We start from the raw sequence: 44648 nt of genomic DNA, 5'->3' as shown, positions 1-44648 counted from the left end.
TGTCCATCGACATGACACGACTCGAGCAGGATGCGCTGCAGGTCTGACCGCAGAACGCCTCCCAGGCCTGCGGGGCCGCTGAGCAGCTGGGCGCCCGAGAGGTTCGAACCGGCGATCAGGGGTCGTCCCCGCCAGCCAGGACAATCCCGCAAGCAAATTGCGCAATCTGGTTGTATGATCGGCGGAGTGACCAACCCCGTTCCCACGTCCACGCACGCAGCTGCACCCGAGCCCACAGCACTGGCCGCCGACCTGCGCGAAGCCCTGCGGCCACTGTGGCGCCGCTTCAACGAGCACCGGACGCTCTCCCTCGGGAAGGTGGGAATCCTCGCTCACCTCGAGCAGGACGGGGCTCTGGCCGTCACGGATCTGGCAACCCTCGAGCGAATTAGCCACCAGGCCGTGGCCAACGCGGTCCGCGAACTGGAAGAACTCAGCCTGGTCTCGCGCAGCCCCGACTCCGCCGACCGCCGCCGGACACTGGTCACCATCACCGACCCGGGCCGTGAACGACTGCACACCGAACGCGCCGCCGGCCAGGACTGGCTGGTAAATGCCGTGACCGAGCACCTCGACGCGGGCGAACGCGCTGCACTCGCCGAGGCAATCCCGCTCCTGCGCAGACTGCACACCGAGGAGACGCGCGGGCCACACAGCGAGGGGACGACGTGACCTCCACCGACCGTCGGCCCGCACCCCGCTGGTTCATCCAGGCGCTCATTTATGCCGCGCTGACCAGCTCGCTCGTCAGCTCACTCGGCATGCTGCTGGTCCCATCGGTGGCTACGGAATTCGGGGTCACGGTGAGCACCGCGCAGTGGATGCTCACCATCAACCTGCTGGTCGGCGCCGTGGCCACGCCCATCATGGGTCGGCTGGCCGACGGCCCCCACACTCGAAAACTGCTCCTGACCAGCCTTAGCGTGATCTTTGTCGGCTCCGTTGTCGCCACCATCGCGCCCAACTTCACCGTGTTCCTCATCGGCCGCGGACTCCAGGGATTGCTTTACGGGACGGTGCCCGTGACCATCGCACTCGCGCGACGGCACCTGACCTACGTCGAATCCCAGCCCGCCATATCCACTCTCTCGGTGACCGTGTCCGTGGGGATGGGCATCGGATACCCGCTCACCGGAATCCTGGCCGCGACATTCGACCTCCGCGCGGCATTCGCGTTCGCGGCCATCTTCGTAGCCTCCGCGGCCGCCGGAATCTGGCAATTCGTGCCCGGCGGGCCCGACCCGCTGGCCCCACGAACGCCGTTCGACCTGCCAGGGGCGGCCCTTCTCGGTGGTGGCCTGGCCGCCCTGCTCCTGTGGATTTCGGAAGCGCAGAATTGGGGCTGGGGGTCTCGGCCGGCGATCGTGACCGTGGTCGTTGCCGTCGTCGCTCTCACCACCTGGGGAATGCACAGCGTCCGGACACGGCACCCGCTGGTCAACCTGCGGGTGGTCCGCCGACCCGAGGTTCTGCTGGCCAACGCCACCGCGATCGGCCTGGGCGTCGCCATGTATATCGGCCTGTCCATCGCGAGCCTCGTGGCGCAGGCCCCCGCCGACACCGGGTTCGGGCTGGCCGTACCGCTGATGTGGGCGGGCTTCATGATGGCGCCGCTCTCGGTGGGCAGCCTGCTCGCCAATCGTGTGGTGCGCACACTGTCACGCCGGTACGACATCGCCGTGTTCCTGCCCGTCGGCGCCACGGTCATGACCCTCGCCTCGGTGCTGCTGTGGCTGCGCCACAGCGACTTCTCGACGCTGGCCATCGGCATGTTCCTCTTCGGCCTCGGAATCGGCTCCGGGTACGCCGCCATGCCCGCGCTCATCGCCCGAAGTGTGGCGGTGGATCAACTCGGCAGCGCCGTCAGCTTCAACCAGGTCCTGCGCACGGTCGGCGGCGCGGTGGGCGCAGCATTGTCGGGAGCCGTCCTCGCCGCACACCCGTCGGGCTCGACCTACTCCACCGACGCGGGCATCACCATGGCGTTCGGCGTCGGTGTGGTGTGCTGTTCGGCCGTCATGCTTGCGTTGGTGGTGCATTCCGTCCTCGGTCAACGACGAACTGCGCCAATTAACCCAACGGACTGAGCGTCGGTCGACATCGCGGTGCAGCTGCGCCAGGAAGCTCGGCCATCTGTCCGGTAGCAACTTGGCCAGATGGCCAACTTCATGCCAGGATTGGCTCCGCCGCGGTGCGGGCCACCCCGGTGAGACTGCGTACGCACCTCGCAGCCCGACAGTGCCCAGAGAGAAATCCGTGTCCGCAAGACGTCGCTGGTCGGCACTGCTCGTCCTCGTTCTCACCGTGCTGCTCATCTCGATCGACATGTCCGTGCTCGGCATCGCCGTGCCGGCGCTGTCCGCCGATCTGCAGCCGTCATCCAACCAGCTGCTCTGGATCATCGATCTTTACTCATTCCTGCTCGCCGGCCTACTGATCTTCACGGGTTCACTCGGTGACCGGATCGGTCGCAAGCGGATCCTCATGATCGGCGCCCCCCTGTTCGGTGCCGCCTCTCTCGTGGCCGCCTTCGCCTCCAGCCCGGAGATGTTGATCGTCGGCCGGGCCCTGCTCGGGATCGGCGGCGCCACCCTCATGCCCTCCACCCTCGGCTTGATCCGCGCGATATTCCCGGACCGCACTGAGCGCCGCAGTGCAATCGCGGTGTGGGCCACCGCGTTCTCGGGGGGCGCAGCCCTCGGCCCCGTTGTCGGCGGCTTACTGCTGGAGCATTTCTGGTGGGGCTCGGCGTTTCTCCTGAACGTGCCGGTGATCGTACTGTTCCTCCTCACGGCCCCGTTCCTCCTACCCGAGGCGAAGGACCCGAACCCGGGCCCGTTCGACCCGACCTCCGTGATCCTCTCGATCGTGGGCATGATCTCCCTGGTCTACGCCGTGAAGACCGGCGTCAAGGGAGTCGACGCGACGATGCTCGTCGCCCTGGCCCTCGGTATCGCCGCATCGACCTGGTTCGTCACCCGTCAGCGCCGCCGCGAGAACCCCATGATCGACCTCTCGCTTTTCGGCAACTTCGCCTTCGCATCAGCTGTCTCGATCAACGTCATCTCCGTGTTCGCGTTCATGGGGCTGATGTTCTTCCTCCCGCAGTACCTCATGCTCGTGCGCGGCATGGGCCCGGCCGAGGCTGGCCTGTGGATGCTCCCGCTCGCGGCGGCCGCCGTCGTCGGCACCCTGCTGGCCCCGGCCCTGGCGCGGCTGGTCTCAGTGCAGGCCGTGATCATGACAGGCCTGTCCCTCGTGATCATCGGGTTCGCCATCGGCACCCGGCTCGACACCGCCGAGACGATGGTCCTGTTCACGCTGCTGTCGGCCCTGTTCGGAATCGGCGTGGGCCTGGCCGAGACCCTCACAAACGACGTGATCCTCACGGCCGCCCCGAGCGAGCGCGCCAGCGCCGCCGCCGCGATCTCCGAGACCGGGTACGAGTTCGGCGGCGCGATGGGCACCGCCGTGCTCGGTACCGCCGGGATGGCCGTGTACTCAAGGCAGGTGATCGCGACCGACTCCCTGCCCGGCATGAACCCCGGCTCCGCGGACGCCGCGTCCCAGACCCTGGCCGGCGCCCACGAAGTCGCTAAGACACTGCCCGACGGCGGCGCCCGGCTACTCGAGATCGCCGACTCCGCCTTCCTGGCCGGTATGGACCTCGTGGCCGCGATCGGCATCGGCGCAGCGGCGATCACGTTGGCACTGGCCTGGCGTGGCCTGCGCTCAGAGGCGGGGCCGGCCCGCTCCGCAGCCACGCGAGACCTGACCACGGCAGTCCCCGGGGCCAGACCCGGGGAGGTCACGGACGCGCGGTCCGCCGGGATTCCGGGCACCGCCGACGGAGCGATGACCCGTGGCTGAGACGCGCCGCGTCCATGTACCGGTCGATCAGCGCCGCAGGGAGCTCACCGAGTCCGCAGTGACGATCATGGCGCGTGACGGAGCATGGGCACTCACCACGCGGGCCCTGGCGAGGGAGGCGGGGGTGCCTCACGGGTCCGTGCATTACGCCTTCTCCTCGAAGGACGAGCTGATGCGCTCGGTACTGCGCGTGGACCTGACCCACCTGTCCGACCTGGCACAGACCCAGTTCGAACGGTCGATACACGGGCCCGACGACGTGACCGCCGCCGTGGCCGAACTCTTTGCGACCTACGCGGATTCCGTCCTGGCAGATCCCGACAGGGAGCTCGCCTACTTCGAGCTCTCGCTCATGGCGGCCCGCGACGCGGAGCTGCGCGAGCTCTCGGTGCAGTCTCACCAGGAGTACCGCCGGATCATGATGACGATGCTCAGCGGATTAGCCGAGCGAGCGGGCCTGCAATGGGAGACCGACGTCGTACTGGTGGCCGAACAGGCGATGACCCTGATGTTCGGGGCTGCACTGAGCTGGCTCGAGGAGCGCGACGACGCCCTGTTCCGAGCAGTGCTCGACGACGCCGCCGGCATGGTGGGCCGCCGACTCGCCTGAACCGCAGCGTGCCGGACGCGACGGGGCCCGCGACGGCACCCCCCTCACCAGGTGATTCGTTCCGGGCGTGCGTCGGCGAGAATCTCGGCGCGGTCGTCGGCCAGCAGAAAGCCCTCGGCGATGAGCCGGTCGGTGGCTTCTTTGTAGGCCCGTAGGTAGTCCTCGCGACCCGACCAGCGCTCGCGCAGCTGCTCCTCAGAGACCTCCTCGGTGCGACCGAGGAGCATGCAGAATGGCGCGGAGTGCGGGTACGGGGCACCAGCCAATGTCTCGACGGGCGCCTCCACAGCCGGCGTCCGCACGCCTCCGCGGCCGATGACCAGGTCGCCGGTGATCACCTCGCCGTCGTCGTCGATTTCTATCGGTCGCGCGGCCGGCGGTCGTGCCCCGCCGGCCACCCACCTGAGTAGGTGCCGTAGCCCGGCCCGGACGACGAAGACCTGCTGGCCACTGTTGATGGCGCCGCCGCAGTCGACCAGACCTGCGAGTTCGCCCAGCTGATAAGTGTCGGCGTGCGCCTGGCCGGCGACCTCCCAGGTGACGAGGGCAGCCGAGTCAGGCTGACGCGAGCGGGCCGAATCGAGAAGTCCACCCAGATCGCCTTCGGCCTGGACCACGAGCACGGGCGTGGTGAGGTCGTCGCGCAGGAGCAGGGTCGAGGACGAGACCGCGGAGGTGATGCTCGCCGCCCGTCCGCGGTCGTCGAACGGCAGGGCACCGCCACCGCGGCTGTGCAGCAGAAAGCCGTCGAACACCCCGGCCAACGGGTGCACGCCGTCGATGTATGAGGTCAGAGCGATCGCGGACTGCGACTCCCCGATCGCGATCACAGTGTCCGGCGCAAGCCCCGCCAGTGGGCCGTCCTCGTGGGCGCCCCGGCAGGAGCGGCCGAGCTGCGTGACGATGTCGTAGGCGTAGGCGTCACCGGGGTGATGGAGGTCGCCGTAGCGCTCCCGGCGTTGTTCGCGCAGGCCGATGGTCTGGCCGCCCATCCCGATGGCCGCGTCGCCGCCCTCCACGGCGATGAACTGCGCCGATACACCGATCCACGCATGGCCTGCTCGAAGGATCTCGTCGGCGAGGTAGGTGTACTCCGGTGCGGCGTCCTGGCCCCCGCTGACGTTGAGCCACTCCACCAGCACCACGCCACTGAAGCTCTCCGCCTCGGGGCGGCGGACCACCACGCGGGTGGAGAACGGTGCGGAGTCTGCCTCGGCCAAAGTGATCCGACCGTCGGCGGGCAGCTCACCGACCGAGTACGACACCGCCTCACCCGACGCGGCCCACTCCGACTCCGTGTACCCCGCCGCGGCGAGGTCCGGGCCCGGACGGGCGGCCATGGGCGGGACGATCCGCCCCTCGGTGAGTTCGGTGAACGTTGGCGTGTGTTCTGGCTGCATGGCCCCGATCCTCCCCGAACCCGCGCCTCCAGCGGACCCCTCCCCCAAAGTCGAGCTATCGTGCGCGATCCCCAGCGCGAATCTGAGCGGGCCGAAAATGAGCTACATAGTGGCGCCCACCACACGGATCCGAGGCGCCGCCGCTACACTGACATCACCCGATGTCACTATGGGCGGCACACGCCCCGGGAGGACCCGGAATGCGCACACTATTCGCAGATCACAACGCGCCGTGGATGACCGAGGAGCGTCTGATGCTCCGCGACCACGCCTTCGAGTTCGCGATGCGCGAGATCGCTCCGCACCAGGAACGCTGGGCGGAGAACAAGCAGGTCGACCGCGAACTGTGGAACGCCGCGGGCGCCGCCGGACTACTGTGCGCGGACATCCCCGAGGAGTACGGAGGCGGCGGCGGGACGTTCAGTCACGAGGCCGTGGTGCAGCACGCTTTCACGCTGGCCGGGGACAACGCGTTCGGCTACAGCGTGGGCTCCACGATCGTGCCCCACTACCTGCTCCAGTTCGGCACCGAGGAGCAGAAGAAGCACTACCTGCCGAAGCTGGCCTCCGGTGAGATGGTGGGCGCGATCGCCATGACAGAGCCGTCCACCGGTTCCGACCTCCAGTCGATCCGCACCACCGCCCAGCGTGAGGGCGACGAGTACGTGATCAACGGCTCCAAGACCTTCATCACCAATGGCTCGCACTGCGACCTGCTCCTGCTGGTCTGCAAGACCGACCCGTCCGCCAAGGGCAAGGGCATCTCCATCCTGGTCCTGGACACCCGCGACCTCGCCGGCTTCGACCGGGGCCGCGTCCTGAACAAGCTGGGCATGCACGGCCAGGACACCCGCAAGCTGTTCTTTGACGACTGCCGGGTCCCCGTCTCCGCGCTGCTGGGTGAGCAGGAAAACCAGGGTTTCGTGCAGCTCATGCAGCAGCTGGGTCGCGAGCGACTCATCATCGGCTGCACCGCGGCCGCCGCCGCGGAGTTCGCGGTCCTCGAGGCCATCGACTACACCCGCGAGCGCAACGCGTTCGGCCGGCCCGTCGCCGACTTCCAGAACACCCGCCACGTCCTGGCCCAGAACAAGGCCGATGCCTACGCCGGTCGCGCCATGTGCGACGCGGCCATGGTGATGGCGGACGAGGGGCGACTGGACCCCACCACGGCATCGATGGTCAAGCTGTGGACCACCGAGATGCAGTGCCGAGTCGTGGACCAGTGCCTGCAGCTCTTCGGCGGGTACGGCTACATGATGGAGTACCCCATCGCCCGTGCCTACGCGGCCGCTCGCGTGCAGAAGATCTACGGCGGCACCAACGAGATCATGAAGGAACTCATCGGCCGCACGCTCTGATAGGTCGAAGCGACGATCCAGAACAGACGGTACGGCGAAAGGGCTGCCATGGCGCGACACGATGTCCGGTTCTCGGTTGAGCGATCGTTCGACGGCGACGCCGCTGAACTCCTCGAGCGGGAAGCCCGGGCGCAGCGGTGGCCCGAGTGGGCGGGACCGCTCTTCGGACGGTTCCGCCCCGCGCCGGCGGATACAGAACCGGCGACCTCAGAGATCGTGGCGTCGGACGGCAACGAAGTCGGGGCTGTCCGTGAGCTCACCCTGGGTCCACTGACTCTGCGCGAACAGACCGAGGAGTACTTCCCGGGATCACACCACGTGTACTCCATGGAGCCGCTGTGGCCCATGCGGGACTATCTCGCCCGCGTCGAGGTGGTCCCGTCACCCGCCGGCGGCGGCATCCTGCGCTGGTCGGCCGTGTTCACCGTCCCCCACCCGGCGCTCGGGGTACCGGTCCGAACGCTCATGCGCACCACGATCGACGTCATCGCACGTCTCCTCGTGGCCTCGGCGAGGACGCGGGACCGGCCCTCTCGGCGGTCACGGGCTCTGACCGCGGCCACCCAGCGCGCGATTCGGCCCGCCCTCGAACACACGCCGGTCACCCCGGGGGCTCTCCGTACCGTGCGGACGATGTCCGATGCGGTGGGCGCGGCAGTGCTACGCCCGCTGAGCCGCCCCGTCGCCCTGCCGGGCGGCGGTGCGCGGTTCGGGGCTGACTCCGCAGCCGGCCACGTGCTCTTCATCCACGGTGGCGGGTTCCTCGCCGGCTCCGATCGGACCCACGGGCGGGCGGCGTCGGTGCTGGCGATGTTGGCAGATGCCCAGGTATGTCTCCCGCGGTACCGGCTCGCGCCCGAGCACCCCTTCCCTGCAGCGGTCGATGATGTCGTCGCAGCGTATCGGCGGATGGTCGAGTCCGCCCGCGGTGGGCCCATCGACGTGGTCGCAGACTCCGCGGGAGCCTGGCTGCTACTCACCGCCGTCGAGGCGGCGGTGAACGAGGGCGCGCCCGCACCGCGCCGGACCGTACTGCTGAGCCCGTGGCTCGATCTCGATGCGCGCCCACCTGCCGACGACGACCCGTTGATGCCCGACGCGGTGGCCACGACGAGCCGGGACCTCTTCCTCGGCGAGCTCGGCGGCGCGGTGACCAGGAGTGCGCCGCTCCCCCCACCGGACACCGAGACCATCGTGTTGATCGGCGGCCGGGACTTCACCCGACACATGGTCGACGGGTACGCCGAGCGGGTCCGCGCCGCCGGGCACAGTCTGAGCGTTCACCGTTGGCCGGGGCAGATGCACTGCTTCCAGCTCCTCGACGGGATCGTCCCCGAGGCTCGTGAAGCCCTGCGAACGGCTGGAGACTTCCTCCTGCACGGGCGTACCGGGCGATAAGCTCGGCGGAATGGACCCGGACTACCAGCGCGCCCCCAGACTGCGGCCGGAGGACCGCCGCGAGCAGATTCTCGGCTGCGCGATCCGGCTGTTCGGCGAGCGCCCCTACTCCGAGGTCTCCGTGGGTGAGATCGCCGACGCCGCCGGGGTACGGCGGCCTCTGGTCAACCATTACTTCGGCGGTAAACGCCCGCTGTACATCGAGGTCATCCGGCGCTTTTTGTTCGTCCCCGAGTTCGATTCGGCGGCGCTCGAGGGCTACACGTCGGTCCCGGAGCGGATCGACGCCGTGGTGAGCCAGTGGCTCCACCAGGCGGAGCGGCACCGCGGCCTGTGGCTGCGGGTCGTCGTGGGCGAGGACGTGGCCGGGATGGGCGATGTCCGCGACGTGCTCCGCGAGGCCGACGAGGTGGCCGCGACCAGGCTCATCAAAGCAGTAGCCCCAGACCTGGACTCCTCGAGTTCCTCGACACTGCACGCCATGACCGTCGCCTTTGGTGCCATGTTCAAAAGCGGCAGCCGCCAATGGCTCGTGGACGGGACCCTCGACCGCGATCAGCTCCGCGCGCTGCTGGTCGCCACCATGTCGACCATCCTGTCGCTCGTCGACAGTGACTACCGCGCAGCGACAGAGGCCGGGCCCTCTTCGACGAGATGACCCGGCCCCTCGGGCCGCCAACCGATTTTCTGCGGTGGGCGGCTTCTGGCATCTAGCTGCTCACGAGCTGGTGGTCCCCGCTGGCTAGCGACTCGGCGTACGTCACGACGGTGCCGCCGCGGCCGGCCAGCTCGACCAACTCGGTCGGGGGCAAGAAGCGCTCCCCGAACCGCTCGGCGAGTTCACGGGCGCGGTCCACGAAGGCGGACAGTCCGCCGGGGTAGCCGTCGATGAACTGCAGGACTCCACCCGTCCACGCCGGGAATCCGATACCGAGGATCGACCCCACGTTCGCATCGGCGACCGACCGCAGCACCCCCTCGGTGAGGCAGTTGAACGAGTCCATGGCCTCGGCGAAGAGCATCCGGTCCTGCAGATCCTCCAGCGGCAGCTCCGTGGAGTTGCCGAAGTGCTCGGCCAGGCCTGGCCATAGACCGTCGCGGGCCCCGTCGCTATAGACGTAGAAACCCGCTCCGGTGGAGCGTCCCTTGCGATCGAAGTCGTCGATCATCGAATCCACGACCTGCTCGGCGGGATGGGTCACCCAGCTCCCGCCGTCACGGATGACTCCGGCCTTGGTCTCCTCACGAATCTTCCGCGGAAGCGTCAGCGTGAGCTCGTCCATCAGCGCCAGCGGACCGGCCGGGTACCCGGCCTGCAGCGCTGCCTGCTCGACCGTCGACGCCGGAACGCCTTCCCCGACCATGGCCACCGCCTCGTCGAGGAATCGACCGATCACCCGGCTGGTGAAGAACCCACGGGAATCCTGCACCACGATCGGCACCTTGCGGATCTGCAGCGCCAGGTCGATCGCGCGCGCGATGGTCTCCTGGGAGGTGGCCTCGCCCACCACGATCTCCAGCAGTTGCATCTTGTCGACGGGCGAGAAGAAGTGCAGACCGATGAAGTCCGCGGGGCGCGTCACGCCCTCGGCAAGTTGGGTGATGGGCAGGGTGGAGGTGTTGGTACCCAGGAGCGCATCGGGGTTGACATGCGGCTCCCGGCCGGCGAAGACCGACTTCTTCAACTCGGGGTCCTCGAACACGGCCTCGATGACCGCGTCGCAGCCCGCGAGGTCCGAATCCTCGGTGGTCGGGGTGATGCGCGCGAGGATCTCGTCGCGCTGCTCCGGCGTCCGCTTTCCGCGCTCGACCGCCTTGTCCAGAATCTTCTGCGAGTAGGCCTTACCCTTCTCAGCGTTCTCCAGCGACATGTCCTTGAGCAGGACCTGAGCACCGGACACCGCAGCGCAGTAGGCGATCCCGGCGCCCATCATGCCGGCGCCCACGACGGCGACCTTCTGGGCCGTGAACCGCTCCACCCCTTCAGGTCGCGCACCGCCCTTGGACACGTGATTCATGTCGAAGAACAGTGCCTTGATCATGTTGGTCGAGATCTGACCGCACGCGAGGTCGACCAGATAGCGGGACTCGATCCGTAGGGCGGAGTCGAGGTCGACCTGACTGCCCTCGACCGCGGCCGAGATGATGCTTCGCGGCGCCGGTGCCGGTGAGCCGTTAGTCTGCTTGCGGATGGTCGCCGGGAGCGCCGGAAGCACCGCGGCCAAGCCCGGGGAGGCGGGCGTCCCGCCGGGGATGCGGAACCCCTTGGTGTCCCACGGCTGCACTGCCTCCGGGTTGGCGTCGATCCACTCCCTCGCCGCGGTGAGGGCGCTCTCGACGTCGGGGACGACGTTGTCCACCAGGCCCGTCTTCAGCGACTTGGCAGGGGCGAACTTCGCGCCGGTGAGCAGGACCTTCTGCAGGGCGGTATTCAAACCGAGCATGCGGACGGTCCTGGTGAGCCCGCCGCCGCCCGGCAGGAGACCGAGGCCGACCTCGGGCAGCCCCACCGCGACGCCCTTGGCGTCCACCGCGATCCGGTGGTGGCAGGCCAGCGCGATCTCAAGCCCGCCGCCGAGGGCGGCGCCGGCGATGACGGCCACGACGGGCTTGCCGAGCTTCTCCAGCCGACGGAGCTGATCCTTGATGGTGGTGATGAATTCGTCGATGCGGGCACGGTCGTCCGGCCCGGCGTTCATCAGGTCGTCGAGGTTGCCCCCGGCGAAGAACGTGGGCTTGGCCGAGGTGAGGATGACGCCGGTGATCTTCTCGCGCTCGGCTTCGAGCCGATCCACGATCGCACCCATGGATCGGACATAGGCGTCGTTCATAGTGTTAGCGGAGGCGTCGGGATCGTCCATGACCAGGGTGACGATGCCGGATTCCGGGTCGTTCTCCCAGCGGATGGTGTCAGACATGTGGTGGAGCCTTTCGCAGCGTGGGGGGTGTGGAGGTGGGAGAGGTCAGAGACGTTCGACGATGGTGGCGATACCCATGCCGCCGCCCACGCACAGGCTGATCAGGCCGTAGCGACCCCCGGTGCGTTCAAGTTCGTCCACCACGGTGCCGACGAGCATCGCGCCGGTCGCTCCGAGGGGATGCCCCATGGCGATCGCGCCGCCGTTGACGTTGAGCACCTCGTCCCGGATGCCGAGGTCGCGCTGGAAGCGCAGCACGACCGAGGCGAAGGCCTCGTTGATCTCCACCAGGTCCATGTCGTCGATGGTCAGTCCCGCGCGCTTGAGGGCCTTCCGTGCGGCCGGTGCCGGGCCGGTAAGCATGAGGGTGGAGTCCGCGCCAGACACGGCGCCACCGACGATGCGGGCGCGGGGCGTCAGACCGAGGTCCCGGCCCGCGCTCTCGTTGCCGATCAGGACGAGCGCGGCGCCGTCGACGATCCCGGAGGAGTTGCCGGCGTGGTGAACGTGGTCGATGCGCTCGACGCTCGTGTACTTCTGTAGCGCCACGGCGTCGAATCCGGCCTGCTGGCCGAGCGCGGCGAAGGCCGGACGCATCCCGGAGAGGGACTCGACCGTTGTGTCCGGGCGCATGTGCTCGTCATGGTCCAGCACGAGCTGACCGTTCATGTCGTAGACTGCCTCGATGGAGCCGGCGAACCGGCCCTCGTCCCACGCGCGCTTCGCGTTGGCTTGTGAGCGCACCGCGTACCGGTCCACATCCTCGCGGGTGAAGCCCTCGAGAGTGGCGATGAGATCGGCCGAGACGCCCTGCGGGATGAAGTGGGTGGCGTAGTTGGTGTCCGGGTCCATGGCCCAGGCTCCACCGTCGGAGGTGATCGGGACGCGTGACATCGACTCCACGCCACCGGCGATGATCAGGTCGTCCCAGCCGGTCGAGACCTCCTGTGCCGCGGTGTTGACCGCCTCCAACCCGGAGGCGCAGAACCGGTTGAGCTGGACCCCGGCGACGGTGTCCGGTAGTCCCGCACGCAGGGCGGTGGTCTTGGCGATGTCACTACCCTGGTCGCCCACGGGGGTGACGACGCCGAGCACGATGTCGTCGATCCTGTCGGTGTCGAGCTCCGCGTTGCGGCGGCGCAGCGCGTCGACCAGTCCGACGGTCAGCGAGATGGGTTTGATGGTGTGCAGTGAGCCGGTCGCCTTACCCCGGCCGCGCGGGGTTCGGAGAGCGTCATAGACGAAGGCGTCAGCCATGGGGTTAGGACTCCTCGGTGCGGGTGGTGGATCCGTTCAGGTGCGGAAAAGTGAGTACGGCACAACTATTGACACTACGTAAATACCAGAGGATGCTCTAGGTATGAATCCCCCGTCCCAGCCTTCAGGCGAGCGCATGACGATCGCGCCAGAGCAGTTCACCGATATCAGCTACGAGGTCTCCGACGGCATCGCCACGGTCCTTCTCGACCGGCCGGAGGCGCGCAACGGTTACACCATCCGGATGGGCCATGAACTCGGCTCAGCCATGCGGATCGCGGAGGCCGACGAGAACGTACGCGTGGTGATCCTCGGCGCGCGGGGCGACCACTTCTGCGTGGGAGCGGACCTGTCTGCCGGGGGCTTCGAGGCGGCCGAGGACAGCGCCGAGGACGGCGCACCGTCCGTGGACTCGCCCGCCCACCCGGACTTCGTCGAGCCCGCCGGGCGCTGCACCCGGGAGATGGCGGCGATGAACACGCCGATCATCGCGGCTATCCAGGGACGCGCGGTGGGCGCCGGCGGGACCATCATCCTCCCGGCTGACATCCGGATCGCCACGCACGAGACACGTTTCGCCTACCTCTTCGCGCGACGCGGCATCGTCCCAGAGGGGGCGTCTGCCTGGTGGCTACCCAAGGTGGTGGGCCATGCCCGCGCCAGTGAGTGGATGCTCACCGGGCGGAGCGTCTCGGCGCAGGAGGCCCAGCAAGCCGGCCTGATCTCCTCGTTGCATGAGCCGGAAAATCTTCTCGACGCAGCTCGCGCCATCGCCCGCGAGATCATCGAGAACACCGCCCCGGTGGCCGTGGCGGTGACCAAGCGCATGCTCCGCGAGCTCGCACACCAGCCGTCGCCGGCGGCCGCGCACCGGGTCGATTCGGCACTGATCGTCCACGCGCTCACCTCGCCGGACGCGATCGAGGGCGTCATGAGTTTTCTCGAAAAGCGTCCGCCGGCATTTCCCGGTCGGGTTCCGACCGACCTGCCGGAGGGCATCCCCTGGCCGGGGTCGGAGTGAAGACCGCACACCCTCGCGAAGTGGACAGCCCGGGAAGCGACGGCCACGGTCGCGTGCTGACATCATGAGACCATGGATGTAGGCACCGATCGCGGACGACGTTGGAAAGGCAAAGACGCCGACGAGCGTCAAGCCGAGCGTCGTGACAAGTTGCTGGACGCCGGGCTGACCCTGCTCGCCGAGTCGGGACCCGGGGCGGTGACCATGCGAGGGGTGTGTCGCGGAGCAGGTCTGACCGAACGCTACTTCTACGAGAGTTTCCCGTCGAGGGAGGCCATGCTCGTGGATCTGCTCACCAGCGTGGTCGACGATGCCGAGAGAGTGCTGACCGAGGCTGTCGCCTCCGCCGGTGACGACCCCGGCCGGATCATCGCTCTCGCGGCGCAGAACTTCACCCGCTTCGTTGCCGGGGACCAGCGCCGTGGCTCGATCATGTTCGTCCACTCCCTGTCACCTGAGCTGTATCCGGCGGCGCGCGAACACGTCGGCCGCATCACCAGCGTCATGGCCGATGCCAGGGAGATGCTCCTGGCTGTGGCCGGGCAGGACCAGGACAACGCGGGAACCGCTGCCGATACGGGCCCCTCGGGGTCGACCGCGGCGACCGTCGAGCTGGCCCGACGCTGGGATCCACTGGCGTTGTTCGGCGCGACCGCGTTCGTCTACCAGGACTGGCTGGGAGCTCAGCCGCAGGCCGGGGCGGACGATGTGGCCGAGTATGTAGCCGTGCTCGTGTGGCGGTTCCTGCTCTCCGGCGGATGACGTGGGGCCCGGGTCCTCGAATCGAGGACCCGGGCCCGGTATCACGCGCTGTCGCTGCGACCGATCAGACGGCGGCGGACACGCTAGCCGCCGGCTCGAGGAAGTCCTCGTGCTCCGGCTGGTCGTACATCCGGTCGATGGCGTCAGCGTATCGCTCGGCGATCGGCTTGCGCCGGATCTTCATCGTCAGCGTCAGCTCGTCGCCACCGGGCTGCCAGAAGCTGGGCACGATGTAGAAGCGACGGATCTGCTCGACGCGGGCGAGCTCGGCGTTGCCCTCGGCGACGGCCTCGGCGACCTGGCGCCGCACCTCTGGGTGGCTTGCCAGAGCAGCGGCGTCGTAGTCAACCCCGAGCTTGGCTGCCACGGCGGCCATGACCTCCGCATCCAGGGCAACTAGTCCGACGTTGTAGGGCCTGCCGTCGCCCTGGGCCACGACTTCACCGATGAGGTTGGACTTGGATCCGATCGTCTTCTCGATCTTCACCGGCGACATGTTCTTGCCGCTGGCGTTGATGATGAGTTCCTTCTTGCGGTCGATGATCTTGACGAATCCGTCCTCGTCGACCGTCCCGATATCGCCGGTCTTGAGCCAGCCGTCCTCGGTGAAGGCGTCCGCGGTCTTCTGGGGCTCCCCGCGGTACTGCTTCATCAGGATGTCGCCGCGCAGCAGGATCTCGCCGTCGTCGGCCAACGCCAGGTCGACACCCGGAATAGCCTGGCCGACGGTTCCGAGCTTCTCGGGACCCCCGAAACCACACGTGGCGATACAGGTGCACTCGGACTGGCCCCAGATCTCGGAGATCTTCAGGCCCAGACCGGTGAAGAACGCGAGCGTATCGGCGGAGATCGGAGCTGCCCCCGACATGGCCCACCGGGTCTCACCGAATCCGAGCTTCTCGCGGACCGCGGAAAGCACCATGGCGTCCGCCTTGGCGAACTCCTCTTCGAGCTCTGCCGGGACCGTCTCTCCCGCACGCAGCAGCGCAACGCGGCGCGCAGCGACGTCAAACGCCCAGGTCATGGCGCCCTTCTTCTGCTCGTCAGGCTCACGGTCGATGCTCACCTCGACCGCGGCCTTGAGCTTCTCCCAGACGCGGGGCACCGCTCCCCAGATGGTGGGCCGGCAGTCGGGGATGGCCGCCGCGATCTGCGAGGGCTCCGCCACCACGGTGACCTCGAGACCGAAGATCACCAGCCAGTACAGCGCGGTGAGGCGGTCCGCGATATGCGCGGACGGCATAAAGGAGGTGATCCGGTCTCCATCCCGGACACCGAGCACGTCGGCGACCGCCCGGCTCTCTGCGAGCAGTGCCGCGTGTGTGGCCTCGACGCCCTTGGAGGGGCCGGTCGTGCCTGAGGTGTAGATCATGGTGGCCACGTCGTCGGTCGAGACCTCGCGGGAGGCGGCCAGCACGTCGAAGTCGGCGCTGCCGCCTTCGAGGAATGCCGTCAGCGCGGTGGATCCCGCCGGGGCGTCGGATGCGTCGGCGTCGACGACCACGATGTGCCGGGGTGCGACACCGGAGTCGACGATGCGCTGGACGTACTGTGCCTCGCAGAACACCGCGTCGGCGCGGGAGTTGTCCAGCACGTGGTTGATCTCGGCCACCGGGAGGGTGTTGTAGATGGAGAACGCCGTCACCCCGATGTGCTGCGCGGCGATGTCGATCGGGTAGAACTCCACGCGGTTGGACATCATCAGGGCGATGGTGTCGCCTCGGCGCAGGCCCAAGGCGTGCAGCCCGCGGGCGTGCTGCAGGACGCTGTCGTTCAACTGCGAGAAGGTGATGGTGGTGGCTCCGCCCACCGTGCGCAACGCGGTCGCGTCCGGACGGGAGGCGAGCACCTGCTGGAACGCCTCGCCGAGCGTGGTCGCTCCGTCGGAGGCGTGGGGGGTGGCGTTCTCGGGAACAGCCTGGGGGGCGATCGTCAGTTCTGACATTTCGTTTCTCTCCTGGGGGGTTTTCTTGGGGTTGGATGACGCGAGGTCAACGGGGTGTTGGCGTCGGGGTGGCGCGGGTATCCAGATCGGCCAGCATCGTGCGCAGGCGTGTGTTCCGGACGAGCAGATGGTCCATCGCGGGGAGCGCGCCGCGTCCTAGTTGCAATGGTGACCATGTCCTGGGGATGACCTGACGCGCTCGTCGGCGGGAGATCTGGTCGACCATCGCGGCTGCGGCGTCGTCGGCTGGAAGTCGGCGCCGCAGTGGGCCGGGCATCATGGCGTCCAGCGCGCGACCGAAGGGGTCGTCGTCGAGCGTCGCCGACGCCAGCGTGGTGTTGATGATGCCCAGCAGGCTCAACCCCACCGTGACACCGAGGTCAGCGACCTCGAGCCGGAGTGCGCGGGCGAGTTGTTCGACCGCCGCCTTGGACATCATGTACGGAGCGCCGCCTGCACCGGGCATGAACGCCGAGCACGAACCGGAGATGTGGAGGTGGCCACCGCTGCGAGCGAGTTCGTCCATCGTGGCCCGGGCGGTGTGGAACACCCCCATGACGTTGACGTCGAGCACCCGCTGCACCGTCGCGGTGTTCATGGACCGGATCGTCCCGGCCGGCGGGGTGATACCCGCGTTGGCCACCACCACGTCCAGGCCACCGAACGAGGCCACCGCCTGCTCGACGGCTTCGGTCAGGGTCTCCGGGTCACACACATCGGCGATCACCGGGAGGGCGCGCTCGGTGCCCAGGCGGGCGGCCAACTCCTTTACCGCGGCGAGGTCACGGTCGAGGAGCACCACCCGGTCTCCGGCAGTGACGAATCGCTCAGCCAGGGCTGATCCGATGCCGCCGGCGGCGCCGGTGATCAGCACCACCCGGTCGGAGTTCCAACGGCGGCTCATCGGCGGTTCCGCCGACGCGACCGCAGGGCTCCTGCGCGACCGTGAACCTGCGAGACCAGGCCGGATACCAGAGCGTTGACCTTGTCTCCCCGGCTGAAGGAGGTCAGTGGGATCGGCACCGGAACCAGGACCTCGGCGCTGGAACGTGCGTAGGCGAACTCGCGGAGTCCGTCCGCGCCGTGGACCCGGCCGAAACCGGAGTCACCCACGCCGCCCAGCGGGAGCGACGGCACGGCGGCATGCATCACGTACCCGTTGATCGTCACGTTCCCGCTGGTGATGCGGTCCGCGATGGCGCGGCCGTTCCGGCGGGAGAACACCGTCAACCCGAGCGCATACCGGCCGGCCTCGGCCAGCTCCACGGCCTCGTCCATGGACGTGACCCGGCGGATCGTCATCGTGGGCCCGAAGGTCTCCTCGGTGACCGCCGAGTTGTCCTCCGGCACGTCGGCCAGCACCAACGGCTGCACGACCTGGCCTTCGGTGGCGGACGGATCCCCGGCCACGACCCGGGCCCCGGCGGCCAGTGCATCTGCCACGTGGCGTGCGATGACCTTGACCTGCGAGGGCATGGTGATGCGCCCCAGCGGTGCGGTCGGATCGTCCGCCGCGTGGAGCCGGGACACCGCGTCCGCGACGAGGCGCTCGAACTCGTCAGCGACCGCCTCGTGGACGTAGACCCGCTCGACCCCGAGGCAGGTCTGCCCGGCATTGGACATCGCGCCCCAGACCGCGGCGTCGACCGCGCGTGGGATGTCGGCGTCGGCGTCCACGATGAGCGCATCTTTGCCGCCGCACTCCATCAGGACCGGAGTGAGGTTCTGCGCACAGGCCTCCATGACCTTGGCGCCCGTCGCGGTCGAACCGGTGAAGCCGATCTTGTTCACGTCCGCCCGGCACAGCTCGGCGCCCGTGCGGCCGTCGCCGGTGACGCAACGAACGGCGTCGGCGCGGCCGGTCGCCCGGGCGAACGACATCGCCAGGAACTCGCCAGTGCGCGGAGTCCATTCACTCGGCTTGAACACGACGGTGTTCCCGGCCGCCAGCGCCGCGGCGATCGATCCCATCGGGGTGAAGACCGGATAGTTCCACGGGCCGATCACGCCCACCACTCCGTACGGGAGGTACTCGACGGTGGCCCGCACATTGGCGGTGAGCAGCGACGGTCGGACGGTCCGCCGGCGCAGGACGCGGTTCGCGTTGGAGGCGTACCAGCGCAGGTGCTCCAGGGACATGATGATCTCAAACATCGCCTCCGCCGGAGGTTTTCCCATCTCCTCGCTGACGATCTCGGCCAGGGCGTGAGCGGAGGCCGCGAGATCGGCGCGCCAGGCATCCAGGGCTCGGCGTCGGCCGTCGAATCCCAGCTCCTTCCACGCCGGTTGGGCCGCTCGGGCCACGGCGACGGCCTCGTGGATCGACGCCTCCGGGGTGCTCGCCGCGGTGGTCGTGGGTTGCTCGTATGTGGTCATCGCGTGTCCTGGCTTCTGTGCAGTTCGGAGGAGAGGTCGAGCGTCAATGTGGAGCCGGCGGCTCGTGAGACGCACGGCATCATGTTGCGTTCGCGTTCCTGTGCCGTGAGGTGACGATCGCGGTGGTCCACCTCGCCCTGGATCACGCCCACGCGGCAGGATCCGCAGAATCCTTGCCGGCAGGAGTAGGCCACGCCTGGGATCTCGCGACGCAGCGCGTCGAGGGTGGTCTCGTCGGGGCCTACGTCAATGGCCTTGGACAGCCCGGGCACCAGAACAGTGAACTCGTGGCCACCGCGCACCGGTGTCGGCGAGAAGCGTTCGGTATGCAGGGTGGCCGTCGGGTTGATGAACCCGATGATGCCCCGCGCGGTCGTCATCATCGCCGGTGGTCCGCACATATACACGGCGGCGCCGGGCTCGGCTGTGGCCAACGTTCGCACGATGTCCGGGCGTCCGCGTTCGTCGTCGGGTTCGACGACGACGGTGCCGGTGGCACTGTTCGCTGCGAGCTCCGCGAGTTCGTCGAGGTACGCCATGGAGTCGCGACTGCGGCCGAGATAGACCATGCGCCACCGGGCACCGGCCGCCTCCGCCGCCCGCACCATCGGCAGGATCGCGGTGATACCAATGCCGCCCGCGACGAACAGGTAGGAGGGCGCGGTGTGGAAGGGAAAGGCGTTCCGCGGCCCCCTGATGCGCAGGGTGTCGCCAGGGCGGAGTTCGTGCATCGCGAGTGAGCCGCCGTCCCCGGCGGGCAGTCGGCGGACTGAGATTCGATAGCTGCCACGGTCGGTGGGATCGCCACAGAGGGAGTAGCTCCGCTGCATCCCGGTCGGCAGGAAGACGTCGATGTGCGACCCGGGCCGCCACGTGGCGAACGACTCGCCGTCGGCCCGGCGGAGGCTGATCCCACGGATGTCCTCGGCGATGACCGTGGAACTGTCGACGACGACGTCGATGTCGTACCCGGAGGGCCTGACGGGATCCGGCCTGGCGAGCCGTTGTGCCAGCGGATTGCCGGCGACTGCCGCGCGGTACGCGGTGGCCGCCGCGCCGAAGAGGCGCATCCCGGGGGTCAGGTCCCCGCCGGTGGCGCCGGTTTTCGCGGATTTCATCGTGGTCACTGTGCGGCCTCCGGATTCGCGGAGGTGTGCTCGTTGGCTGTCTCGAGCAGCTGGCGAGCCGGGGCATCCGGGTCCTCGGATGCCAGGTCGGCGCGTGCGGCCGCGGTCTCGTTGTGGTGCACCGCCGGGGACTCGGCGAGGTATCGGATGGCCGCGTCCATGTCCCCGGTCGTCCGCGGGTCGAAGTCACGGCTGAGGTACACGGGCAGTTCGGTGAAGAAGAAGCGCATGGACGGCAACGCCCCCGCGCGCAGGTCGGCCCGCATGGCCCAGAGCCAGTGCTTGCGATTGGCGGGCAGTTCCGGGTCCGAACGGTAGAGCTTGCGCGCGGTCGAGAAGAACAGCAGGAGCAGGATCGCGCTGGCTACCAGAGCGGTCCTGACCCGGCGTGCATAGCTGCCGTCGACGTACTGGAACGCGTCGAACACCACCGCGCGGTGTTCGACCTCCTCGGCACCGTGCCACTTGAGCAGGTCGAGCATGGCCGGATACGTGTTGTTTCGTTCCAGGCCACCGTCGGTGAGGAACCACTCGCCTACCACCGCGGTGTAGTGCTCCATGGCGGCGAACAGCCCCAACCGCTCGGCCAGCCACAGCTTCCGGGCACGCCCGCGCAGCTTGTGGTAACCCAGGACCTTGTCGACCATCCACTCCATGTGGCGGGCGGTGGTCTCCGAATCCAGTCCCTTCTGCGCGAGATACTCGCGGGCACCGCGGTGGGAGTCGGCGTGGACAGTCTCCTGGCCGATGAACCCGCGGACCTCCTCGGCCAGTCGCTCGTCTTCGATCGTGGGTAGGGCGTCGGCCAGAGCCTCGCTCATCGCCCGCTCGCCCTCCGGCAGGACCAGGTGCATCGCGTTGAACATGTGCACGGCGAACGGGGCCCCGGGGATGTAGTGGAGCGGCATCCCGTCCCATTCGAAGTGCACGTCGCGAGCGGCGATCGTGTAGGAGTCGTCACCGTATGTCGGGGAGGTGCTCATAGCGGATTCCTCATCTGCTCGTGGCCGGCGCGGTCCGCGTCGGCGATGTGCGGCGGCAAGGGCGTGCTGACGTAGTCGTCCGGGTCCAGTCGCGCGGTGCGTGCGACGAACTGACGGCTGAAGCCGGGAAACCATGCGACATTGCGTCCCGTGGCGTCTAGGTAGTACGAGGAACACCCGCCGGTGTTCCACACCGAGCCGGCGAGCTTGCCGTCGATCTCCTCGATGTAGTTGTCAACGACGTCGCGGCGGACATCGAGACTGCCCAGACGCTGATCGCGAAGGGTCTTGACGGCGTCGATGATGTATTCGACCTGCGCCTCGATGACCTTGACCATCGAGGTGTAAACCGCCGCATTGGGTCCGAGAATCTGGAACATGTTGGGAAAGCCCGGGACTGCGGTGCCGAGGTAGCACTTTGGGCTGGGCTCGAACGCCTCGGCCATGCTGCGGCCGCTCGCATCGTGGACCCGCTCGTAGAATGGGTGCCCGGCGATCACGAACCCGGTGGCCAATACCAGCACGTCGAGCTGGTGGAGCTCACCGTCTGCGGTGAGCACGCCCTCGGGCACGATCCTGTCGATGGAGGAGGTCACCACGTCCGTGTCGGGTGAGTCCAATGCCGGGTAGTACGCGTTGGAGAAGGTCGGTCGTTTACAACCGAAGGTGAACGGGGGTGTGAGGGCCTCCCGCAGGGCCGGGTCGGACACCTGCGAGCGGATGTGGCGACGGGAGACGAATTCCATCGCCTTCAGTGCCGCGGGGCGGAACACCAGGCCGTAGACCATCGCCTCAAGCACGAGGTCGATCGACAGCCGCAACCCACGCTGAACCGCGGGGACCCGATCGAACAGTCGCTGCAGTCTAGGGCCGATCGGCCGGTCCGGGTGAGGCATGATCCACGTGGCGGTGCGCTGGAAAACCGTGAGGTGACTGCCGGCCTCAGCCGCGCGCGGGATGATCTGCACGCCGGATGCCCCGGTGCCGACCACGCCGATCCGCTTGCCGGTCCAATCGACGCTGTGATCCCACTTCGCCGAATGGAGCACGTCGCCGGCGAAGGTCTCCACACCGGGGAACGACGGCGTGGCGGGGGCACTGAACGGACCGAAGCCACCGACGACGGTGCGTGCGCGCCATGACCCCTGAGACGTGGTCAGCGTCCACAGCTGAGCGCTGTCATCCCAGGTTAGGTCGAGCACGTCATGCTCCAGCCGCAGGTGGGGCGTGACACCGAAGTCGCGGGCTACCGACTGCAGATATTCCTCGAGTTCCGGCTGGAGCGGGTACAGCCTCGACCAGTCGGACTTCGGGGCGAACGAGAAGGAATAGAGCACGGACGGGATGTCGCACTGCGCTCCCGGGTAGGAGTTCGCTTCCCAGGTCCCACCCACGCGGGAGGACCGGTCAAAGACGAGGAAGTTCGAAAGCCCCTCGTCCAGTAGACGTTTGGCGGTGCACAGACCGCCGAAACCGGCGCCGATCACCGCGACGTCGAGTGGCCAGGTACTGGTGTCCATTGCGTCAACCATTCGATTCCTCCTGTGAGTCACCACACAATAGCAATCGGACATCAGGTGATGTCAATATCGAATCACGACGGATCTGGTGGGCTGGGCCGGTTGGGGACAACTCCGCCTCGCCCGGGAAGAATCATGACTATCGTCACACCATGACCAACTCAACCCGCAGCCTGGCCGGACGCACCCTGCTGATGTCCGGCGGCAGTCGAGGCATCGGCCTGGCCATCGCGTTGCGCGCGGCGCGCGACGGCGCCAACATCGCGATGCTCGCCAAGACCGATCAACCCCACCCCAAGCTCGAGGGCACCGTGCACACCGCAGCCGCCGAGATCGAGGCCGCCGGCGGGCGCGCGCTCGCGGTGGTCGGCGATGTCCGCGATGAGGCCTCGGTGCGTGAAGCCGTGGACAAGACCGTCGAGACGTTCGGCGGCATCGACATCGTCGTGAACAACGCCAGCGCCATCAACCTGTCCCCGACCTCTGAACTGCCCATGAAGACGTACGACTTGATGCAGGACATCAATTGCCGCGGATCGTTCCTGATGGCCAAGACCGCTCTGCCCCACCTCGAGGCGTCCGCGGCCGCGCACGTGCTCACCCTCTCGCCTCCGATCAATCTCAACCCGCGGTGGGCGGGCGGCAGCCTCGGATACACCATCGCCAAGTACGGGATGAGCCTGGTAACGCTGGGCCTGGCCGAGGAGCTCAAGGATCGCTCGATCGCGGCCAACAGCCTGTGGCCGCGCACCACCATCGCCACCGCCGCCGTGGCCAACCTGCTCGGTGGCGACGAGATGGTCGCGCGCAGCCGCACGCCGGAGATCATGGCCGACGCGGCGCACGCGATCCTCACCAGAGACCCCCGCGAGTGCTCGGGTAACTTCTTCATCGACGACGACGTGCTGGCCGAGGAAGGCGTCACCGACTTCTCCGCCTACGGCGGTCCGCTCGACGAGCTGCAGTTGGACCTCTTCCTCGACGAGTGAACCGGCCGCGATTCGCGCTCCCACAGGAGGTTCCATGACCAATCCGGATGCACCCACCCACGCCTTCGACGAGGCTGTCGCGCTGGAATCCGTCGGCGAGAACCTCTTCCGCGGCCGCACCCACGAGGCGTGGGCCAACATGGTGGGGCCGTTCGGCGGGACCACGGCGGCGCTGATGCTGGCCGCGATCCTGCAGCATCCGGACAAGCACGGTGACCCGCTCGCGCTGACCCTGAATTACGCGGGGCCGGTCGCGGCGGCGGGTGAATTCGAGATCGAGGCCCGCCCTGCCCGTACAAACCGCTCCAACCAGCACTGGTGGGTGGAGATGCGCCAGGGTGGCGAGGTCGTCACCACGGCCACCGCGATCACGGGCGTGCGTCGTGAGACGTGGTCGGAGACAGAGACCCCGCCTCCGGCGGTGCCCGCGCCCGAGGAGCTGACGGCCGCGACGTCCGAGCGTGGCGTGCGGTGGGTGGAGAACTATGACATGCGGTTTGTCACCGGAGGGTGGGACGCCGTGGTCGCCGGTGAGGAACAACCCGACTCGACGACGACGATGTGGATCCGCGACGCCCCGGCCCGCGAACTCGATCACCTCTCGCTGGCGTCCCTGTGCGACTCGTTCTTCCCGCGCGCATTCCTCAGGCTCGGAAGGCCGGTCCCGGCGGGCACGGTGACGTTGACCATCCACTTCCTGGCCACCCCTGAGGAGATCGCCGCCCAGGGCACCGACTTCCTACTCGGCAGCATCCATTCGCACCGGTTCCATGGCAACTATCACGATGAGGCCGCCCGCCTGTGGAGCCGCGACGGCACCCTGTTGGCCACCGGCACGCAGTTGATGTACTTCAAGTCCTGACCCGGGTCTTCAGCGGGGCGGTCGACGCGGCCGGTCTCCGTACGATGAGCCGCGACCATCCAGCGCCTCCAGAAAGAGTGAGCCATGACAGAGTCCACCGCCGTGCACGGAGTCTTCGCAGCCACCGGACGGCAGGGGTCCGCCACCGCTACGGCCCTCCTCGACCGGGGTGTGCGCGTTCGCGCCCTCGTCCGGCGCCCCGAGAGTGAGCAGGCACGGGCGTTGGCGGCTCGCGGCGCGTACGTGGTGCTCGCCGACCTCGACCGTCCTGACACCCTGGCCCCCGCCATGGAGGGTCTGGACGCGCTCTGGTTCATGACCACCATGACCGTCGACGACGATCCCGACAGCGAGATCGCGATGGGCAGGGCGCTCGGTGATGCCGCGGTGGCCGCCGGGGCGGGCCGTATCGTGTTCAGCTCCGTCGGCGGGGCAGAACGCGGCAGCGGCGTCCCCCACTTCGAGAGCAAGTTTCGGGTCGAGCAGTACCTGGCCGGTCTCGAGATCCCGGTGACCGTGGTGCGGCCAGTGTTCTTCCTCGAGAACCTTCCCTACATGGCGGGACTGGAAGGCGACGAGGTGGTGGTCCGGATGGCTATCCCCGAGGACGTGCCGCTCCAGATGATCGCCGCCCGCGACATCGGGCGCGCCGCCGCCTCCGCTCTTGTCGACCCGTCAGCGGTGAACGGGGAGGTGGAAATCGGCGGGGTCGAGCTGACCGGCCCCCAGATCGCGGACGCACTGGGCTCCGCCGTCGGCCGGGCCGGCCGCTATGTGGCGCTACCGATCGAGACGCACGCCGGCGATCACGACAGCACTGCCATGTTCACCTGGTTCTCGCATCTGCCCGCTTATCAGGCCGACTTCGAGGCCACCGAGCGTCTCACGGGCGGCGCCCTCGATGTGCCGGGCTGGGTGGCCGAGACCGGCTGGGAGCTCGAGCCCCGCTAGATACCGACCGCCTACGTCGTCGGCGGGGTCGCGGCCGTGGCGGATGTCGCGGGCGTCGCCGGGTTCGGGGTCGTCGCCCCGGTCACGGACGGCACGACTTTCGAGCTGGTGACGGCCGTCGACGTCGGCGAACTGGTCGACGGGGTCGGGCGGGGCGTGACGCTCACGGACGGGCGGGGCGAACGCTGCGAGGAAGACTGCCGCACGGACCGCGCAGTCGTTCTCGACGCCGACGTCGTTGACTTGAGCGACGAGCAGGTATTCAGGTGCTTGCGAGCCATCCACCCCGGGGCGCCCTTCGCGATCGCCTCGTCGGGGCAGGTCAGCTGGTACATCGAGACGTCGCGCACCGCCCGCCAGCGACCGTCGCGGAACGCCACCCAATACGGGTCTCCCGACTGCTCGCTGGCCATCACGGCCCACCCACCGCCGCAGTCGATGATGCGCGAGCCGCTGGCCGGGTAACCGAGATCAGCGTTGATGGACCGGGCATCGCAGGAGGCCGTGGCACGGCGCTGAGCGGTCGTGGTGGTCCTCGTCGAACTGGTCGACAAGCGCGCGTGAGTTCGATCCGTGCGATCTACGGGCGTAGCGGAGAGCGAGGTAATCGGGCCCGAAGCCGCTCCGTTGCCGGAATAGTCCTCCGCGAGGCGGATCCCGATCGCCACCGCTCCGCCGATCACCACCACGGCGACGGCGATGATCGCGGCCGCGATGGCCCGGTTCGTCGGGCCCGAACCGCTCATGACCACACCTCACCAGACCGTTACGGGGTGATCGGGGGATTCGGCGGACCGAGCGGGGCGGCGTCACCCTCGCGCGCCCTCACCGGTCTTATCAGAGTTCCGAACCCCAGCGTTACCCGTGAGCACCGGTCAGGTGTGGGCTACGCCACTTCGCGCAGCCGGTCTGGGTACGGTGAAGCTAGCCGTCGGCCCGTCCCCTCTCGCCCCTTCCGCCGCCCGGCCAGGAGGTCAGCCATGTCCACCACGCGAAACCACACCACTCACGAGGTCCTCAACCAGGCACTGCCCCGCGTGAACGTGGACGAGTACGCACTGAATCCCGCGCTGCAGGAGGCGGTGGCGATCTTCTCGCCCCAGGCGCAGTCCGAGCGGTTTCACGAGATCGGTCGCCGAGTCGGCACCGAGCAGTACCAACACGACGCCGAGTTGGCCAACATCCATCCTCCGGTGCACCACTCGCACGACCGCTGGGGCAACCGGGTCGACGAGATCGAGTTCCACCCGTCCTATCACCGGATCATGCAGTACTCCGTCTCCCGCGGGCTGCACACCTCGGCGTGGGCGGACCCGGGATCAGGAGCCAACGTCGAGCGAGCGGTGGGGTTCATGCTGGTCTCGCAGATCGAGGCTGGTCACGGGTGCCCGCTGTCCATGACGCATGCGGTGGTCCCGTCGCTGCGGCTGAACCCGGGGCTCGCTGCGGAGTGGGAGCCGGCCCTGATGTCGACGGTCTACGACCCGGAACTGCGCGATCCCGCCACCAAGCCCGGGGTGCTGTTCGGTATGGCCATGACCGAGAAGCAGGGGGGTTCGGACGTGCGCGCCAACAGCACCACGGCCACCCCGATGGGCGACGGACTGCACATGTTGCGTGGTCACAAGTGGTTTTGTTCGGCCCCGCAGTCGGACGCCTTCCTGGTGCTGGCGCAGGCGCCGGAGGGGCTGAGCTGCTTCCTCGTCCCGCGTGTTCTGCCGGGCGGCGAGCGAAATCCGTTCCTCATCCAACGGCTCAAGGACAAACTGGGCAACAAGTCCAACGCCTCCTCCGAGGTCGAGTTCGACGGCACCCTGGGCTGGATGGTCGGCGAACCCGGGCGCGGGGTGCGCACGATCATCGAGATGGTCGGCCGCACCCGACTGGACTGCGTACTGGGCGCGACGGCCGGCATGCGCCAGGGCGTGGCCGAGGCCGCCTGGCACGCGCGACACCGGGCCGCGTTCGGCGCCACTCTGGTGGATCAGCCGGCGATGGCGGCAGTACTGGCCGACCTGCAGCTCGAGGCCGAGGCCGCCACGTGGACCGCCGCCCGATTGGCGGCGGCGTACGACGACGCCGACTCCGCCCCCTACCGTCGACTGGCCACCGCAGTCGCCAAGTACTGGACGTGCAAACGCGGACCCAATCACGCTTACGAGTCGCTCGAATGCCTGGGCGGCAACGGCTACACGGAGGCGTTCCCGTTGGCCCGTCGCTATCGCGAGCAGCCGGTGCTCGCCGTATGGGAGGGCTCCGGGAACGTCATCGCCCTCGACGTGCTGCGCGCAATGTCGAGGGAGCCCGAGTCCGTGGCCGCCTTTGATGCGGAACTGACCGCGCGGACCGGCATTCACCCGCTCTTCGACAGGCACGTCGAGAGGGTGCGGGGGCTCATCAGCCGGGCAGCGTCGGATCCCGGTGCAGCGCCGGCCCTCGCGCGTCGACTGGTTGAGGCCATGGCCCTTGCTCAGCAGGGGGCGGTGCTGCTCGAACACGCGCCGGCCGCGGTCGCGGAGGCGTTCTGCCTGGCCAGGCTCGGTGACGACCGCTCGGCGGAGTACGGAGCGCTGCCCGACGGGGTCGACGTGGCCGCACTGGTCGCCCGGGCCTGAGCTCAGCGCAAGCCGCCGGTTTCGGCCTTTCACTGACAGGACGTGATGCATATCACACACTGAGACTGACCCGACACAGAGGTGCCTCATGTCAATCCCTGGTGATCCACGCGAGCGCGTCTACCGCCCCGGCCCCGCCCCCTTGCGCTCCCGCCTGCCGGTTCTCGGTGGGACCCTCGAATACGTCCACGACCCCCTCGCCACCATGGCCCGCCGGTACCGCGACCACGGGCCGGTGTCCGAAGTGACCTTCCTCGGAGCCACCTGGACCGCACTGATCGGCCCGGACGCGTGCCAGGCCGCGCTCCAGAACGGCGAGAAAGCGCTGGCCAACGGCCCGGGCTGGGGTTACCTGGTGGGCCCGTTCTTCGACCGCGGCCTGATGCTGCTGGACTTCGCCGAGCACCGCCATTATCGGCAGATAATGCAGGAGGCGTTCACGCGGCAAAGACTCGAGGGGTACGCCCGCAGGCTCGCGCCCCTCGTAGAGAGGGGCATCTCCGCCTGGGCCCCGGGAAGTGCCGTCGAAACATATCCGGCGCTCAAGTCGCACACCCTGGACCTGGCGACCGAGGTGTTCATGGGAGGCGCCGAGTACGCGGCGCCCGGTGAACTAGAGCGGGTCAACAAGGCGTTCGTGGACTGCGTCCAGGCCGCGAACGGCTACTTCCGCCACACCGTGCCGGTCCCCTTCACTAAGTGGGGACGCGCGATCCGGGGCCGCAGACTGCTCGAGGAGTTCCTCCGGCGGCATCTGCCGGCCCGTCGCACGAATCCCGGCGACGACCTGTTCTCCGCACTGTGCCAGGTGGCCGACGAATCCGGTGGGATCAACGACGACGACATCATCAACCAGATGATCTTCCTGCTCATGGCGGCGCACGACACCACCACCAGCACGGTGACGTCGATGGTCTTTGAGCTCGGTCGCGACCTCGAGTGGCAGGAGCGGTGTCGCCGGCCGTGCCTCGAGCTGGGCCCGGACCCCTCGCTGGTCGAGCTCGAGCAGCTCACCGATCTGGACCTGGTGATGAAGGAGACGCTGCGCCTGCACCCGCCGGTCCCGGTGCTCGCCCGGAAAACGGTCAAGGAGACCGAGATTCTAGGGGTGAGGATCCCCGCCGACAGGCTCGTGTCGGTGATGCCGCTGTACTCGCACCACATGTCCGAGTACTGGACCGATCCGGAGATCTTCGACCCCCAACGCTTTAGCGAGGACCGCCGCGAGGACAAGTCGCACCGCTTCGCGTGGGAACCGTTCGGCGGCGGCGTGCACAAGTGCCTCGGGATGATTTTCGCGAACCTGGAATCCAAGCTCGTGCTCAGCGCCCTGCTGCGCAACTTCGAATGGTCGGTTCCGCTGGACTACGCGCCGCCCATGAAGAGCGACTCGCTGCCGTACCCCGGGGACGGCCTGCCGGTCTCACTGCGGCCGCTCGCCCCGGCGCGGGCGCGCTGACCCCGGCGACCACCGCCCACGCGGGTCGGGCCTACTTCTGTAGCGCGTTGATGACCTCGAGCTCGCCGTCGGCGTGCGAGACGCGGATGCGCTTCTTGTCGAGCTTGCCGACGGAGGTCTTGGGGATCTCGTCGACAAAGGCGAACTTCTCCGGCACCTGCCACTTGGCCATCTTGGTCTCCAGGTGCGCGCGTAGATCCTCGACGTCCGGATCCGGGACGCCGTCCTTGATCACGACGGTGGCCAGGGGCCGCTCGTCCCACTTGGGGTCGGGGATACCGATCACCGCGGCCTCGGCGACAGCCGGGTGCTCGAGGAGATAGTTCTCCACCTCAACGGAGGAGATCCACTCGCCGCCGGACTTGATGATGTCCTTGGCGCGGTCGGTGAGCTGGAGGAAGGCCTCGGGGAGGACGTAGCCGACGTCGCCGGTGCGTAGCCAGCCGTCGTCGAACGAGTCCGACTTGTCCACCTTGTAGTAGCTGCCGGTGATCCACGGGCCCCGGACCTGGAGTTCACCGACCGACTCGCCGTCCCAGGGCATCTCCTCGCCGGCGTCGTCGACGATCCGCGCCCGGACCCCGGCGACGAACCGCCCCTGGGTGGTGCGCAGCTGGAACTGCTTTTCTTCCGGCATGTCCGCGCGGGGGCGGGACAGGGTCCCGAGCGGCGAGGTCTCCGTCATCCCCCATGCGTGGATGATGTTGATCCCGTAGTTCTCTTTGAACTTGCGGATCAGGGACGGCGGGCAGGAACTGCCCCCCACCACGACGGCGCGGAAGCTCGACATGTCCACGGGATGCTCCACGCTGTAGGCGTCGAGTGCCTGCCAGATCGTGGGCACTGCAGCCGCGAGCGTGGGGCGTTCGCTGGCGATCATCGCCGCGAGTGGTTCGGGCTGGAGGAAGCGCTCCGGCATGAGCAGTGAGGCGCCCACCATGAACGCGGCGTAGGGGAGTCCCCAGGACATGGCGTGGAACATCGGCACGATCGCCAGCACGTTGTCGTCAACCGAGATGTCCATGCCGTCAGACATGCACACCTGCATCGAATGCAGATAGATGGAGCGATGCGAGTAGACGACACCCTTCGGGTCACCCGTGGTGCCCGAGGTGTAACACATCGCGGCACCGGAATTCTCGTCCACCTCGGGCCACTCGAACTCGGTCGGCTGAGCGGCGAGCAGGGCATCGTAGTCGTGGACCTGCATCCCCTCCGGCGCCTCGAGCGTGCCCGCGCCGCCTCCGGTGACGATCACGTGCTCGACGGTGGACAGTCGCGGCAGCAGCGGCTGCAGCAGCGGCACCAGGGTCGGGTCGACGATGACGACCTTGTCCTCGGCGTGGTTGGCCACGAACTCGAGCTGATCCGGGAACAGCCGGATGTTGAGCGGGTGCAGCACGGCGCCCATCGACGGGATCGCCAGGTACGCCTCCATGTGCTCGGAGTTGTTCCACTGGAACGTGGCGACCCGCTGGTCACCATCGATACCCAGCGAACGAAGGGCGTGGGCGAGCTGCGCGGCCCGCTTGCCCATCTCCCCGAAGGAGATCTTTCGTGTTTCCTCGCCGGTCCAGGTGCTGATCACCGCGTTCTTGTGGACGGTCGCGCCGAATTCGAGGATGGTGCTGATGTTCAGCTGCTCCGGCATCATCGTGCTGCGCATGAGGGGTGCTCCTGTCGAGGGGTCGCTTAGGGGTGTCGTATGTCACTCTTTGGTCTGAGGCTACCCGCTTTACACGACGTTCCCGGGTCTCCCTGGGCGACTAGTCGTCGAGCTCGTCGAAGACCGCCTGGACGATCTTCATCGCGGCCAGTGCCGCCGGCGCACCGCAATACCCCGACGCGTGGATCACCGCCTCGGTGATCTCCTCCCGGGACAGCCCGTTGGTCAGCCCGCCGCGCACGTGACCGGCCAACTCGGCCTCCGCGCGCAGTGCCACGAGCATCCCGATGTTGAGCAGACTGCGGTCACGCCGACCGAGCCCGGACCGGTTCCAGATGTTGCCCCAGACGTTCTCGGTGACCACGTGCTGGATCGCCTCCGAGGCCGTCCCGGCCGCCCGGTCCATGGCGCGGTCGACAAAGGCGTCGCTCATCACCTCGCGCCTGGTCGCAAAACCCCGCGACCGCAGATCCTCGGCCGAAGGCCCCTCGCCTGCAGAACTCGTCGTCGTCATCTGGTGGTCCTTCCCCGGCTGCGTTGTGGTCCGCGCCGATTCTCCCCGACCACCGGACCCGCCACCCGCGCGGCGGCAGGCCACCATCAAACGGTTCCGCTGCCGGTCCGCTGCTCGGCTACCCTCAGATGGTCCGGCCACCGCGCCGGACACCCGTGGTACGCGGTGGAAGTCGGTGAGATGCCGACGCTGTCCCGCAACTGTGATCCCACTTTGAGTGGGCGAGCCAGGTCGGCCGGTACCGCGGCGCTGTACGAACTGACCTCGGACGAAGGACGGTTGCGTGCCGCGGCGCCCTCGTCGCAGCCGAGCTGTTTTCGTCCTCCGACCCCCGGAGGATGTCATGCACCACCCACGAACCCGGCGGCCCCGAACCCGCACGATGCTCGCCGCCACGCTGGCCGCAGTCGCGCTGGTCGCCTCGGCGTGCAGCGGCACCGCCGACGATGACGCGGCCCCGGCGGACCAGACCACCACAGCGGCAGGCGAACCACAGGCGATCGTCTCGCTCGCCCCCACCACCACCGAGATGCTCTATGCCGTGGGCGCCGGGGAGCAGGTCGTGGCTGTGGACGAGCGCTCCGACTACCCGGAGGAAGCCCCGGTCACCGAGCTGTCCGGCTACACGCCCAACCTCGAGGCCATCCTGGGGTACGCACCGGACCTCGTGGTGCTCTCCGACGACTCCGGCGACATCGTGGACGGGCTCGAACGTTCCGGCGTCGAGGTGCTGCAGCTGCCGGCCGCTCAGACCCTCGACGACACCTACACCCAGCTCGAGCAGGTCGGCGCCGCCACCGGACACATCGGCGAGGCCGCCGAACTCGTCTCGCGGATGCAGGGGGAGATTGACGAGATCGTCGCCTCGGTTCCGGAGCGCGAGAGCCCGCTGACGTACTTCCACGAGCTCGACGACACCTACTACACCGTCACCGACGCCACTTTCATCGGCGAGGTGTACTCCCAGCTCGGCCTGACCTCCGTCGCGACCGGCGACGACGCCTACCCCCAACTGTCCGAGGAGCTCATCCTCGAGACCGACCCGGATGTCGTGTTCCTCGCCGACGGCCAGTGCTGCGGCGCCACTCCCGAGACCGTCGCCGAGCGGCCGGGCTGGGACGGCCTGACCGCGGTGCGCGAGGGCCGCGTCCACCTGGTGGATGAAGACCTGGCCAGCCGGTGGGGCCCGCGCGTGGTGGACTTCATGCGCGAGGTCGCCGCGATCGTCGGGCAGATCCCCGCGAACCAGCCCGCCCCGTGACCCGCCCGTCGCCCCGCCACGCCCTGGTGCTGGGCGGGGCGACATTGCTCCTGGCCGCGGCCGTCCTGCTGGGCACGCTCATCGGCCCGGCCGGGCTCACCCCCGGCGGCGTGGTGCTCGAGTTGGTCGACCGGCTGCCACTGATCGACGTGGACTCCGGATTCACCGCCCGCCAGCAGGTCATCCTGTGGGAGATCCGCATCCCACGGGTGGTGCTGGGCGCGATCGTCGGCGCGATGTTGGCGATCGCCGGCGCCACCTACCAGGGCGTGTTCCGCAACCCGCTCGCCGACCCGTACCTGCTGGGCGTGTCCAGCGGCGCAGGCCTCGGCGCGACCCTGGCCATCGTCGCGGGCGGCGCGATGGGATCGGCGTTGGTGCCGCCCGCAGCGTTTGCCGGCGGCATGATCGCGGTGCTTGCGACCTACACGCTGGGGCGCAGCGTCGGCGGTGGTCGCAGCGAGGTCGTCATCATCCTCGCCGGCGTCGCCGTGGCGGCGTTCGCCAGCGCCATCCAGACGTTCTTCATGCAACGCCACGACGACACACTGCGGCAGGTGTACTCGTGGATGCTCGGCCGACTCACGACCAGCGGGTGGGCCGACGTGCGGACAGTGCTGCCCTACGTGATCCTGTCGGTGGCGGTGATCGCCCTTTTCCGGCGCACCCTCGACGTGATGGCGGTCGGCGACGCGGAGGCCGCGACCCTCGGGATCGCCCCGGCGCGGGTACGGCTGGTGCTCATCAGCGTGGCGACGCTCGGTACTGCGGCGGTGGTCTCGGTGTCCGGCCTCATCGGGTTCGTGGGCATCGTCATCCCGCACGCCGTGCGCATGCTCATCGGCCCGGGGCACCGGTTGCTGCTGCCGGTGTCGCTGCTGACCGGCGCCACCTTTCTCATCCTCGCCGACGTCGTGGCCCGCACGGCGATGAGCCCGGCCGAGCTGCCCATCGGCGTGGTGACCGCGGCTATCGGCGCCCCGTTCTTCCTGATCGTCCTGCGCCGGAGCCGGGGGCACATATGAGCACCACCCCGCGGGCGTCGTACGCCCTGGCCTGCAGTGACCTGCGCGTCACACGGGACCGCACCGACATCCTGCACGGCATCGACCTGACCGTGGAAGCGGGATCCTGGGTCTCCCTGGTGGGCCCCAACGGCTCGGGTAAGACGACGTTGCTGTTCGCACTGGCCGGCCTCATCCCGGCCGAAGGCCACCTCGAGGTCGACGGGCTGGCCCCGCGTCGGGCGGGTCGACGCAGGGTGGCGCGGACCGTGGCGATGATGCCCCAGCGCCCGGTAGTGCCGGAGGGGGTCACCGCCCGTGAGCTCATCCACCTCGGGCGCACCCCCCACATCGCCCGCTTTGGTACCGAGACCGCGCGCGACCACGAGATCGTGGACCGCGTGATCGACCGCCTGGGCCTGCAGGACCTCGCCTCCCGCATCGCCACCACGCTGTCCGGCGGCGAGCTGCAGCGTGTGGTGCTGGCCCGATCCTTGGCGCAGGAGCCGCGGGTCCTGCTGCTCGATGAGCCCACGAGCGCGCTGGACATCGGTCACCAGCAGCAGGTGCTCGACCTGGTCGACAGCATGCGCCGGGAGAGCGGCCTGACCGTGCTGGCGGCCATGCACGATCTCACGTCGGCCGCCCACTACGGGGAGCGGCTGGTGTTGCTCGACCGGGGCCGGGTGGTCTCCGAGGGCCCACCCGAGGAGGTTCTCACCGTCGAACGCGTAGCGCAGGTGTACGGAGCGCGCGTGGAGGTCCTCAGCCGCCGGGACGGCCCCGCGGTGCTGCCGCTTCGCGAGCCGGGGGCGTGATGGAGGTCGTCCTGCTGGGGACCGGCGCGGCCGACGGCTGGCCCAACCCGTTCTGCCGGTGCGGGTCGTGCGGGGAGGCGAGACGGCTCGGCGTGGTGCGCGGCCAGACCTCCGCGCTCGTCGACGACGAGTTGCTGATCGACTGCGGACCCGAGGCGCCCAGCTCGGCCGTGCGGCTCGGGCGAACTCTGGCGTCGGTCAGACATCTGCTCATCACGCATGCGCACGCCGACCACCTCGCGCCGCAAGCGTTGTTGTTCCGCTCGTGGATCCCCGACGCTGGCCTGCTGGAGGTGTTTGGCCCCGCGGACGCCCTCGACTCCTGTCGGCCCTGGGTGGGCCCCGACGACCCGGTGCGCTTTGTCCCGGTCACGGCCGGTGACCACCTCACGGTGGGCGCGTACGAGGTGCGGGTCCTGCCCGCCCGTCACCGCGTGTTCCGCGACGGCGACGCGGTGCTGTACGACGTGACCGGGCCCGGCGGCGCCCGCCTGCTGTGGGCCAGCGACACCGGGCCGTGGGACGACGGGTGGTTCGACGCCGTGCGCGGGGCCCGCTTCGACGCGGTCTTCCTGGAGGAGACCCTCGGCGACCGCGAGGACATCTCCCCCGCCCACCTGGGGCTGCCTCGTTTCGGGGCGATGCTCCGGCGGCTTCGCGAGGCCGGAGCGGTGGACGAGCGGACCAAGGTGGTGGCCGTGCACCTGGGCCACCACAACCCGCCGCCGGGCGAGTTGGCCCAGCGGTTGCTCGAGCACGGCGCCCGGGCGGGGACCGACGGCGAGGTGGTCCGTTTCGGTCCCCGAACAGCCCCGCGCTAGCTCAGTCCTCCGGAACCGTTCTCCAGCAGTCCGAAGGCCTCATCGAGATAGCTCTCTGCAGCGCCCTGCTCCGGCGCGTGGTGTCCGGTCGAGTCGTGCCCGGCGCCACGCGGATGGTGCCTGACCACAGAGGCTCCGGCTGCCAGGCTCAGATCCACCAGCACACGGACCCGCACCGCGCTCATCTGCGGCGACCGGCGACCGACCGCCTCGTACAGCGGCTCCAGGAGTTCCTCGGCGACGCACGTTCTCGCCTCGGCGCTGAGCATGAGCCCGATCTGCTCACCGGCCACGAGGAGATTCTCGGCCGCATCGATGTCGTCCGAGGAGCGGCGGTACAGCTCCCGGATGATCCGGTGAAGTGCGGCGATCGGGTTCAGATCCGCTGGCGCCCGCTCCACCTGTCGAACCCACTCGGCGACCTGCTCCTGCAGGAAGTGCACGAACGCGTCCTCGCGATGCGCGAAGTAATTATGGAACGTCCGGGCGGAGACCCCGGCGCGCTCGGCGATAGCCGCCACCGTCGCGCCCTCCGCACCCTCGGTGACCAGCAGTTCGACTGCGGCCACCGAGAGTCGGATGCGGGTGTCGGCCTTCTTGCGTTCGCGCAGGCTAGCCATCTGCTCTGCTCCCGGCGCCATCACCGCCGCCGTGATCGTCGCGCTCATGCTTGCCCGCGCCGGATGACTGGTCGGCGACGTGGTCGGCGGAGTGGCGGCCACTGACCAACGCGGGCTCGGGCGCCTCCTCAGCGGGGTCCGAGGAGTCGGTAGAGCCGCGTGGGCCAGAGGACTCTTCGGCCTCCATCGATTCCAGCGCCGACCCCTCGACGTCGACGGCCGGCAGTATCCGGTCGAGCCACCGCGGAATCTTCCAGGCGCGCTCCCCGAGGAGGAACATGACCGCCGGGATGATGGTCATTCGAACGATGAAGGCATCGAACAGGACCGCCACCGCCAACGCGAAGCCCATGACCTTGATGAATTGCTCATCGATCGTCATGAAGGCGGCAAAGACGCTCGTCATGATCAACGCGGCCGATGTGACGACGCGGGCGCCGTGCTTGAACCCGTTGGCCACCGCGTTCTCGGCCGTCTTTCCGTGGACCCACCCCTCGCGCATCCGGGTGACGAGGAAGACCTGGTAGTCCATGGCCAGGCCGAACACAATGCCGATGAGGATGATCGGCAGGAAGCTGATGATCGGCTGCGGGTCGGAGACGAGGCCGCCCCAGCCCTCCTGCCAGAGCGCAACGGTCAGACCGAACGTGGCCGCAACCGACAGGCTGAAGCCCAGCGCGGCGATCAGCGGCACCCAGATGGATCGGAACACCAGCATGAGCAGGATGAAGGCGAGCACCAGGACAATCCCGATGTACGGCAGCAACACCTCGGACAGTCGCTCGGAGATGTCCTCGTAGATCGGGGTGACGCCGGTGACCGAGTAGGTACCACCGGTCTGCTGCTCGAACTGTCCGACACTCGCCCGGATGTCGTCGAGGACCGTGGCGGCGCGCTCATCCGTGGCACCGAACTTCGGGGTGATGAGCACCTGGGCCGCGTCCGCGGTCTCGTTGGTCGCGATGATCTGGGCGTTCTGCACGCCGTCGACCGCCTGGATGTCCTCCACGGCGGTGGCCCATGCGGCCGGACGCTCCTCCTCGGTCACGTCAAGCGTGTCCACAAAGGCGATCATTGGCGCGTTGCGCCCGGGACCGAACGCCTCCGACGTGAGGTCGTACGCGGTGCGGTTGGGAGTGCCCGGTGACATCGTGCCGTCTGACGGCATGGCGAGGCGCAACTGGGCGGCCGGGACCGCGAGGAGGCCGAGCAGGAGGACGCCGACGACGGCGTGCAGCACCGGGTGCTTGCGCACTCGCCGGACCCACGACAGGCCCATAGTCGGCTTCTCGTCCTCCGGGTCTGGAGCCTTGACGACGGGGATGCGTGCGGCGAAGACCTTGGTGCCCACGGCACCGAGGACTGCGGGCAGGAGTGTGATGGCCACGAGCACGGCCACGGCAACGGTCGCGGCGGCGGACAGCGCCATCGCGGTGAGGAACGGGATGTTGATGATCGACAGCGCGGCGAGCGCGATGAGGACCGTCAGACCCGCGAACACCACAGCGGAGCCGGCCTTGCCCACGGCGAGTCCCGCCAGGTGGGCGCGTTCGCGGCGCGGGATCGTCTTGAGTTGCTGCGCGAGTTCTCGGGGCAGTAGGTCGTTGCCGCCGATGTGTTTGACCAGCTCCGTCCGGAACCGGGACACGATGAACAGTGCGTAGTCGATACCCACGGCCAGACCGATCATGGATGCCAGGGTTGGCGTGAAGTTGCTGATCGTGTCGGTGAATGAGGTCGCGGCGAAGATTCCCGCGATCCCGATACCGACGCCCACCACGCCGACCAACAGGGGAAGTCCCGCCGCGATGAGCGATCCGAAGGTGATGGTGAGGATGACGGCGGCCACGGCGATGCCGATGATCTCGCCGGTGGCGCCGATCTCGGACGCCTGAAAAGCGTTGCCGGAGTAGGCGATGGTGAGCCCGTCCTCGTGCTCTGCGACGACGTCGGCGAAGGCTTCGCGGTTCTCGGGCTCGACGCTCATCGTGGTCTCGGCCGCGAACTGGACCTCGAGGGTCCCGGTGGTCTCGTCGGCGCTCAGGGGACTGAGCGCGGCGATGTCGGCCTCGATCTGCTCGGGCGGAGCGCCCTGTTCTTCGCCGGCTTCGGTCAGCTGCTGCGTCACGCCTTCCGCGGCGAGCACGGGATTGACGATCTCGTCTGTTCCGGTGAGGAAGTCGAGTTCCCGCACGTCCGCGAGGAAGGCGTCGACGTCCTCCGACACCGCCGGGTCGGTGAGGGTGCTTCCCTCCGGCGCTCGGATCACCACGGTGCCGGTCGGAATGTCGAGCTGACTCGGCGAACCGGGGAACCGGTCCTGGATCTCCTCCTGCGTCTCGATGGACTCGAGGCCGGGGATCTCGAAACTGCTGGTGGTCTGCTGCGAGAGCGTTGCGGCCGCCGTGCCCATGCCGACGATGATCAGCAGCCAGGCGGCGATGTACCTCCATCTGTGCAGGTAGGCCGATCGGCCGATCCGGTAAAGAAATGACGCCATGCGCTGGCCCCTCCTGCGTAGGTACTACTCGCGAACCCTCGCAATTTTGCATGACAGCTGCACGATTGCACAGCCCGTGCAAGTTTTTGTGGCGGACAACACCTCGCTAGCGCCCCTTGTAGATACCCTGGGGGGTATGTATTCTCAAAGCACGCACCTCGCGACGAACCCCGATCGACAAGGAGAGCGCAATGCTTCTCGAACGCATCTATGACGAAGACCTTGCACAGGCCGGCTACTTCATCGGCTGCCAGGCCAAGGGTGAGGCAGTGGTGGTCGACGCCCGCCGCGACGTCCGCGAATACCTCGATCTGGCCGCCCGCCACGGCATGACGATCACCGCCGTCACCGAGACCCACATCCACGCCGACTACCTTTCAGGGACCCGCGAACTCGCCGAGGCCACCGGAGCGACCATCTACGTCTCTGGCGAGGGCGGCGACGACTGGCAGTACGGCTTCGAAGCCGAACGCCTCCACCACGGAGACCAACTGAAGCTCGGCAATATCACCGTCGAGGCCGTGCACACGCCGGGGCACACCCCGGAGCACCTGTCGTTCCTGATCACTGACGGCGCCTTCGCCGATAGCCCGGGATACATGCTGACCGGTGACTTCGTTTTCTCCGGTGATCTCGGCCGGCCCGACCTCCTCGACGAGGCCGCGGGCGGGGTCGACACCCGCTTCGAGGGAGCCAAGCAGATCTTCCGCAGCCTGAAGGACTCCTTCATCACGCTTCCCGACCACGTCCAGGTCTTTCCCGGCCACGGCTCGGGTAGCGCCTGCGGCAAGGCCCTGGGCGCCCTGCCGTCCACCAGCGTCGGCTACGAGCGGCGCTTCGCGTGGTGGGGCGGGTACATCGACAACGACGACGAGCAGGGCTTCGTCAACGAACTGCTCGACGGCCAACCGGACGCTCACGCCTACTTCGGCCGGATGAAGCGCCAGAACAGGGACGGCCCCGCCGTCCTCGGCACACCGGCCCCGCTGCGCGAATACGGCTCCGCCGAGCTCGCCAAGGCTCTCGAGGCGGATGAGGTCGTCGTCGTCGACACCCGCGACCAGGACGAGGTCCACGCCGGCACCGTTCCCGGCTCGCTCAACATCCCCGGCGTCGACAAGGCCGCTTCCTACGGCGCCTGGGTCTACAACCCCGAGCGCGAGGACACCCCGCTGGTGGTCCTCGCCGAGGACCGAGACGTGGCCGAGCAGCTGCGTGACCACCTGATCCGCGTCGGGATCGACACCGTCACCGGGTACACCACCAGCCTCGAGGGCCTGCCGATGACGACCCCCGAGACGATCAGCCCCGACGAGCTCGCATCCTTCGACGCGGCGATGGTCCTGGACGTGCGGAACAAAACCGAGCACTCCGACGGCCATATCCCGGGGTCGGTGCAGCTCAGCGGCGGGCGCGCTCTGTGGAACCTCGACCAGATCCCCACCGGCGGGCCGATCGTGACCTATTGCCAGACCGGCGTCCGCAACTCGGTCACCGCCAGCGCGCTCCGTCGCGCGGGCTACCGCGTCGTGGAGCTCGAGGGCAGCTACGAGGCCTGGTCGTCCCGCAACCTCGCCACCGCCTGATCAACCCGACCGCCCCGCCGCAGAAAGGAATCTTCCATGGATATCACCACGATTATCGTCGTGGGTCTGGCCGTCCTGGTCGGCCTGTCCCTGGGCCTGCTCGGCGGGGGCGGTTCCATCCTCGTGGTTCCGCTGCTGACCTACATCGGCGGTCTCGACCCTCGGGAAGCCATCGCGACCTCGCTGTTCGTCGTCGGCGCCACATCTTTCGTGAGCATGATCGGCCACGCCCGGATGGGCAACGTCCAATGGCGGACAGGGCTGATCTTCGGTGCCGCAGGGATGGTCGGCGCGTTCCTCGGAGGACTGGCCGGGGGTTACATCCCCGGCACCGCCCTGATGATTGCGTTCGCGATCATGATGCTCGCAACCGCCGGCGCGATGATCAAGGGCCGTAAAGACACGGACGGTCAGCCCCGGGCGCATCACCACCCGCTGTGGCGGATCCTCCTGGACGGGCTCGTGGTGGGTGCCGCGACCGGCTTGGTCGGTGCAGGAGGCGGGTTCCTGGTGGTTCCGGCGCTTGTTCTGCTGGCCGGCCTGCCGATGACCGCCGCCGTGGGCACCTCCCTGTTGGTCATTGCGATGAAGTCCTTTGCCGGGCTCGCCGGGTACATGACGTCGGTCAGCCTCGACTGGCCGCTCGTAGGGGCAGTCACCGCCGCCGCCGTCGTCGGCTCCTTCGTCGGCGTGCGGCTCACCTCCGTGGTGCCCGAGAAGGCTCTCCGCAAGGGATTCGGATACTTCGTCCTGCTCATGGGCGCGTTCGTCCTGTCGCAGGAGCTGCCCTTCCCCGCCGCCCCGATCATCCTGGGCATCGTCGCGGTCCTGGCTATAGCCGCAGCGATCTGCGTGGTCGCCGCCAAGGACCGGTGCCCCCTCCGAACCTCGCCACCTGCGGAGGTTCTGCCGAGGCCGGTTGCCCCGTGAGCGCGCTACGCGCACGATCGCCCGTATGAACTCCACACTTTTCTGGGACGGCTGGGGACCCATCGTCCATTCCGTCGTCATGGTCCTCTGCGGCTTCGTCGCGCTCGTCGTGATCCTGCGCGTGTCCGGCCCGCGAACGATGGCCAAGATGACGCCGCTGGACTTCATCGTGGCGGTGACCATCGGTTCGGCGTTCGGGCGCACGCTCACCGCCACCACCGTGCCGTTGGCCCAGACGGTCGTCGTGCTGGTGTTACTGGTCGGTGTCCAGTGGCTCTTCGCCGCCGCCCGGGCCCGATCCCCGCGCGTGCGCGCCCTGGTCGACAACCCGCCTGTCCTCCTCTACTACGAAGGCCGCATTCAGGATCGAACCCTGCGCAGCCACCGGCTCCTCGAGGAGGACATCCATACAGCTGTACGTCAGTCCGGCAAGGGGTCACTGGCGGACGTCGCCGCCGTGATCCTGCATCAAGACGGAAGCCTGGGAACCATCGGCCGGGACGACCTGGGCGACGGTTCCAGCCTGGTGCCGTACACGGGAAGGTCCGACATTCGATACAACGAAGGGTGATGCCTGAAGGCGGCGACACCGCTCCGGCCCCAAGTTAGGGTAGCCTAACTTGTAGGTAGCCATCCCGGATCGAAGGAGCATTGTCGTGACCCGCACCCAGTCCCGCACCCCGTTCACCCTTGCGGTGCTACGAACGGAGCAGGTGACCGCACACCTGGTGCGGGTCGTCCTGGGTGGTGACGGGTTCGACTCGTTTGTCGAGCGCAGTGAGACCGACAGCTACGTCAAGCTCGAACTACCGCACGCAGGCGACGTGGCCATCCGCACCTTCACCGTCCGGTGCGTGGACGCGGAGGCACGTGAGGTCTGGATCGACGTCGTCGCCCACGGCAACGAGGGCGTGGCCGGACCGTGGGCGCAATCGGTCGCGCCCGGCACCGAGGTCGTGGTCCGCGGACCCGGCGGCGGGTACCGGCCGGACCCGACAGCTGACTTTCACCTGTTGGCGGGTGACGAGACCGCCATCCCAGCGGTCGCCAACGCGCTGGAGTCACTGCCTGACGACGCCGTGGGCGCTGTCTTCCTCGAGGTCGAGGACGACGACAACGAGATCGACCTCACCGCGCCGGCGGGCGTGGAGATCGCCTGGGTGCACCGCGGATCCTCTTCTGCCGAGGCGGGCGCCGGAGAGATCGAGGGCGACGCCCCGCTGGTCCGGGCGGTCCGCGACATGACGTGGCCGGGCGGGGACGTCCACGCCTTCGTCCACGGAGAGGCCGAGACGGTGATGAAGCATCTGCGGCCCTACCTGCGCAACGAGCGGCAGCTCCCCGTGGCGCGGGCGTCGATCTCGGGGTACTGGCGGCGCGGGCGTTCGCAGGAGGGATTCCGAACCTGGAAGCGCGAGCTGGCAGAAAGCGAGCGGGCGGCGCAGCAGCCGGTGAGGTGAGTCCGGGCTCACCATGTCGGGATGACCCGGTAGCCTCTTGTACCAGCACCGTTCACGCATCCGGCCCCTCGCGTTCAGGCGTGAGGCGTAGATAAGGCATGGCACATGGCATTCTCACGCGCGAAGCTCATCACCGGACTCGTCGCCACCTCGGCACTCGTCCTCGCAGGCTGCAGTAATGACTCCGGAGGCGGCGCCTCAGGCGGCGACGAGTCGTACACGATCGGCATCAACCAGCTCGTCCAGCACCCGGCCCTCGACGCCGCCACCGAGGGCTTCAAGCAGGCCTTCGCCGACGCGGGCGTCGACGTGGAGTTCGACGAGCAGAACGCCAACGGTGAGCAGGGCACCGCGCTGACCATTGCGCAGCAGTTCGCGAGCGACGATCTCGATCTCGCCCTGGCCGTGGCTACCCCCGCCGCACAGGCCATGGCGCAGAACCTCAGGGACGTCCCCCTCCTGTTCACCGCCGTCACCGATCCGGTCTCGGCCGAGCTCGTCGACTCGATGGACGCCCCGGGCGCCAACGTCACCGGCACCTCGGACGCCGCCCCGATCGAGCAGCAGCTCGAGCTTCTCAAGGAGCTGGTCCCGGACGCCGAGACCGTCGGCATCGTCTACGCCTCGGGGGAGGTCAACTCGCAGGTGCAGGTGGATCAGGCCAAGGAGGCCGCTGGCCCGCTCGATCTCGAGATCAAGACGCAGACCGTCACCACGGTCAACGAGATCCAGCAGGCCGTCGAGGCACTGGGCGACGTGGACGCGATCTACGTCCCCACCGACAACATGGTCGTCTCCGGCATCGCCTCGCTCATCCAGGTGGCCGAGAGCAAGCAGATCCCCGTAATCGCCGCGGAGGAGGGCACCGTCGAGGGCGGCGCCGTCGCCACCCTGGGCATCGACTACACCGAGCTGGGTCGCCAGACCGGCGAGATGGCGCTGCGCATCCTGCAGGACGATGCGGATCCGGCCACCATGCCCGTCGAGACCGCCTCCGAGCTCACCTACGTCGTCAACGAGGCCGCTGCCAAGCGTCAGGGTGTGACCATCCCCGAGGACATCCTGGCCCAGGCTGAGAAGAAGTGATTGGCACCGTCGAGGTCGGCCTGATCTACGGGGTCATGGCGCTGGGGGTCTTCCTGACCTTCCGCGTGCTCAACTTCCCCGACCTCACCGTTGACGGCAGCTTCACCACCGGTGCCGCCACTGCGGCCATGATGATCACCAGCGGCTGGAACCCGGTGCTCGCGACCCTCGCGGGTTTCGTCACCGGGTTCCTGGCGGGCACGATCACCGGGCTGTTGCACACCAAGGGAAAGATCGACGGCCTCCTCGCCGGTATCCTCACGATGATCGCGCTGTGGTCCGTCAACCTGCGGATCATGGACGGGGCCAACGTCCCGCTCCTACGGCAGGACACGGTATTCACCCCGCTCGAGGATGCCGGACTACTCGGCACCTGGGGCGGGGTCGGCGTCCTCCTGCTGGCCGTCGTACTGCTCGGGCTCGTCGTGGTCTGGTTTCTCACCACCGACCTCGGGCTGTCCATTCGCGCGACCGGCGACAACGGGCCCATGATCGCCTCGTTCGGAGTCTCCACCGACTTCACCAAGACCCTCACGCTGTCGCTGTCCAACGGGTTCGTTGGCATGTGCGGTGCGCTGCTCGCGCAGTACCGCGGGTTCGCGGACGTCTCGATGGGTATCGGCCTCATCCTGGTGGGCCTGGCCTCGGTGATCATCGGTCAGGCCATCCTCGGTCAGCGCAAGCTCGTGCTGGCCACGTTCGCCGTCATCCTGGGCGCACTGCTCTACCAGCTCATCATCTTCGCCGCGCTGCGCGTGGGCCTTAACCCGAACGACATGAAGGCAGTCACCGCGCTCCTCGTGGTGGTGGCGCTTCTGCTCCCCCGGTGGAAGGGCGCCGGGAGCCGGTTCGGTCGCAAACCCACCACGGCCGTCGCGGCCAACGAACGCGCGGCGGCGGGGGCCGGAACCACCGTCGACGCGGGCCCCGGTTCCGCCGATGCCGCAGCCACCGGCGC

The 44648-nt window shown here is 68.5% G+C and carries 38 protein-coding genes and 1 riboswitch (1 of these 39 cut by a window edge); of the genes, 24 read left to right on the top strand and 14 right to left on the bottom strand.

Annotation, left to right across the window (positions count from 1 at the left end; genetic code table 11):
- Positions 1–186: 186 nt before the first annotated feature.
- From ON04_RS14120 to ON04_RS14105, 4 genes are all read left to right on the top strand, one after another.
- Complete coding sequence (locus ON04_RS14120) at positions 187–672, top strand: MarR family winged helix-turn-helix transcriptional regulator (RefSeq protein ID WP_050815374.1); 486 nt, start codon at positions 187–189, stop codon at positions 670–672.
- A complete protein-coding gene (locus ON04_RS14115) occupies positions 669–2087 on the top strand; it encodes an MFS transporter (RefSeq protein WP_010542284.1) in 1419 nt (472 codons plus the stop codon). The genes ON04_RS14120 and ON04_RS14115 overlap by 4 nt, the downstream gene beginning before the upstream one ends.
- A 169-nt stretch (positions 2088–2256) precedes the next feature.
- The gene (locus ON04_RS14110) at positions 2257–3870 is read left to right on the top strand and encodes an MFS transporter (RefSeq protein ID WP_010542283.1); all 1614 of its coding nucleotides are present in this window, start codon (positions 2257–2259) and stop codon (positions 3868–3870) included.
- Entirely contained in the window at positions 3863–4480 is a 618-nt protein-coding gene (locus ON04_RS14105) for a TetR/AcrR family transcriptional regulator (RefSeq protein WP_010542282.1), read from the top strand. The genes ON04_RS14110 and ON04_RS14105 overlap by 8 nt, the downstream gene beginning before the upstream one ends.
- Before the next feature lie 44 nt (positions 4481–4524).
- Here the strand turns inward: ON04_RS14105 and ON04_RS14100 are convergent, their stop codons facing one another.
- Entirely contained in the window at positions 4525–5880 is a 1356-nt protein-coding gene (locus ON04_RS14100; protein ID WP_010542281.1) for an alpha/beta hydrolase domain-containing protein, read from the bottom strand.
- A 200-nt stretch (positions 5881–6080) separates the two neighbouring features.
- Between ON04_RS14100 and ON04_RS14095 the strand changes: the two genes are divergently transcribed.
- From ON04_RS14095 to ON04_RS14085, 3 genes are read left to right on the top strand one after another with little or no spacing between them, the layout of a single operon-like run.
- A complete protein-coding gene (locus tag ON04_RS14095; protein WP_010542280.1) occupies positions 6081–7241 on the top strand; it encodes an acyl-CoA dehydrogenase family protein in 1161 nt (386 codons plus the stop codon).
- 48 nt (positions 7242–7289) lie between these two features.
- A complete protein-coding gene (locus ON04_RS14090) occupies positions 7290–8639 on the top strand; it encodes an alpha/beta hydrolase fold domain-containing protein (protein WP_010542279.1) in 1350 nt (449 codons plus the stop codon).
- A gap of 10 nt (positions 8640–8649) precedes the next feature.
- A complete protein-coding gene (locus ON04_RS14085; protein ID WP_010542278.1) occupies positions 8650–9297 on the top strand; it encodes a TetR/AcrR family transcriptional regulator in 648 nt (215 codons plus the stop codon).
- A 52-nt stretch (positions 9298–9349) separates the two neighbouring features.
- On the opposite strand, the gene ON04_RS14080 is transcribed toward ON04_RS14085, so the two are convergent.
- Positions 9350–11557, bottom strand: a complete 2208-nt coding sequence (locus tag ON04_RS14080) for a 3-hydroxyacyl-CoA dehydrogenase NAD-binding domain-containing protein (protein WP_010542277.1) — start codon at positions 11555–11557, stop codon at positions 9350–9352.
- A 45-nt stretch (positions 11558–11602) separates the two neighbouring features.
- The gene (locus ON04_RS14075) at positions 11603–12814 is read right to left on the bottom strand and encodes an acetyl-CoA C-acetyltransferase (RefSeq protein ID WP_010542276.1); all 1212 of its coding nucleotides are present in this window, start codon (positions 12812–12814) and stop codon (positions 11603–11605) included.
- Positions 12815–12950: 136 nt separating this feature from the next.
- Here ON04_RS14075 and ON04_RS14070 point away from each other — a divergent pair, with 136 nt between their 5' ends.
- Together ON04_RS14070 and ON04_RS14065 are read left to right on the top strand one after the other, a co-directional pair.
- The gene (locus tag ON04_RS14070) at positions 12951–13835 is read left to right on the top strand and encodes an enoyl-CoA hydratase-related protein (protein ID WP_029458486.1); all 885 of its coding nucleotides are present in this window, start codon (positions 12951–12953) and stop codon (positions 13833–13835) included.
- Positions 13836–13907: 72 nt separating this feature from the next.
- Positions 13908–14597: a TetR/AcrR family transcriptional regulator gene (locus tag ON04_RS14065; RefSeq protein ID WP_010542274.1), complete on the top strand. Its 690-nt coding sequence runs from the start codon at positions 13908–13910 to the stop codon at positions 14595–14597.
- A gap of 64 nt (positions 14598–14661) precedes the next feature.
- Here ON04_RS14065 and ON04_RS14060 read toward each other — a convergent pair whose 3' ends face one another.
- Genes ON04_RS14060 through ON04_RS14035 form a run of 6 tightly spaced genes read right to left on the bottom strand, consistent with a single transcriptional unit; the run spans position 14662 to position 22560 of the window.
- Entirely contained in the window at positions 14662–16542 is a 1881-nt protein-coding gene (locus ON04_RS14060) for an AMP-binding protein (RefSeq protein ID WP_010542273.1), read from the bottom strand.
- A gap of 46 nt (positions 16543–16588) precedes the next feature.
- The gene (locus tag ON04_RS14055) at positions 16589–17446 is read right to left on the bottom strand and encodes a short-chain dehydrogenase/reductase (RefSeq protein WP_010542272.1); all 858 of its coding nucleotides are present in this window, start codon (positions 17444–17446) and stop codon (positions 16589–16591) included.
- The gene (locus tag ON04_RS14050) at positions 17443–18918 is read right to left on the bottom strand and encodes an aldehyde dehydrogenase family protein (RefSeq protein ID WP_010542271.1); all 1476 of its coding nucleotides are present in this window, start codon (positions 18916–18918) and stop codon (positions 17443–17445) included. Before ON04_RS14050 ends, ON04_RS14055 begins: the two co-directional genes overlap by 4 nt.
- On the bottom strand, positions 18915–20036 hold the full coding sequence (locus ON04_RS14045) for a PDR/VanB family oxidoreductase (protein ID WP_033444351.1): 1122 nt from the start codon (positions 20034–20036) through the stop codon (positions 18915–18917). Before ON04_RS14045 ends, ON04_RS14050 begins: the two co-directional genes overlap by 4 nt.
- 5 nt (positions 20037–20041) lie before the next feature.
- Positions 20042–21028 carry a metal-dependent hydrolase gene (locus tag ON04_RS14040; RefSeq protein ID WP_010542269.1) on the bottom strand — a complete coding sequence of 329 codons (987 nt, stop codon included), beginning with the start codon at positions 21026–21028 and terminating at the stop codon, positions 20042–20044.
- Positions 21025–22560, bottom strand: coding sequence for a flavin-containing monooxygenase (locus ON04_RS14035; protein WP_010542268.1), 1536 nt, complete (start codon positions 22558–22560; stop codon positions 21025–21027). The genes ON04_RS14040 and ON04_RS14035 overlap by 4 nt, the downstream gene beginning before the upstream one ends.
- 140 nt (positions 22561–22700) lie before the next feature.
- Between ON04_RS14035 and ON04_RS14030 the strand changes: the two genes are divergently transcribed.
- From ON04_RS14030 to ON04_RS14020, 3 genes are all read left to right on the top strand, one after another.
- Positions 22701–23537: an SDR family oxidoreductase gene (locus ON04_RS14030; RefSeq protein WP_010542267.1), complete on the top strand. Its 837-nt coding sequence runs from the start codon at positions 22701–22703 to the stop codon at positions 23535–23537.
- 34 nt (positions 23538–23571) lie between these two features.
- Positions 23572–24399, top strand: a complete 828-nt coding sequence (locus ON04_RS14025) for an acyl-CoA thioesterase (RefSeq protein WP_010542266.1) — start codon at positions 23572–23574, stop codon at positions 24397–24399.
- 84 nt (positions 24400–24483) lie between these two features.
- Positions 24484–25350, top strand: a complete 867-nt coding sequence (locus tag ON04_RS14020) for an NmrA/HSCARG family protein (RefSeq protein WP_010542265.1) — start codon at positions 24484–24486, stop codon at positions 25348–25350.
- Between the two features lie 11 nt (positions 25351–25361).
- Here ON04_RS14020 and ON04_RS14015 read toward each other — a convergent pair whose 3' ends face one another.
- Complete coding sequence (locus ON04_RS14015; protein WP_010542264.1) at positions 25362–26096, bottom strand: hypothetical protein; 735 nt, start codon at positions 26094–26096, stop codon at positions 25362–25364.
- A gap of 234 nt (positions 26097–26330) precedes the next feature.
- On the opposite strand from ON04_RS14015, the gene ON04_RS14010 reads away from it, so the two are divergent.
- Entirely contained in the window at positions 26331–27965 is a 1635-nt protein-coding gene (locus tag ON04_RS14010) for an acyl-CoA dehydrogenase family protein (RefSeq protein ID WP_010542263.1), read from the top strand.
- Positions 27966–28053: 88 nt separating this feature from the next.
- Positions 28054–29424 carry a cytochrome P450 gene (locus ON04_RS14005; protein ID WP_010542262.1) on the top strand — a complete coding sequence of 457 codons (1371 nt, stop codon included), beginning with the start codon at positions 28054–28056 and terminating at the stop codon, positions 29422–29424.
- Between the two features lie 31 nt (positions 29425–29455).
- On the opposite strand, the gene ON04_RS14000 is transcribed toward ON04_RS14005, so the two are convergent.
- Both ON04_RS14000 and ON04_RS13995 read right to left on the bottom strand, forming a co-directional pair.
- On the bottom strand, positions 29456–31090 hold the full coding sequence (locus tag ON04_RS14000; protein ID WP_010542261.1) for a long-chain fatty acid--CoA ligase: 1635 nt from the start codon (positions 31088–31090) through the stop codon (positions 29456–29458).
- 100 nt (positions 31091–31190) lie between these two features.
- The gene (locus ON04_RS13995; RefSeq protein WP_010542260.1) at positions 31191–31604 is read right to left on the bottom strand and encodes a carboxymuconolactone decarboxylase family protein; all 414 of its coding nucleotides are present in this window, start codon (positions 31602–31604) and stop codon (positions 31191–31193) included.
- 117 nt (positions 31605–31721) lie between these two features.
- A riboswitch (cobalamin riboswitch) is annotated at positions 31722–31858 on the top strand.
- A gap of 89 nt (positions 31859–31947) precedes the next feature.
- Here ON04_RS13995 and ON04_RS13990 point away from each other — a divergent pair.
- The 4 genes from ON04_RS13990 to ON04_RS13975 are packed head-to-tail and all read left to right on the top strand — an operon-like array spanning position 31948 to position 35508.
- Complete coding sequence (locus tag ON04_RS13990; RefSeq protein WP_010542259.1) at positions 31948–32865, top strand: ABC transporter substrate-binding protein; 918 nt, start codon at positions 31948–31950, stop codon at positions 32863–32865.
- The gene (locus ON04_RS13985; protein ID WP_010542258.1) at positions 32862–33890 is read left to right on the top strand and encodes a FecCD family ABC transporter permease; all 1029 of its coding nucleotides are present in this window, start codon (positions 32862–32864) and stop codon (positions 33888–33890) included. Before ON04_RS13990 ends, ON04_RS13985 begins: the two co-directional genes overlap by 4 nt.
- The gene (locus ON04_RS13980) at positions 33887–34687 is read left to right on the top strand and encodes an ABC transporter ATP-binding protein (RefSeq protein WP_010542257.1); all 801 of its coding nucleotides are present in this window, start codon (positions 33887–33889) and stop codon (positions 34685–34687) included. The genes ON04_RS13985 and ON04_RS13980 overlap by 4 nt, the downstream gene beginning before the upstream one ends.
- The gene (locus ON04_RS13975; protein WP_010542256.1) at positions 34687–35508 is read left to right on the top strand and encodes an MBL fold metallo-hydrolase; all 822 of its coding nucleotides are present in this window, start codon (positions 34687–34689) and stop codon (positions 35506–35508) included. Before ON04_RS13980 ends, ON04_RS13975 begins: the two co-directional genes overlap by 1 nt.
- Here the strand turns inward: ON04_RS13975 and ON04_RS13970 are convergent.
- Both ON04_RS13970 and ON04_RS13965 read right to left on the bottom strand, forming a co-directional pair.
- A complete protein-coding gene (locus tag ON04_RS13970) occupies positions 35505–36176 on the bottom strand; it encodes a TetR/AcrR family transcriptional regulator (RefSeq protein ID WP_010542255.1) in 672 nt (223 codons plus the stop codon). The genes ON04_RS13975 and ON04_RS13970 overlap by 4 nt on opposite strands.
- Positions 36121–38628: an MMPL family transporter gene (locus tag ON04_RS13965; protein ID WP_010542254.1), complete on the bottom strand. Its 2508-nt coding sequence runs from the start codon at positions 38626–38628 to the stop codon at positions 36121–36123. The genes ON04_RS13970 and ON04_RS13965 overlap by 56 nt, the downstream gene beginning before the upstream one ends.
- A 191-nt stretch (positions 38629–38819) precedes the next feature.
- Here ON04_RS13965 and ON04_RS13960 point away from each other — a divergent pair, with 191 nt between their 5' ends.
- The 6 genes from ON04_RS13960 to ON04_RS13935 form a co-directional block, all read left to right on the top strand.
- Positions 38820–40214, top strand: a complete 1395-nt coding sequence (locus tag ON04_RS13960; protein ID WP_010542253.1) for a rhodanese-like domain-containing protein — start codon at positions 38820–38822, stop codon at positions 40212–40214.
- 36 nt (positions 40215–40250) lie between these two features.
- Positions 40251–41144: a sulfite exporter TauE/SafE family protein gene (locus ON04_RS13955; RefSeq protein ID WP_010542252.1), complete on the top strand. Its 894-nt coding sequence runs from the start codon at positions 40251–40253 to the stop codon at positions 41142–41144.
- A gap of 25 nt (positions 41145–41169) precedes the next feature.
- Positions 41170–41715, top strand: coding sequence for a DUF421 domain-containing protein (locus ON04_RS13950; protein ID WP_010542251.1), 546 nt, complete (start codon positions 41170–41172; stop codon positions 41713–41715).
- Positions 41716–41800: 85 nt separating this feature from the next.
- Complete coding sequence (locus ON04_RS13945; RefSeq protein WP_010542250.1) at positions 41801–42604, top strand: siderophore-interacting protein; 804 nt, start codon at positions 41801–41803, stop codon at positions 42602–42604.
- 105 nt (positions 42605–42709) lie between these two features.
- Positions 42710–43690 carry an ABC transporter substrate-binding protein gene (locus ON04_RS13940; protein ID WP_010542249.1) on the top strand — a complete coding sequence of 327 codons (981 nt, stop codon included), beginning with the start codon at positions 42710–42712 and terminating at the stop codon, positions 43688–43690.
- Positions 43687–44648, top strand: the 5' portion of a protein-coding gene (locus tag ON04_RS13935) for an ABC transporter permease (protein WP_010542248.1). The gene runs 13 nt beyond the window's last position; the window shows 962 of its 975 coding nt (coding positions 1–962); it begins with the start codon at positions 43687–43689; its stop codon lies beyond the right edge, outside the window. Before ON04_RS13940 ends, ON04_RS13935 begins: the two co-directional genes overlap by 4 nt.

Origin of the sequence: Dietzia alimentaria 72 (assembly GCF_000226215.1) — a bacterium.
In the GTDB taxonomy this organism is placed as follows: domain Bacteria; phylum Actinomycetota; class Actinomycetes; order Mycobacteriales; family Mycobacteriaceae; genus Dietzia; species Dietzia alimentaria.
The sequence above is the reverse complement of the archived record's forward strand: the minus strand, read 5'-3'. Positions and strand labels throughout refer to the sequence as shown.

Bases quoted from the DNA above. Each gene is read 5' to 3' on its own strand.
- ON04_RS14100 (WP_010542281.1), bottom strand. From the start codon at position 5,880: ATGCAGCCAGAACACACGCCAACGTTCACCGAACTCACCGAGGGGCGG.
- ON04_RS14095 (WP_010542280.1), top strand. From the start codon at position 6,081: ATGCGCACACTATTCGCAGATCACAACGCGCCGTGGATGACCGAGGAG.
- ON04_RS14090 (WP_010542279.1), top strand. From the start codon at position 7,290: ATGGCGCGACACGATGTCCGGTTCTCGGTTGAGCGATCGTTCGACGGC.
- ON04_RS14085 (WP_010542278.1), top strand. From the start codon at position 8,650: ATGGACCCGGACTACCAGCGCGCCCCCAGACTGCGGCCGGAGGACCGC.
- ON04_RS14080 (WP_010542277.1), bottom strand. From the start codon at position 11,557: ATGTCTGACACCATCCGCTGGGAGAACGACCCGGAATCCGGCATCGTC.
- ON04_RS14075 (WP_010542276.1), bottom strand. From the start codon at position 12,814: ATGGCTGACGCCTTCGTCTATGACGCTCTCCGAACCCCGCGCGGCCGG.
- ON04_RS14070 (WP_029458486.1), top strand. From the start codon at position 12,951: ATGACGATCGCGCCAGAGCAGTTCACCGATATCAGCTACGAGGTCTCC.
- ON04_RS14065 (WP_010542274.1), top strand. From the start codon at position 13,908: ATGGATGTAGGCACCGATCGCGGACGACGTTGGAAAGGCAAAGACGCC.
- ON04_RS14060 (WP_010542273.1), bottom strand. From the start codon at position 16,542: ATGTCAGAACTGACGATCGCCCCCCAGGCTGTTCCCGAGAACGCCACC.
- ON04_RS14055 (WP_010542272.1), bottom strand. From the start codon at position 17,446: ATGAGCCGCCGTTGGAACTCCGACCGGGTGGTGCTGATCACCGGCGCC.
- ON04_RS14050 (WP_010542271.1), bottom strand. From the start codon at position 18,918: ATGACCACATACGAGCAACCCACGACCACCGCGGCGAGCACCCCGGAG.
- ON04_RS14045 (WP_033444351.1), bottom strand. From the start codon at position 20,036: ATGAAATCCGCGAAAACCGGCGCCACCGGCGGGGACCTGACCCCCGGG.
- ON04_RS14040 (WP_010542269.1), bottom strand. From the start codon at position 21,028: ATGAGCACCTCCCCGACATACGGTGACGACTCCTACACGATCGCCGCT.
- ON04_RS14035 (WP_010542268.1), bottom strand. From the start codon at position 22,560: ATGGTTGACGCAATGGACACCAGTACCTGGCCACTCGACGTCGCGGTG.
- ON04_RS14030 (WP_010542267.1), top strand. From the start codon at position 22,701: ATGACCAACTCAACCCGCAGCCTGGCCGGACGCACCCTGCTGATGTCC.
- ON04_RS14025 (WP_010542266.1), top strand. From the start codon at position 23,572: ATGACCAATCCGGATGCACCCACCCACGCCTTCGACGAGGCTGTCGCG.
- ON04_RS14020 (WP_010542265.1), top strand. From the start codon at position 24,484: ATGACAGAGTCCACCGCCGTGCACGGAGTCTTCGCAGCCACCGGACGG.
- ON04_RS14015 (WP_010542264.1), bottom strand. From the start codon at position 26,096: ATGAGCGGTTCGGGCCCGACGAACCGGGCCATCGCGGCCGCGATCATC.
- ON04_RS14010 (WP_010542263.1), top strand. From the start codon at position 26,331: ATGTCCACCACGCGAAACCACACCACTCACGAGGTCCTCAACCAGGCA.
- ON04_RS14005 (WP_010542262.1), top strand. From the start codon at position 28,054: ATGTCAATCCCTGGTGATCCACGCGAGCGCGTCTACCGCCCCGGCCCC.
- ON04_RS14000 (WP_010542261.1), bottom strand. From the start codon at position 31,090: ATGCGCAGCACGATGATGCCGGAGCAGCTGAACATCAGCACCATCCTC.
- ON04_RS13995 (WP_010542260.1), bottom strand. From the start codon at position 31,604: ATGACGACGACGAGTTCTGCAGGCGAGGGGCCTTCGGCCGAGGATCTG.
- ON04_RS13990 (WP_010542259.1), top strand. From the start codon at position 31,948: ATGCACCACCCACGAACCCGGCGGCCCCGAACCCGCACGATGCTCGCC.
- ON04_RS13980 (WP_010542257.1), top strand. From the start codon at position 33,887: ATGAGCACCACCCCGCGGGCGTCGTACGCCCTGGCCTGCAGTGACCTG.
- ON04_RS13975 (WP_010542256.1), top strand. From the start codon at position 34,687: ATGGAGGTCGTCCTGCTGGGGACCGGCGCGGCCGACGGCTGGCCCAAC.
- ON04_RS13970 (WP_010542255.1), bottom strand. From the start codon at position 36,176: ATGAGCGCGACGATCACGGCGGCGGTGATGGCGCCGGGAGCAGAGCAG.
- ON04_RS13965 (WP_010542254.1), bottom strand. From the start codon at position 38,628: ATGGCGTCATTTCTTTACCGGATCGGCCGATCGGCCTACCTGCACAGA.
- ON04_RS13960 (WP_010542253.1), top strand. From the start codon at position 38,820: ATGCTTCTCGAACGCATCTATGACGAAGACCTTGCACAGGCCGGCTAC.
- ON04_RS13955 (WP_010542252.1), top strand. From the start codon at position 40,251: ATGGATATCACCACGATTATCGTCGTGGGTCTGGCCGTCCTGGTCGGC.
- ON04_RS13950 (WP_010542251.1), top strand. From the start codon at position 41,170: ATGAACTCCACACTTTTCTGGGACGGCTGGGGACCCATCGTCCATTCC.
- ON04_RS13940 (WP_010542249.1), top strand. From the start codon at position 42,710: ATGGCATTCTCACGCGCGAAGCTCATCACCGGACTCGTCGCCACCTCG.